Source organism: Iodobacter sp. CM08, assembly GCF_033446605.1.
Lineage (GTDB): Bacteria > Pseudomonadota > Gammaproteobacteria > Burkholderiales > Chitinibacteraceae > Iodobacter.
This window is the reverse complement of the sequence record NZ_JAWQUO010000007.1, coordinates 1-57,671: the sequence shown is the minus strand read 5'-3', so window position 1 is coordinate 57,671 and position 57,671 is coordinate 1. Positions and strand designations below refer to the sequence as shown.

Genomic DNA, 57,671 nt, shown 5'->3' with positions numbered 1-57,671 from the left:
GGGGGTGGGGGGAATGCAGCTATTTAAAGCCGAAACCCCAGGTCCAATCAAAGATTCAAAACTGACACCTAGAATCCGTGAAACCGCCAGAAACCTTTGGATAGTCTACGCAGGCCTCACGCTGGCTTGCGCCCTGCTGCTTAAATTTGTAGGTGGGATGAGCTGGCTAGATGCAGTTTGCCATGCCTTTGCCGCCATGTGCTTAGGCGGTTTTTCTACCCACGATGCCAGCGTAGGCTTTTTTAACTCGCCCATTATCGAGGCGATTCTCATCGTATTTATGCTGCTGGCCGCTACTAACTTCGCCACACATTATCTAGCACTAACCGGGCGCAAATTTTCCACTTACTGGAAAGACTCTGAATTTAAAGCCATGATTGTGCTGATTGTGGTGAGCACCCTCGGCAGCGCAGCCTATCTAGTATGGCAAAAAACCTATGGCGACTATCTCACCTCGCTCAGGCATGTGGCCTTTAATCTGGTCTCTATCGCCACCGATTCTGGTTTTGCCAGTGTTGATTTTGGCCAGTGGCCAATCTTTGTGCCCTTACTGATGCTGTTTTTATCCTGCATCACCGCCTGCTCCGGCTCCACTGGTGGTGGGGTTAAAATGATTCGCACCTTGATTATGCTGCGCGAATCTAAACGGCAAATGTCTACCCTGATTCACCCCAATGCAGTTCACCCTTTGCGCGTCAATGGGATGTCCATTCCTGGCAATATTGTCTTTGCGATCATGGGCTTTGTCTTTTTATACTGCATGAGCATCGTTGGGCTGACATTTATATTATTGATTTCTGGCCTCGATTTTTTATCTAGCTTTACCGCCATCATTGCCTGCATCAATAATGCTGGCCCCGGCCTTGGCGTGGTTGGCCCCGCATCTAACTACGGCGTGCTCAGCGATTTTCAAATCTGGGTATGTAACTTTGCCATGCTGCTTGGCCGCTTAGAAGTATTCTCGGTACTGATTTTATTTACCCGCGCTTTTTGGAAATCTTAATCTGATATGGATGTATTTATCACCGGTTTTTTACTTTCTATTTCCCTCTGTTTAGACCTTGGAATCGTTAATGTTGCCCTGATCGACACCAGCCTAAAACACGGCCCCCGCCCAGCAATGTGGATGGGGCTGGGCTCTTGTTTTGGCGATTTGGTTTGGGCGGTAGTGTCCTTGCTAGGTATGAGCGTATTACTGCAATTTACCGCCGTTAAATGGGTAACTTGGCTAGGTGGCGGCTCACTGCTGCTGTTTCTTGCCGTTAAAATGGCACGCCAAGCTTGGCAAGATGCCAAACAAATCGAAAGCACCCAGCTGCCTGCCTCTGGCCGCCGCAGTATGTTTGGCAAAGGCATGATGCTGGCGATGGCCTCACCCTCTTCCATTCTTTGGTTTGCTGCTGTTGGTGGTAGTTTAATTGCCCAAGCCACTGATGGCAGCCTGCTTGCAACGATGCGCTTTTTAAGTGGCTTTTTTGCAGGCGGCATGGCATGGACGCTGCTAATGGTTTACAGCGCCACCCACGGTGCCAAACTATTTGGCCAACGCTTCACCCAAGGCTGCCTACTCGCCTCTGCTCTGCTTTATCTTTGGTTTGCTGGGCTGGTGCTGGTCAATGGCTATCGTAATCTGCTGTAAATTAGGCGCGCCTTCTTAGCTAGAGGGCTTTCGCCACCTGTCTTTTACCTAGCCGCTTATAGACTAAAAACCGCCTTCTTTATTGCACCGCACTTTTTATTTAAATGATAACCATTGATGCAATCTACATAAATGAAATCGCCCTGCTATCTATTTAATTAAATAAAAAAAATAGGGGCGCTGCATGCAGCGCCCCTATTTTATAAATTACTCAATTAAAACGCTGGAACTACCGCACCTGCGTATTTTCCCTCAATAAAGGTTTTTACTTGTTGGCTGGTTAATGCTGCCGCTAGTTTTTTAATAGCTGCGCTGTCTTTGTTATCAGGGCGGGCTACAAGGTAATTCACATAAGGCGAGCTGCGATCTTCTAGCGCTAAAGAATCTTTAACCGGATTAAGCTTGGCTTCCAAAGCGTAATTGGTGTTAATCAAAGCCAAATCAACTTGATCTAACACGCGCGCTAACATGGCTGCGTCTAATTCTTTAAACTTCAACTTCTTTGGATTTTCGCTGATATCTTTAGGTGTTGAAAGTGCATTTGTTGGGTCTTTTAGCTTAATCACGCCCGATTTTTGTAGCAATAATAAAGCACGGCCACTATTGCTGCCTTCATTTGGAATGGCTACCGTTGCACCAACTGGCAAGTCTTTTAGTGATTTATATTTATGCGAATACGCGCCAAATGGCTCTACGTGTACGCCGGTTACAATCACCAAATTAGTGCCCTTGCCTTTGTTAAAGTTATCTAAATAAGGCTTAGTCTGAAAGTAATTTGCATCGATATTTTTTTGATCAACTTGCAAGTTTGGCTGTACATAATCGGTAAATACTTTAATTTGTAAATCTACGCCTTCTTTAGCTAAAAGTGGCTTAATCAATTCTAAGATTTCTGCGTGCGGAACCGCAGTTGCGGCAATAGTGAGCTTTTCTGCAGCTTGTGCAAAACCAGTGGCCAATAAAGCAGCGAGCGCGCTAATAACTAAAGTCTTTTTCATGGTATTTACCTGTGAGGTTTTAAATTGCATTCATTTAGTATCGGCTGGCGCCTTGATCTGTCTGGATTCTAGCAAGGCATGTATTTATTAAGAAGAAATATTAAATAACTTATATATAACAAAACACGCTATAGACTAATTGGCCCTAGCGTACTTTCCCTTAAAAAATTAGTAAGCAAGGGTAATGTTGGCAAAATGCCAATGATATAAAAGCGAGTACAATCAAGGCTTCGCAAGCACTTGTGAGCCGTCATGCCCTTTCGCTATCTTCGCGGGCTAACCGCCCCAGAGCGTACCGAACGCAGTAATTTTCACCTTGGTATCACCCTATGTTTTGTTGCGGGGGCAACCAATGCAGGTGGTTTTTTGGCGGTTGGGCAATACACATCGCATATGACGGGGATTCTTTCTGGGCTTGCGGATAACTGGGTATTGGGCAATATCTCTTTGATGTTTGGGGCACTGGCCAGCGTGCTGATGTTTATGGCCGGCGCCATCACCTCTTCCCTCTTGATTAACTGGGCGCGCCGCCGTGGTAGACGCAGCCTGTACGCCCTACCACTATTACTAGAGTCATTACTCTTGCTGTGCTTTGGTTTATTGGGCGCCCAGCTTGATTCGCACTCAAACAGCCTAGTTCCGCTCACGGTGCTGCTGCTTTGCTACATCATGGGGCTGCAAAACGCCATCATTACTAAGATTTCTAAGGCGGTGATTCGTACCACCCACCTGACCGGCTTGATTACCGATATCAGTATTGAATTAGGGCGGCTTTTTTATTGGAACCGTAATTCTAATGCCCCTAATGAGGTAAAAGTTTTATGTGATCGCAAACATTTAAAAGTGCAATCCAGCTTGGTATTAGCCTTCTTATGTGGTGCGATCTCGGGGGCCTATGGTTTTAATCATCTGGGCTTTAGCTCCACCATTTTTTTAGCGCTGATCTTAGCAATTCTTTCTATAGGCCCAATGGTTGAAGATTTTTAAGCAGCTTGGCCTAAAATAGCCCGTGACATTTCCGCCCCAGATAAACGCCCCACCATCTGGCCATTATGGGCCAAGATTAATTCGCAGCCCGTTTGGGCGTACACCGCAAAGGCCTCTCGCAGGCGAATATCCGCATCCACCACCGTTGGCTTAGCGCCTAGCAAGGCCAGTGGTTCTTCTGCATACCAGTATTGCAAATTGGGCGATAAAACCGCCCCTTCAAGCGCCAGCGCTTCTAGATTAGGCCGCATCACGCTTGCGGCAGAAAGCACGTTTAATGGATTACTATGCTGCACAAATTGGCGCACATACTCATCAGCGGGCTGAAACATAATGTCTTGTGGCCGGCCATTTTGCACAATCTGCCCATCACGCAAGATGGCAATATGCGAGCCTAGCTTTAAGGCTTCATCCATATCATGGCTAACAAACACAATGGTTTTATGCAGCTCTTTTTGCAAGCTTAATAATTCATCCTGCAATTGATTGCGGATCAAAGGATCAAGCGCCGAGAAAGGCTCATCCATCAATAAGATATCGCTCTCTACCACCAAAGCGCGTGCCAAGCCCACCCTTTGCTGCATTCCACCCGACAACTCGGCGGGCAGAGCATGCCGCCTACGTGCTAGGCCCACTTGATCTAGCACTTTATTGACGCGGCACTGGCTTTCTTTAGCGCTTAATTGCAAAGCATGCAGGCCAAAAGTGACGTTTTCTTCTACCGTTAGCCAAGGCATCAGAGCAAAATTTTGAAACACCATGGCAATACCACGGCTACGCACTTCGCGTAGCTGCTTAGCTGAGCAGTGCGCCATATCCACGTCTACCCCCCCGCAGCGCACCGTCAGTTGGCCACGGCTAACGGGGTTTAAGCCATTAATGGCACGCAATAAGCTGGATTTGCCTGAGCCAGATAAGCCCATCAATACGCAGATCTCCCCCTCTTCTACCCGCAAGCACACATCCCGCACCGCAACCAACTGCCCAGTGCGATCAAAAATATCGTCTCGGGATAACGCTTGATCCATCAGCGCAAAAGCACTTGCAGGCTGAGCACCAAACACTTCATCAACATGCTCAAAACAAATAGCACTCATCATGACTCCCTTAAGCGAGACTGGCACAGCCTATCCAGCACCATCGCCAGTAAAACAATCGATAAACCGGCTTCAAAACCCAGCGCCATATCGGCGGTATTTAATGCCCGAACAATAGGCTGCCCTAGCCCCTCCGCTCCCACCAAAGCAGCAATCACCACCATCGATAATGACAACATAATGCATTGGGTTAAGCCCGCAGCAATGCTGGGCATAGCCGCAGGTAATTCAACGCGCCAGAGGCGTGCAAAAGGTGAGTAGCCAAAGGCTTTACCCGCTTCAAGCAGGGGAGAAGGCACATCGCGTAAGCCCAGATAAGTCAGCCGCACAGGTGCAGGCAGGGCAAAGATAATGGTTGAAACAAGGGCAGGTACAATGCCTAAGCCGAACAACATTAAGGTGGGAATCAGATAGACAAAGGTTGGAATCGTCTGCATTAAATCTAACAAGGGCTGCAGCAGCCTATACACCCAAGGCCGGTGTGCGGCCACAATCCCAAGCGGCACGCCAATTAACATACAAATAGAAGTAGCGAGCGCCACTTGCACCAGCGTCTGCAGCGTCGCGGCACGGTAGCCCAGATTATCAATCAACAACAGCGCCAGCGCCGCAAGCAAGGCCAAGCCCCAACGTCGTCGCAAGCGATAAATCAAACCGCTCAGTACAAACACCAGCAGCAGTGGTGGGCACTCGATCAAAGCTCGGCTTAGCCCTTGCACCAAGGCCTCTAGCCCATCACTCAACATAGCCAAGCCGCCAGCGGCGGGCCCAATCATCCAAGCCACGCCTTCCGCTACCCACTGGCCTAGCGGCAATTTATCCACAATATGCTTCCTTATTTATTCAGCTAGCCTAGCGACCAAGCCGCTAGGCCGCACGGCAGATTAGCTTTTCAACCAAGCCTTAACCACAGGTAAAGCGGGCTGGCCACTAAAGCTATTTACGCCATCTAGCCAAGCGCTCCATTGCTCAGGGTTTTGGTTTAACCACTGGCGCGCAGCCAGCTTAGCATCCTGTTTTTTATCGAGGATTTGCCCCATTAGCTGGTTTTCTAGATCGGTACTGAACGCAATATTTTTAAGTAGGCGGCCCACATTCGTGCATTGCTTAGTGTAAGCCGCTCTGGTGGTGGTATGCACCGTTGCACCGCCCAAATTGGGGCCAAAGTAGGCGTCACCGCCTTCCAAATAGCGCAGCTTTAAATTGCGATTCATGGGGTGTGGCTCCCAGCCTAAAAACACCACCCACTGTTGTTTAACCGCCGCTCGCTTCACTTGGGTGAGCATGCCTGCCTCGCTGGATTCAATCAGCTTAAAATCCTGCAAGCCAAAGGCTTTATCTTTAATCATGTTGGCAATCAAGCGATTACCATCGTTGCCCGCCTCAATGCCATAAATGCGCTTAGCAAATCGGTCAGAATATTTAGCAATATCAGAAAAGTGGTGCACCCCCGTCTGATACACGTATTCCGGTACGGCCAAGGTGTATTTAGCCCCAGTTAAATTAACCCGCACGCTTTCAACGCTGCCATTTTTTAAATAGGGCTCGATATCGTTTTTCATAGTGGGCATCCAATTCCCCAGAAAAACATCGATGTCTTTGCTTTGCATGGCGCGAAACGTCACCGGCACCGAGAGCATTTTCACTTCGCTCTGATAGCCCAAGGCGCTCAATACTTCGCCGGTGAGTGCCGTGGTCGCGCTCACATCGGTCCAGCCTACATCGGCAAAGCGAACGGTTTTACACGCCACAGGCTCGATGGCATGGCTGCTAAACGCCGCCAAGAGTAGCGCGCTGGGGTAAAATCTCAGTAAGCGGATCATTGCGCTGACCCTGAGCAAATACGGCGGAATAGTTTTTTGAGCAACGGCAACAGCTCAGGCACCGCTCCTGCAGAATTCACGCTAAAACGTGAAACAAAGCGCACAGGGGCAGCATTAGGCACATCTTCACGGCGGGTGGGCACCATAGAACCGTAGAGCAGACTCATCGCAAACCTTCCTTAAAGGGAAATGGATATGCGTATCCTAGAGTTGCCGCCGTAAAAATGAGGTAAAGAAAAGAAAGCTAGATGTAAAAATATAATAAAAATGCACAAGGATTAGCAGAATCTAGTTGTTGATACCCAAGTAAAGCTTCAAGCACTACCAAGACTCTTCGCGCGGAGGGCGAGCGGCTAGCCATAGTAGCAAGGCAATTGCGCCATAAGGCCATAGATCACTAATCACCGCAGATAGACCATTAAAATGCAAGAGATGGCCGTAGTGCCAGCGAAACAGCGGCAGAGTTGCCGCTAGCTGCGGCACTAAAGGCCAAAACCAACCGATCACCAAGGTGGCCACCAAGGCGAGCGCCCCTAGTAAGGCTCTTAGGCTACGATTTAAACGCCATAGCAGCAGCAAAGCCAGCGTGCCTAATAAGCCACCCACGAAGATATTTAAATTAAGCCAAGCAAAAAACTGTGCGGGCTTAAGTAAGATCCCTGCAAACCCAAGCTTAAGTAATAAAGCCGCCAGCAGGGTAAAGCGAATCGCGGCGGGGCTTTGCCGAGTATGGCGCACCAATACAGATACAAATAAAGCGATCCCTAAAAAGTGCAGCATCATGCCCCCACCTTCTAAGAGGCGCAAAAATAGCTTGGCGTTTTCCATTGGCGATTCAAACGGCTGCGGCAAACCGGGTGACTCAACCACCACCCCTAAAAAGGGTTGGGATGGATCCATCTGGGTGATAAACCACAGCACCAACCAAGTAACACCCCACTCCACCGCAGGCCCAGGGGCAAACCAAGCATGCCGAGCCGCCAAGCAGCGTGTTTGCCAATAACGATTACCTAAAATCATCGCTAACAGCACGCCCAAAAAAGCGCCAAAGCTATTGCTTAAAATATCTAAATTTGATGCCACTCGGCCAGGCAAAAACTGCTGGGTGAATTCCACAGTACAAGATAAAAACATCCCCGAAAGCACCGCCAGCAACGGCCCTAGACGATTATTCTTTAATGAAATGGCCAAACTAAAGCCCAGCGGCATATAGGCCAGCACATTGATGCTGTTATCAAAAAAAGTAAAATAGTAAGGTAGAGGATAGGTATAGAAAGCCCAAATTGGCTCCCCAGTAAAACGCCAGCCAGTAAAGGGATACAGGCTCACCACCAAAATCACCAGCACGCTGCAAAAAAACACGTAGCGTGGCACCCTCGTTGGGGTAATGCGACGGGCCAAGTAGCTGATATTGAAGGATGTATTTCGCATTGAGTAAGGAGGGCCCAAGCCCCCCTATCGTCTTCTTTATTTAGAGGTTTTAATTTGCGTCCACAAACGGCTTAAATCACGGCGCTGTTTAGCATCCAATGGCTTGAGCTGCTGCAGTTTTTTTAAAGCGGCTTCATCAGGAAATACCGCAGTATTCTTTTTTATTTCAGCGTGTACAAACGGTGCTGCAGCCGAATTAGGATTCCCCGTGCCCACCATATTGGTCAGCTCGCTCGAGTTTTTCCCTTCCATCATAAAGTTGATAAATTTCAGCGCCAAATCAGGCCGAGGCGCTGATTTAAGCATCATCATATTATCCACCGACAGGGTGTTCCCTTCTTTTTGCAAACCATAGCTCACGGTAAAGGCACGCTTCACTGTTTTAGCGTCTGCAGCCGCTTGGAACATATCGCTAGAATAGCCGTGTGCTACCCAGATATTACCCAGCGTTAATTCCTTAATATAACTTTGCGAATTAAACGCAGCCCAAAATGGCTTGGCTTTGATAATGGTTTCTTGGGCTTTTTTCCACTCGGCGGGATTGGTCGAGTTGGCAGAAAAACCGTTATACATTAAGGATGCGGCAAATAACTCATTCGCATCATCCAATACGGTTACTTTGCCTTTTATTTTTGCCAAAATAGCGGTATCAAAAATCACAGCCCAAGAATTAGGCTCAATACCTAGCTCTTTTAGCTTGGTTTGATTAAATCCCAGCAAGGTGGTGGTAAACGAATAAGGCAGAGAGAATTTATTACCCGGATCAAACTGGCTATTTAAAAAAGCTGGATTCACATTTTTAATATTAGGGAGTTTACTTTTATCTAGCGGCTGCACCATGCCTTGTTTAATCAAAGGCGGCATTGCAAAGCCAGTGGGCACAACCACATCGTAGCCCTTAGCACCGGCGGACAGCTTAGCCAGCATTTCTTCCATTGCACCGTAATAATCTTGCACCACACGGCATTTACAGTCTGCTTCGAAGCGTTTTACCGTTTCTGGCGCAATATAGTTGTTCCAGTTGTAAACGTGGAGCACTTCTTCAGCCTGTGCCATATTGGCAGCCAGTAGCAGCGTGAATAATAATTTCTTCATGTCTCAAACACTCCAAAGCGGTTGAATAAAAAGACAGTGCGATTATGCCCTAAATTTTAAGGCACTCTAAAAACAAGAAACCCTTGTGCTAGATATCTATGTTTTTAGATACAAAATAATGCTGCGCTTGGGATTGCCCATCAATACCAAGCGCTTACTGACTATTTAGCGCGTAAAGCGCTTGGGGCTACTTTGCTGGCAATCAAAATCAGGGCAAGGGTTAACAGCATTAATAAGGTTGAAATCGCATTCACCTCGGGTGTTACCGCAATTCTAATCATTGAATAAATTTGCAATGGCAAGGTAGATGCGCCCGCACCTGCCGTAAAGAAGGTAATCACAAAATCATCAATAGATAATGTAAACGCCATCAATGCACCTGCAATAATGCCAGGCATAATCAAAGGCATTGTAATCAGCCTAAATGCCTGTATCGGCGTAGCGCCTAAATCACGCGCCGCTTCTATCAAGGATTCATCCATGCCTTGCAAACGGGAGCGCACCACAATAGCCACAAAACCAATACAAAAAGCAATATGCGCTAAGGTAACGGAAAACAATCCCAAAGTCATATTAAGCATAACAAAAAACATCAGCAGCGATACGCCCATTAATATTTCTGGGATGGCAATCGGAGTCAGTACCAAAACAGGTAAAAGCCGCAGCTTATATTTGTACATGGCTACGCCTGCCAAGGTACCAAATATGGTGGAAAAAAAACTAGTAATCACGCCAATTAATAATGAATTACGGGCGGCCACCAGCATTTGCTCATCATTAAACAAAATGCGATACCACTTAAAGGTAAAACCTACCCATTCTGCATTAAGCCGCGAATCATTAAATGAATACATCACTACAATAATCAGCGGCAAATATAAAAAGGCGTAGGTAAACAGCGCCGCAAACCATAGCCATTTGTTTTGCTTAGTCATGATTTTTTTCTCCCACGGCTAATCAAGGTCGCTAAGGATGCTAATAGCAATACGCTGGCCGTGAGCATAATTGATAAGGTAGAGCCAAATGGCCAGTCACGGCTATCTAAGAACTGCTGCTTAATTAAATTACCCACCATAATGCCATCAGTGCCGCCCACCAAATCAGGCACGGCAAACATCCCTAGTGCGGGGATAAACACCAAAGCGGCCCCTGCCCAAACACCTGGCAGTGATAATGGCCAAGTAATGCGCCAGAAGCGTTGCCAAGCAGATGCGCCCAAATCTTGAGCCGCATCTAATAGCGCCATATCGTGCTTTTCTAAATTGGCATACAGCGGTAATACCATAAATGGCAAATGCACATAGACCAGCACCACAATCACCGCAAAATGAGTAAATAGAAACTGCTGAGGGCCAATGCCAAACCACGCTAATACGCTATTTACCGTCATAGCAAAATAACCCTGCGGCCCTAGAATAATCATCCACGCATACACGCGGATCAAAAAATTACTCCAAAACGGCAAAATCACTAATAGCACTAATAAATCACGGTATTTCTTTGGGCTACGGGCAATTAACCACGCCAATGGGTAAGCCAAAATAATACAAAACAGAGTGGTTAAGCCAGCATACCAAAACGACTTAATAAATAGCTCAACATAAACGCCGTCTTCAAAAAAACGTGTGAAGTTTTCTAAGGTCAGAAACTCGCGCCAATTTTGCCAATTAATCAGTAGCTCGCGCGCGCCAGTATCTGGGTTGATATCTACCAGCGGCATTAGGCCGCCATATTCGCCAGGGAAACGAAACGCTGAAAAAATCATCATCAGCGTTGGCACGGCAAAAAAGATCAGCAAATATAAGAGTGGCGGGCCAGAGATCAGCCATTTGGCGAGGCTAGGTGGTTTTACTTTCGACATATCGCCCCCTAAGCCAGCAAGAAGTGGCCAGCGTCATAACGCCAAGCCAGCTCTACTGCATCGTTATCATCAAAAAACTTAGCTCGGCCTGCGGCAGAATTAGGCAGCATGGCCTCAACCAGCACGCCATTATCTAATTTCACGATGTAAATGGTGACATCCCCAAGGTAGAGGCAGTTTTCAACCGTCCCTTTAAAGTGCACTTCATTTGCATCGGTATTATCTAAGCTGGCCGCCAATTTGATTTTTTCAGGGCGCAAGCTGAGCGTACCCTGCTGCCCCACCACCGCCCCAGCAACCGGCAAGGTTTCAGCAATACCTACACCGGCAATTTCGACCTGCATACGCTCATTGCTAATGGATTTGATCGTGGCATCCAGCAAATTACATTGGCCAATAAAATCAGCCACAAAGCGGCTTTTGGGGTAGCTATAAATGGTTTCTGGCGCATCCAGCTGCTCTACTTGGCCCTTATTCATCACCGCAATCCGGTGTGATAAAGCTAAAGCCTCGCCTTGATCGTGGGTGACATACACAAAGGTTACGCCAACTTCTTTTTGCAGCGTAATCAATTCCATTTGCATTTGTTCACGCAGCTTGGCATCCAGTGCAGAGAGCGGCTCATCCAGCAGCAAGAGACGTGGGCGGTTCACGAGGGAGCGAGCAATAGCAACGCGCTGGCGCTGACCACCTGATAATTCATGCGGAAAACGGTGGGCAAATTCTTGCAAACGCACGTCTTCTAGGATTTCGGCCACGCGGGATTTAATCTCTGCGAGCGAAACTTTGGCCATTTTCAGAGGGAAGGCAATATTGTCGCTCACGCTCATATGCGGAAATAGCGCGTAATTCTGAAATACCGTGTGCACGGGGCGTTTTTCTGGCGGTACATTCGACATATCTTTGCCATCGAGCAAAATTGCACCAGAATCTGGCTGCTCAAAACCGGCCAGCATCCGTAATAAAGTAGTTTTGCCACAGCCCGAGGGGCCAAGCAGGGTAAAGAATTCACCGGCTTCCACCGACAAGTTCACATGATTAACAGCAGTGAAATCGCCGAAAGTTTTTACGACGTCACGGATCTCCAGCAGGGCCATAGTCTTCTCACAAAAAAACGGTCGCCATTTTAACAAAAACATCGCGGTGGTGTTGGTTTTATAGCCTATTGCCAAATGCACATATCGAGGCCTGCAAACGATTAGCTACAAAGGATACGCCTTGGTAATAATTGCTTGTTTCCAAAGCAGTTAAGGCGGCGCATATTAGGGTCTGTTATTTTAGTGCTGCTCAGCATACCCGCTAAAATTAGTGCATGAGCCATGCCTAAAAGGATGCCCTAGGGCAATCGGCAGCTTGTTTTTGACTGAAACAACGCAAGTAAACGTTTACCCCACTCAAAACGCAAAAATCAATAAAAAATATCTATAGACTTTACTCAGGAACAGTGTGCAGTAGCCTGGGAGGCGTTCTCTGTAGTGCATAGCGGATATTTTATGTACTTCGTAAACATCAGTTAATCAGCAAAATAATAAAAAAGCTAAATCAACGCCTCCAAATCCATTGATAACATGATTTATACTATTTTTGAGCTACTCACTTTAAGTACATTTTGCCATTGGCGATCCCAAAGACTCGCACCATAATGCTATTGACATGGGAGGCAACAAAATAGGCAGAACACGAATCAAATAGTTCGTACCTAATGTAAATACCTTACAATAGTGTTTTAATTACGTTTAAAAAAATCTATTACTTACAAAGCATATAATTACCAGCAATAAAAGAACAGTCATTAGTTTTGTAAAAAACAACATTAAATCCGCACTTAGCCATCTGACTTAGCAATAAAAGACATTATCAATTGGAAACACGCCTACCCGTATCAGCGCTACAAGCTGATTTATTTATTAGCGAGCTTGATCGCCCTTGGATTGACACGCCTTTTTTAATTGAAGGTTTTTTGCTAGAGAGCGCTGAGCAGCTCGAGCAACTCAAAGAATACTGCCAGTTCGTGACAGTAGATATCGAGCGATCTACGGGAGGAGTAGCGCGCTGGGGCTTTTTGACCGAAAAGAAATTTAGCGCCCTGCCCCTCTTGCCGCATATTCAATATCAAACGGTAGAAATCAAAGAACAGATCACGCTGCTCAAAGAATTACGCCAACTGTTTGCCAAGTGGTCGCAAAACAAAGCAGCTGCTGCGAATGCGCCCTATGTTGAGCCGCAAATCATTATTTATGCGGATAGCCGGCCAATCAAACAAGAGCTACAGCAAGCTAAAACCATCCACCGCTCTGCCAGCGACATTATTGCTAACGCCATGGCCGAAATCAGCCGAGATTTACAACCACGTGCAGAGGCAATCAACACCGTGGTCAGTGAAATGGTGGATTCGATTATTCGTAATCCCAGCGCACTGCTTTGGCTTTCCCAGCTAAAAAACGCCAACAGCTACACCTATGAGCATGCTTTAGATAGTGCGGTCTATATGCTGGCTTTTGGCCGGCACTTAGGCTATCCCCGCGAAGATTTACACACCTTGGGCTTTGCCGGCTTTATGCTTGATATTGGCAAAATGAAATTGCCCAAAACACTATTACAGCACCACGGCTCGTACTCACCAGGTGAGTTTTCTATGATGAAAACCCATGTCTGGCATGGCTTAGATATTTTAAATCAGATTAAAGATGTACCACTCGATGTTTACGATATGGTGGCCCGCCATCATGAGCGCTTAGATGGCAGTGGCTATCCTATCGGCTTAAAAGGCGAAGAAATCGGGCTATTTTCTAGCATGGCCGGCATTGTGGATTGCTTTACCGCCATGACCAGCGATCGCGCCCATGCCGAAACCAAAACATCACATGCAGCATTACAATTGCTTTATAAATGGAGCGATAAATACTTTCATCCCGCCTTGGTAGAGCAATTTGCCCAATGCATTGGTGTTTTTCCGGTGGGTGCACTGGTTGAGCTGAGTAGTGGTGATATTGGGATTGTGGCAGGGCAAAATCGCAGCAGGCGACTCAAGCCCAAGGTATTACTCATTTTAGGACCAGATAAACGCCCACATGCTCGGCCTAGCCTGCTAGATTTAATGATGAATCCAGCCAGCAGTAGCGGGCAAGAAATTAGCATTCGTAAAGAATGGCCGCAGGGGAGTTTTAATATTAATCCACAAGAGTATTTTCAAGGATGAACACCTCGCCCTTAGCCGCAAGCAGCGATCTAGCCCTGCTCGCCAGCTATCAACTAGATACACAAACGTCTTTAAGCCAAGCCCTAAGTAGACTCATCCAAACACATTGCCAAGAAAAACCACAAGATGACACGCTATACGATGCTTACTTTCAGGCCCTAACTAGGGGAGAAACCATCGATATTTGGCCACAACTCAGCCCGCACGGCCTTAGCCAAGCCACTTTAATGCTCTTAAGCTGGCGAGAACAATTACTGCCCCATTTGCCTGCCGAGGCTGAAGCGCTTATTAATCGCCTAAGCCTTACCGAGCTAAAAAAAGCTCACCAGCAGCTACAAACACGCACACCATTACAGGCAGATTCCCCCGCGCAAGGCTTAGAAAACGCCAAATTGCATACCCAAGCAGAGCGAAATATTGGCCTACTATTCATAGAAACTGGCCATTATGAATCGCTAAGAATCAGTGCTATACAACTACAAAATGAAATGCTACGCCCGCAAGATAAGCTCTATCCTATTGAGGGTGGCGTGTTAATGATTTTGCCCAATATGTTAGGCGAAGGGCACGCATTTTTAGCCGCCAATCGCGCGCAATCCTTGCTAAACCAAGCCTTTACAGAAAGCGCAGTTAGCCCTCGAATCGGCATTGCTCTATGGCCTTTGCATGGCACTAGCCTAAGACAATTAATCCATTGCGCCAAAGCCGCAGCCAAGCAATGCAGCAATGAAGAACCGGCGGTTTACCAAGCCGAGCGTGATATCCAAGGCCTGCTACTTGCAAAACTAGAAAAACCCCTGCGTGAAGCACTGGCAAGTAATCGCTTTTATCTGGTCTTTCAGCCGCAAGTGCAGCCGCTTAGCAGCGGTGTGTTGTACAAAGGGGCCGAAGCACTACTACGCTGGCAAGACGATAAACTAGGCTATGTGCGCCCCGATGAGGCGGTACTCGTGGCCGAGCAACTAGGGCTCATGCCACAGCTCACCCGCTGGGTGATCCATGCGGCTTTGCGCGAGTTCTCCCTACTCAGCCAAGCGGGTCTAAAAGGCAGTTTAAGTATTAATCTAACCCCATCTAATCTACTAGATTCGCGCTTAGCCCAAGAGGTAGAAAACGCACTTAGCCTGTGGAATATCCCTGGCAACCGTATTATTTTTGAGATTACCGAATCCGCCGCGATTGAGGATTTAGAAGCTACCATCAGCAGCTTGTATGCGCTTAAAAAGCTAGGCTGTAAGCTGGCCCTTGATGACTTTGGCACGGGTTATGCCTCGCTTTCTTATTTAAAACGCCTACCCATTGATGAGCTAAAGATCGACCAAAGCTTTATTCGCACCATTACCCAATCCGACACCGACGCGCATATCGTAGAAAGCGTAATTAATCTAGCGCATAAACTGAATTTAAGCGTGGTGGCCGAGGGGGTAGAAGATCTTGCCACGCTAGAAAAAATGATCTCCTACGATTGCAATCTGATTCAAGGCTATTATTTTAGCTGCCCACTCGCGCCAAATGACTTACTGCAATATTATCTAGACTTGCAGCCAAAGCAGTAAACTATTTTCCTGATTATGTCTCTTGCTCAATGGGCTCTATGCAGATGGATGTCTTGAGTGCTTAGTTTGGTTTTGGAGTTTGTAGAGCGAGTGCAACCCCATATGCGCTAAAAAAGTTACATAGAGCCTGAACTGTGCATGAAATGGCGCTAAACCTTGAACCACGGATGTATTTCACACCAATCCTATCCGCTTAAGCAATATGCCATTCGTAGGGCGGGTGCAACCCGCGAGTCATGCTAAAAAAACGCGGGTTGCACCCGCCCTACGATGTTTCAATCCTTGCAATAGATAGATCTAAGTTGATCGCTTAAGATTTAACGATCAGCAAATCTCCCTTAAGTTGATAGGGTTGGGTTGCCCCCCCCCTACGATATTTATAGTGAGATTGAGCAAGAGGCATAGTCAGGACTATTTTTATCTCCAAACAAACACGTAAATAACCGCCCAATGAGACCCATTTATGATGAACTGGCAACAGCTCCTAAACGCCGAGCGACTTGGCGCTGTACGTAATGATTTATTTGATCACGAATCAGGGCGCAGTGATTTTCATAAAGACCACGACCGCATCGTTTTCTCCTCACCATTTCGGCGCTTAGGGCGCAAAACTCAGGTTCATCCACTCACCGAAAACGATCATGTGCATACCCGCCTCACCCACTCCATTGAGGTGAGCTGCGTGGGGCGCAGCTTGGGTATTTTAGTCGGCCAACGGCTGCAATACGCCCTGCCGCCACACATCACGCCTTACGATATCGGTGCGATTGTGCAAGCCGCCTGCCTTGCCCACGATATTGGCAACCCGCCATTTGGCCACGCCGGTGAATACGCGATCCGCGATTGGTTTTGCCGCGATCAACACGCCTATCTATTGCAAAATCTAAGCGCTAACGAGCGCCTCGATTTAATGACTTTTGAAGGCAATGCTCAGGGCTTTAGAGTGGTCACCCAGCTAGAAAACCACCGTTTTGAAGGCGGCATGCGCCTCACCTACGCTACGCTAGGCACCACGCTAAAATACCCGTGGACATCCAGCGAAGCCACGCCCAGCGGCAAATTTAGCTGCTATCAATCTGAAAAAAATATCTTAGAAGAAATCACCACCGAATTAGGCCTGCCTAAGGTCGACAAAAACAGCTGGGCGCGCCATCCGCTCTCCTACCTGATGGAGGCCGCCGACGATATTTGCTACGCCATTTTAGATTTAGAAGACGGCATAGAAATTGGCATGCTGGCGTATGAGCAAGTTGAGCCGCTCTTGATTAAAATTTGTGGCGGTCAGCAAGATTTGCTGGAGCTAGAAATCGCTGCCGCGCCATCCAATCGCCGTAAAATATCGCTGCTGCGCGGCAAAGCCATCGAGCGCTGCGTATTAAGCGCCACTGAAACCTTTATGCAGCAGTACACCCCTATCATGGAAGGTAAATTTAAGGGCGATTTACTCAGCGCCTGCCCCAGCAGCATGAAAGACGGCATCAACGCCGCTAAGCAGCTCGCCCGTGATCGCATCTTTAATGAAAGACGCAAAATAGAAATCGAAGTGGGCTCGTTTACCTGCTTAGATATTCTGCTGGGAGCCTTTTGCAACGCCGCCTACCAACAAAAAGTATCGCCACAGCTGAGCTTTAGAATGAAACGAATCCTCGATTTAATGGAATACAACGCCCCTAAAAAAGAATGGCCGCTGTATGAGAGCTATAGCCGCGTGCTCGACTTTATCGGCGGCATGACCGATAACTACGCCACCTATCTAGCGCAACAAGTAGGAGGAATGGGTAAATGAAAGCTTTCATCTTACTAAGCCTGCTCGCCATTAACCTAAGCGGCTGCGCCGTGGTGGCCGTTGGCGCAGCCGCCGTCAGCATCACCACTACCGCCGTTGGGGTGGCTTACGATGTAGGCAAAGCAGGAGTAAAAGGCGTCGTGGCCGTAGGCGGCGCAGCAGCCGATGCCTTAAGTAGCCCCCCCACAGCGGTGCCTGAGGTAGTGCCCAACACCCCCCCAATAATCAACACTCCTGCCCCACAAGCAGTGGAAGTACGAGTATTAAAGCAGGAGTAATTTTGTAAATTAAGGGAGTGCCGTAGCTTAGACTTCAAGCCAAGCTACGCCGCCGCCGATACAGCGTGCTACGCGCCACGCCCAGCGCCGCTGCAGCTTTACTGATATTGCCTTCAAACTGGGCAATGGTTTGTTCGATCAGGCCTTGGCTGTTGCTGGCTAAGGAGGCTTGGCTGACCGGCACTTGGTAGGCTTCTGGCAAATCACGGATACCCAGGCTATCGCCGTCGTCCGCCAAGGCCAGTAGGGTTTTCAATAGGCTGAGTAGCTGCCTTACATTGCCAGGCCAAGGGTAGCGGTTTAATGCGCCCAATAGCTCGTCTTCCAGCCGAATCTGCCGTTTTACTCCTCCCAGCTCTTGCCAAAGCCCAGTAATAAAACCGGGCAAATTCGCGTGTTCGCAGAGTGGTGGCAGGCGGACAGTAAAGTCTTGCAGGCGATAGAATAAATCGGCCCTAAACTCCCCTGCTGCAACCAGCTTGGGTAGATCGCGGTGGCTGGCGCAAACAATAGCAAAATCAACTTTGTAAGACTGGCTACTGCCCAACGGGGTAACTTCACGCTCCTGCAGCACCCGCAGCAAACGCGCTTGCATCGCCAGCGGCATATCGCCGATCTCGTCGAGCAGCAGCACGCCGCCATGGGCTTCGCGCAATTTACCCAGATGCCCTTTACGTTTAGCACCTGTAAACGCACCCTCTTCGTAGCCAAATAATTCAGATTCGATTAAGGATTCTGGCAGAGCAGCGCAGTTAATCGCCACAAACGGGCCTTTGCTGCGCTGGCTGGCTTGATGCAGCGCTCTGGCAAATACCTCTTTGCCGCTGCCGGTTTCGCCCTGTAGCAATACCGCCACGCCCGCATTTAGCACCCTGACCGCTTTATCTAATTGTTTTTGAAAAGGCTGCACCACGCTTCGCTCGTGAAACTCGGGTTCGATCAAGGGGCGAGTAGCGAGCTTGGCCTTAGGGGCGGTGATGGTGATGTAAAAATGCTGGCCACGCTGGGTATAGATTTGCTGCGGAGCGACTATGGGTTTTAAAGCCGCCTCAAATAAATCAGCAAAACGGCTGTGGCCTAAATCTTGCCAGCTTAAACCCAGCCAGTGCAGGGCCACGCGGTTGGCGGCAATCAGGGTCTCCCCAGCAAAGCTCAGCACTCCCTCCCTTGGCGAGCCGAGTAATTCACTACGCGGGTGCAGCCGCAGCAGCCAATGCTCATCCCCAGCCATGCTCAGCCAGCGATGCTCGATCTGCTGAGCGGCAAGGCGCACTAAGCCCAAAGCGTGCAGATGATGCAAGCAAGCGTCGCCCGAAACATTCAGCACCCCAGCCAGCCGCCCATTGGGCGCAAACACAGGGGATGCCGAGCAAGAGATGCCGATATTTTGCGCCAAGAAGTGCTCGCCTCCCCTCACCTGCACCGAATCAGCCAGCGCCAGCGCCGTGCCAATCGCGTTGGTTCCCTTGCTGGCTTCGGCCCAGCTTACTCCTGGTAGCAGCGCCACTTGCTCGGCCTTTTTCATAAACTGTGGATTGCCGGTGGTATTTAAAATGAGGCCAGCGGCGTCGGTAAGCAGCACCACGCTCTGCGTGCCAAGCACCTGCTCGTATAAGCCATCTAGCTCTGGCAGTGCCACACGCAGTAGATGCTCATTCGCCTGCAAGGCCTGCTGTAAATCAGCGCTTACGAGAGGATCAAAACCATCATCCGCTATGCCTTGCTGACGGCAGCGCAGCCAAGATTCGGCAATCTGCTGCGGCAGGCTGGATGGGCAAACCCCTTCTTCAAAAAACTGACGACGCGCTTGCGTGCTTAGGGCGGGCAGAGAAGTAGACATGGATGATCTCCTTGTTGCAGGCTCAAAACCACTGTTGCAAATTGCAACACTTACAAGGTTTATCTGAAACACAATATACGTTAAACCCTTGTAAATACGAAGGTTTAACGCCTTTGCAGATACCGCATTGCAATATATAAACGCCCAATGCTAGCTTTCACAAAGTTTTCACCTGCATTGCAGTGCAATATAGCCATGCACAGGCATGCTTTCTGCTAATAGCAGTGGACAGGGGCAGCAGCCCTAAACCCACCGGAGAAGCAGCATGAGCACATTGATTCCAGGTCAGTATGGTTTTCCTCTGCAATTAAAAGCACGCTACGCCAACTATATCAATGGCGAATGGCAGGCACCGCTGGCTGGGAAGTATTTTGAAAACGTCAGCCCCATCACCGGTAAAGTCATTTGCGAAATCCCCCGCTCAGACGCCAGTGATATCGAAATGGCGCTGGATGCTGCCCACGCCGCCAAAACAGCATGGGGTAAAACATCGACCACCGAACGCGCTAATATCCTAAATAAAATTGCCGACCGAATCGAAGCCAATTTAGAAATGCTCGCCACAGTGGAAACATGGGATAACGGCAAGCCCATCCGTGAAACCCGCGCTGCAGATTTACCTTTGGCGATTGATCACTTTCGCTATTTTGCTGGGGCGATACGCGCACAAGAAGGCAGCATTGCTCAGATCGATAACGATACCGTGGCTTACCATTTTCATGAGCCGTTAGGCGTGGTTGGGCAGATTATTCCTTGGAACTTCCCGATTTTGATGGCCACATGGAAGCTGGCTCCTGCACTGGCGGCAGGCAATTGCGTGGTGCTCAAGCCCGCCGAACAAACACCGCTGAGCATTTTGCTGCTGATGGAAGTCATTGGCGATTTACTGCCTAAGGGCGTGCTCAATATTGTGAACGGCTTTGGCTTAGAGGCCGGTAAACCGCTGGCATCGAATAAGCGCATCGCCAAAATCGCCTTTACCGGTGAAACCACCACCGGCCGGCTAATTATGCAATACGCCTCACAAAATCTGATTCCGGTGACGCTGGAGCTAGGTGGAAAATCGCCCAATATCTTTATGCCCGATGTGATGAAGCACGACGATGCCTTCTTTAATAAAGCCATCGAAGGCTTTGTGATGTTTGCCCTGAACCAAGGTGAAGTCTGCACCTGCCCAAGCCGCGCCTTGGTTCATGAGTCGATTTATGATGCCTTTATGGACCGCGCACTCAGCCGTGTTGCCGCGATTAAGCAAGGTAATCCACTGGATGCCTCCACCATGCTGGGCGCGCAGGCCTCGATGGAGCAGATGGAAAAAATCACGGCTTATCTGGATATCGGCAAGCAAGAAGGCGCAAAAGTATTGGCGGGTGGCGCGCGCGCCCAAATGACTGGGGAGCTGGCGGGTGGCTATTACATTCAGCCTACCGTATTCCAAGGCCACAATAAGATGCGAATTTTCCAAGAAGAGATCTTTGGGCCGGTGGTTTCAGTCACCACTTTTAAGGATGAAAACGAAGCCTTAGCAATCGCCAACGACACGCTATACGGCCTAGGCGCTGGTCTGTGGACGCGCGACAGCCACGCCGCTTACCGCATGGGCCGCGAAATTCAGGCGGGCCGCGTTTGGACCAACTGCTACCACGCCTACCCAGCCCATGCAGCATTCGGCGGCTATAAGCAATCAGGCATCGGGCGTGAGAACCACAAAATGATGCTCGATCATTACCAGCAAACCAAGAATTTGCTGGTGAGCTATAGCCCAGATGCCTTGGGTTTTTTCTAAGCACGGGTCTGTGGCATGCACGCGTGGGCAAGACAAAATGTTTTGCCCTTCCTACAAGTACCCGATGTTGGTATGCAGGGTGGGGCCTCGTGCCCACGCGTAATGCAGCGCACATGACCATTCTTACGCTTAAAAAATGGAAATAAACATGGCTAACGATGCCAAAGTCAGCGCCACACCCGCTGCGCTAGATTTAATTGCCAAACTGGCTGCCAAATATGGTGAGCTGATGTTTCACCAATCAGGGGGCTGCTGCGATGGCAGCTCGCCGATGTGTTTTCAGGCTGGGGAATTGATTATTGGTGATAGCGATGTACTACTGGGCTATATAGGCGGCATGCCGTTTTATATAGGGGCGGCGCAGTTTGCTTACTGGCAACACACTCAGTTAATTATCGATGTGGTGCCCGGCCACGGCGGAATGTTTTCTTTAGAGGGGCCAGAAGGCTTGCGCTTTTTAACCCGCTCCAAACTTTGCCCCCTATAACTTACTTACAGAGCACCCACCAAGGTGAAAGATCTTAATTACCCTAAGTAATGATGCACTTGTTAAAATCTCAGTATTGAAATACAGATCCCTTACATACCGAGACGCTCAATGTTGTCACACCTACGCTTTTTTAAAAGCTCATTTATCATTACGCTACTGGGCCTCGCTGCCGCCTACGCCTTGGGCGGCCCTAAGGCTATGTTTATTGCCGCTATTTTATCGGTATTAGAAGTATCGCTCTCTTTTGATAATGCGGTGGTGAATGCCACGGTTTTAAAAGATATGGATGCCGTCTGGCGTAAACGATTTATGACCTGGGGCATGTTAATTGCAGTGTTTGGCATGCGGGTTATTTTTCCGGTATTAATTGTGGCGGTGATTGCTCAGCTTAGCCCTTGGGCGGCACTCACCATGGCCATCCAGCAGCCTGAGCAATATGCGGCCACTTTAACCTCTTCGCATATTATTGTGGCAGGCTTTGGTGGTGCTTTTTTAATGCTGGTGTTTTTAAAATTCTTTTTTGACCAAAACAAAGAAGTACATTGGCTACCGATAATTGAATCACCCTTAGTTAAAATGGGGAAAATGGGCGGGATTGAAATTGGCCTTTGTTTAGTTATTGTTTATTTTATTTCCACACAACTTGCCCATCATAGCCAACTCGATTTTATTCTAGCGGCCATTACAGGAATCATCACCTACATCATTGTGGATGGCTTTGGCGCTTTATTAGGTGGTGAAGAAAATCACGGCCAAACTGCCGTAGTAAGAACAGGGTTTTCTGCCTTTATGTATTTAGAGGTATTAGATGCCAGTTTTAGTTTTGATGGTGTCATTGGCGCATTTGCCCTATCTAACAATATTTTTATTATTGCAATTGGCCTAGGCATTGGCGCAATGTTTGTTCGATCCCTAACAATTATGTTTGTAGAAAAAGGGACTTTGGATCAATTTAGATATTTAGAGCATGGTGCTTTTTATGCTATTGGCGCATTAGCCTTTATTATGTTTATTGGCACTTTCCATGAAATTCATGAAGTTGTTACTGGTTTGGTTGGCGCAGGCTTTATTATAATTTCATTAATTGCTTCTCTTAGATATCAAAAAAATCATTAAACTAAAATGGGACAGAAGGCGATTTATCCAACGCCTTCCTTTCCATTTGCTGATTAAATTCTGACAAAAATAAACAATATAAACTCACTTCTCTTTCACGAAATACTAATAAAGCCTTGTCCGTTTATCAGCTTACTTAATTAATTGTTTTACATTAAACAAATCGGTTCTACCTTTTAAAGGTCATTCTGACTTTAAATGAGAACAACATGAAAGTTAAGTACAAGCTAATATTATTATCCGGAAGCCTAATCGGCATTATTTTAATGTTAGCCGCGCTTAGTCTTACTTGTTTGGAAAGTGGATCTAAAAACTTTCAAACCACCATTGCAGATCGAGTGATGCCTTTAGTGCAGCTCAAATCCGTATCCGATATGTATGCCATTAATATTGTAGATACGGTACATAAAGTAACCAATGGCAGTATGAATACCGCAGATGGCTTAAAAAACGTCCAAATAGCCAGAAAAACCATCAAAGAACAATGGCAAACCTATCACGCCACTGAGCTCACGGCAGAAGAAAATAAGCTGGTAGATATTGCCGATAAAAATATGCTGCCCGCTGCTACAAGCTTTGATCAACTCGAAAAACTCTTAGCCGGCAGCAACTTTGCCGCCATCAATGAATATGCCGCCACAACGCTTTATCAAAGCGTTGATCCCATTACCGCTACAGTAGATAAACTGATTCAACTACAGCTCAATGTGGCCCAAGAAAATTTAGCGGCATTTAAAGAGAGCCATAACCATGCCATCTATGGCGGCGCAGCATTTGTGCTTATCGCCACCTTGGCGGGCATCTTGCTTTCTGGCTGGATTTTGCGCTCGCTACTCAACGATTTAGGCGGCGAGCCAAGTGATATGCGTACCGCAGCCACGCGGATTGCAGAAGGCGATTTAGCCTCCCCCGTACATGTGCCAAGCAATATGCGAAATAGCTTAGCAGGCGCAATGGAATCAATGCGCACCCAACTGGCCACCTTGGTAGAAAACATCCAAAACTCATCCAACCAACTTGCCACTGATGCCGCACAAACCCGCAGCAGCAGCCAAGAAGTACACGAATCTGCTGGGGAGCAAAGCGATGCCGCCGCGCGTATGGCTGCAGCCGTTGAAGAGCTTTCAACAGGGATGTCGCATCTTAAAGATTATTCAAGCTACGCCTATGAGGTTGCCACCACTTCTGGCAAACATGCCGAGCAAGGTGCGCTGGCTTTAGATGAGCTCACCAAAGAAATGCAAATTGTGGCCGATAGCGCCCATACCGTCACCGAAACCGTTAACCATTTAGAAGAACACAGCGCCAGCATTGGCCGTGTAGCAAGGGTGATTCAAGATATTGCCGAGCAGACGAATTTACTCGCCTTAAATGCCGCCATCGAAGCCGCCAGAGCAGGGGAGCAAGGCCGCGGCTTTGCTGTTGTGGCCGATGAGGTCAGAAAACTGGCTGAGCGTACCACCCAAGCCACGCGTGAAATTCAGGAAACCCTAGGCACCATCACCAGCACCACCCATACCGCAGCGAATAGTATGCGCAATAGCCTAAGCCAAACCGAGCTTGCCTTAGAGCATGCAAACCGCAGTAGTGAAGTGCTGGCTTTGATTAAGCAAAGCGCCGCTGAAACCAAAGACGCCATGGCCAAAATCACCGATGCCTTGGCCGAGCAAAATACCGCTGGTCAAGAGATTGCCGTAAATGTACAGCTGATTGCGGTGATGACAGAGCGCTCTTTCTCTGCATCCAAAGAAATCAATATCGCGGTAGATCATAATGCTGAGCTAGCGCAATCGCTGAGGCTAGCGGCGGTACGCTTTAGCTGCTAGCAAGCTGTCTGACTTAAGCGTCCGTAGCGAGAAAACATCCAGTTTGAGACAGATTTTTGGGATTATGTCTCTTGCTCATTTTTTGTCGTTTGTCTGAGAATATCAACGTGAATAGCGTTAACTCGTAGGGGCGCTGCTTGCTGCGCCCTCGCTGAACAGGGCGCAGCAAGCAGCGCCCCTACAGGATATTGGCCTACATGTCATATATGGCTTTGTTTGAGCAAGAGGGATAATCAGGTAGATTTTTGGGGGTTTAGGGCGAATAGCGGGCTATTTAACGAAAAAAAGCTCGGAACATGGTCAAATCCGGGGCTTTCGCAGTAGGGTAGTCTAAGTCCGACAGGCTGCTAGGCCTTTAAAGCCTGCTCTAACTGATCTAAAAACACCCGTGTTTTAGCAGGCATTAAGCGGCGCTCTGGGAACACCGCCCAAGCCGCCACGGGGGGCAAACACCAGTCGGGCAAGATGCGCACCAACTCGCCTCGCTCCAAATAAGGCTTAGCAAAAGACTCGGTAACCGCCGCAATCCCCAGCCCACGGCAGGCCATACGGATCAGTAATTGTGGTGAATTGGCGCAAAACTTAGGCTGTGGCTGTATATGCTGCGTGGCTTTGCCTTTTTGCAAAGTCCAAGGCTGCGCGCCACCGCTGCTTTTTAATATCGCCAAGGTATGATGGCTATTTAATTGCTCCGGCCCATCGAGTAAGCCATTCACCGCCACATAGCATTGCGATGCATATAGGCCCACATTAAATAGCGCAATCCGCCTTGCAGCCAGCATGGCATCACTCGGTAAATCCCCCATCCTTAGCGCTAAATCAAAATTCTCTGCCAGTAAATCTACTCGGCGTGGGGATAGATCGATCTCTAAGCGGATTTGCGGATAACGCTGGCTAAATTCTTGTAAAAAATCATCCAGCACCAAAACAGCAAAATCACCAGGTAAAGACAGCCGCAGTAGGCCGCTTGGCTCGGCTTGCCGATGCTGCACCAACGCCACGGCCGCATCCAGCTCGCTGGCAATTTGCCGCGCATGCTCCAGCACATGCTGGCCAAACTCGGTGAGTACCAATTTACGGGTGCTGCGCAGCAATAATCGTTCGCCCAATGCCGTTTCCATATTGGCAATCCGCCGCGATACGGTGGATTTAGGCAGCCCCATCCGTTCTGCTGCGCGGGTAAAACTCCCTGCATCCGTCACTCGGGCAAATAACAGCAGATCATTGGCTTCTATTTTCATCGTTTTAACCATTGTTCCATCAATGGAACAATACTATCCATTTTAAGGACTTCTGCCCATTAATCGAGAGGATTATATTAGCGTCATTCCCAGACACAACCAGCAAGAGAGCCAACATGAACATCTTACAAATCAACTCCAGCGCACGCAGCAACGGTGCTTTCTCTACACAACTGGCGAATGTGCTGGCTACAAAACTACTAAACAGCCATACAGGCTCAAAACTGGTGTTACGCGATCTCGCCACCAACCCGCATCCCGTGCTGGACGAGGCCACTTTAGGCGCACTAATGACCGCCGCTGAAGCACGCACCACCGCCCAAGCCGCCAGCGTTGCCAAAAGTGATGCGCTGATCGCCGAAGTACAAGCCGCAGACACGCTTATCATTGCCGCACCGATGTATAACTTTGGCATTACCGCCCAGCTTAAAAACTGGATCGACGCGATTGCCCGTGCAGGGGTAACCTTTAAATACGGTGCGAATGGCCCAGAAGGTTTACTTACTGGCAAGCAGGTTTACGTAGTGCTTACCCGTGGCGGCGTACATCGCGGCACAGCTAGCGACACCATTGCCGACTATATGCGCACGGTTTTAGGCTTTTTAGGCATGAGCAATGTGGAATTCATCTACGCCGAAGGCTTGAATATGGGCGATGAGATGCAAAACAAAGGCATCAGCCAAGCCCACAGCGAAATCGAACTCGCAGTGGCTTAAGGCAAAACAACTCACAAAAACCCAAATCTTGAACCACTTCGGCCCCAGAGAGCACGGAGTTAAAAACAAAAAATGGAGAAAAAACAGATAAAAATGCCTCAGTAGATCATTCAATATATTGGCTATTTTTTTTATTGAGTCTCTTTGGTTTTCTCCGTGAAACTCTGTGTTCTCCGTGTCCTCTGTGGTTCAAGATTTGGGTTTAGATTGCAGTTTAATTTGCACAGTTAATTAATGGAGAACCACCATGGACACCAAACTTGTCACCCGTCCCCGCACTTTGGAAAGAAAAGTACAAGGTCGTCCGGTTATGGAAGGTGCGGGGGTTAAAATTAATCGAGCATTAACCCAGTCTTTACAACAAAGGCTCGATCCATTTTTGATGTTGGACGCGTTTAAAAGCGATGATCCACAGGATTATCTGGCGGGTTTTCCAGAACATCCGCACCGTGGCTTTGAAACCGTTACCTATATGATTGCTGGCAAAATGCGCCACAAAGACAGTGCAGGCCACGAAGGCCTGCTGGAAAATGGCGGTGTGCAATGGATGAGCGCCGCCAGCGGCGTAGTGCATTCCGAAATGCCCGAGCAGGAAAACGGCCGCATGGAAGGCTTTCAGCTGTGGCTGAACCTGCCCGCCAACGAGAAAATGAGCGCGCCTTGGTACAAAGATTTTAAAACCGTACCCAGCATTATTACCGATGCGGGTGTAGCCGTGCATGTGATTGCAGGCCAAAGCCACGGCTGTAAAGGCTTGGTTGAGAAAGCCGCCACCCAAGCGCTGTATTTAGATGTGCATCTGCCTGCAGGCAGCGAATTTACCCAAGCCATCCCTGCTGGGCACAATGCCTTTATCTATGTTTATCGCGGAGTAGTAGAACTTGAAGGCAGTGCGGTTGCCAGCGAGCAACTGGCTATTTTGAGCAATGATACAGAGAGCGACGGCATCCGCATCCACAGCCCAGCCGCCAGTCGTGTACTGGTGTTTGCAGGCCAGCCACTGAAAGAGCCTATCGTGCAATACGGGCCGTTTGTGATGAACTCGCAGGAAGAGATTTCACAGGCAATGACGGACTATAGATCAGGAAGACTAGGGAAATTATAAATGCTTGCTGCAACATGAGGGTGGCCCCCTCATGTTGCAAATAAGGCCACTAAAACAGCTAAGTATACTCATTACGTTGCGCGGGCTGATCTGAGCTGTATTCAACAAACTCAAACTGAATATCCTCGCCCAACATAAAATAGGCGCTATCACGATGAGCCGCTGTGCCGCCATCATGATCCAAGCTAAAACCTGCTACTTCTAAAGCTTGCTTGGTTTGCGCCAATGATGGCACCACAAAACCCAAGTGCTTCACGCCAACTAGATGCGTTTTCCAACCAGGCGCCTCCCCTATTCCCCCACTTTGCAAGGCGATATAGGCAAAATCATCGCCGATATGCAGCCAATCAATTTCCGCTCCAAACCAATCCATCTTGCCCTTACCGCGGATTTTCCAGTGTGGGATGGCGGTAAGAATAAAGTGCACGGCTCGGTTCAGATCGCTCACCGTGATATTGGCATGCTCCAGATACGCTTGTTCCATGATGGCTACTCCTTAAGATTTAAATACCATGCCACTATGCAAGTTAAAGTAAACTTTAAGTCAAGCGTGTTTTGGAGCATTTTGCATGACCACTCTGATATCCATTGGCACCCTAGCCAAACGCTCTGGTGTAAAAGCCAGCGCGCTGCGTTTTTATGAGAGCAAAGGCTTAATCAACAGCGTGCGTAGCAGTGGGCAAACGCGGCAATTTCCAAGAGAAGTATTGCGCAGGGTGGCTTTTATTCGTGTTGCGCAAAATGTCGGCCTAAGCCTAGAAGACATCGCCGCCGCGCTGGCCTCCCTACCCCAGCAAAGAACACCAACATCTGAAGACTGGGCGCAGCTATCGCAGTCTTGGCGGCCCATGCTACAAGCCAGAATTGACGCACTATGCGCACTGCAAACGCAATTGGATTCGTGCATAGGCTGTGGCTGTTTATCACTACAAAAATGCAGCCTGTATAACCGCGACGACCAAGCCCGCCATCTGGGTACGGGGCCAAGGTTTTTATTAGGTGATCGCCCTAGTTCGGCGAGTGCATCCGCCTGATTTACATTTCACCTCAGCACGCCCAGCCGCAAAACCCGTTAAAATAGCCGCCTTTCTTTGCACAAAGCGCTTCGATGAACCGCACTGCCTTACTTATTCCGCACTTTAATAATCCACAGGGCCTAGCTGCGTCTTTGGCTTCTGTGGGTATACACGAGCAAATTGATGCTTTTATTGTGGATGATGGCAGTAGCAGGCAGCGTTTAGATGAGGCGGCTTGTGCAAAGGCCTGGCAGGCGGATGGACAATTGCACTTTATCTATTTGCCGCAAAATCAGGGTATCGAGCATGCGCTCAATGCCGGCTTGCAGGCGATTATTGATGCGGGCTATGAGTATATTGCCCGCTTAGATTGCGATGACCTATGCGCGCCGGACCGCTTTGCCAAGCAAGTGGCTTTTTTAGACAGCCACCCAGATGTGTATTTATTAGGCAGTGCAGTGACATTTTTTGATGCCAGCGGCGATCGTTTTACGATTAATCAGCCACAAACGCACGATAAGATTCTGCGACAAATGCATGACGACAATGCCTTTACCCATCCTACCGTGATGTTTAAAGCCGCCGGTGTAAAAACACTGGGGCTTTATCCGACTGACTGTAAAGCAGCGGAAGACTTTGCCTATTTCTGGCGCTTTGTAGCGCATTACCAAACTGCGAATCTGGCCGAGGTGCTGACTAAAAGCGAATATAACGACGGGGGGATTTCCATGAGCCGCCGCCGCCAGCAGCAGGCGATGCGGATTAAATTGCTCTGGCGCTACTTTGATTACACACCACGATCTTTGGTAAAAATCAGCAAAGCGTCACTCAGCTTCGCCCTGCCGGTGAGTTTCACCCGTAAAATCAAACGTCTGCTGGGGATGGGGAAGTGGGATTAAACAGCAAATCCCCCTCAGTCCCCCTTTTACCAAGGGGGAAGCTACAGCGTTAATACCGCGCTAAATGGCCATAGCAGTTCCCCCCTTTGAAAAAGGGGGCTTAGGGGGGATTTAGCAAGTTCCACCCGCCCTACCATTGTTAAATTAAAACGCGAAGCCACACTCGCAAACCAAAAGCACACATGAAACGCCTTATCTTACTCATTCCACATTTTAATAATCCTGAGGGGCTGCTTAAATCGCTGGCCTCGATTGGTGAGCACGAGCAATGCGATGCCGTAGTGGTGGATGATGGCAGCATGCGTGCGCCTATTGATCACAGCCGCGCCAGAGCGGCATTTAAGGCACAGGGCGAGCTGCGGTTTTTAAACTTACCGGTGAATCGTGGCATTGAGCACGCGCTTAATTCTGGCTTAACGTGGATTACGTCCCGAGGCTACGAGCTGATTGCCCGCTTGGATTGCGGCGATGAAAACCTGCCGGATCGCTTCGCCAAACAAGTCGCTTTTTTAGATAAGCACCCCAATGTGATGCTGGTTGGCGGCGCGGCCAGCTTTGTGAATCAAGCAGGCGCCGAGCAATTTGTGCTGCGCCATCCAAGCGAGCACACGGCTATTCGCCACGCCATGCGTAATAACTCGGCCTTTATTCATCCGGCGGTGATGTTTAGAAGCGCGGCTTTGGCGAGCACCGGCCCCTATCCGCTGGATATGCCTGCCGCCGAAGACTATGCGCTGTTTAGTGAATTCACCCGCCAGTTTAAAGTAGCCAACCTGCCCGATGTGCTGATCCGCTACGAGCTAGACCCTAGCGGTATTTCGCTGAGTAAACGCCGCCAGCAGCTCAAATCCCGCTTGGCAGTGCAAAAAAAATACAGCGATGGCCGCCTTGCCGCCCTGATCGGCATGGCGAGAACGCAGCTTTTACTCTTGCTGCCCTATTCCTTGGTGTTTAAGCTCAAATCCAAATTAAGAGCAAAAAAAGCATGAGCCTGATTCCCGTAAAACCCGCTGCTAAAATTGTGCATATTGTTGAGGCCTTTGGCGCTGGCACGCTGTCTATGGTGTCGGCCATGGCCAATGCACAGGCCAAGGACGGCCATAGCATCACTATTATTCATTCGATCCGTGAAGAAACACCGGACAACTGGCGAGCACTGTTTGTCGATGCCATCCGCTTTATTCAACTGCCCATGGTGCGCGCCATTAACCCTGCCGCTGACTGGCGTGCTGGCCGCGCGCTTTATCACTGGCTGCGCGAGTTAAAACCAGATGTGGTGCATATGCATTCATCTAAAGCCGGTGCGCTAGGGCGGATTGTTAGCTTATTTATCCGTGGCAGATCTGCGCCAAAATGGTTTTTCTCACCGCATGGCCTGTCATTTTTGCAGCGTGCCGAAGGTCGTTTAAAAAACACCATTTTTCTGACGGTAGAAAAAATACTTTCAGAAATATCCTGCACCTTTATCGCCTGCTCACCTTCTGAGGGTGCAGAAATCTGCCGTCATCTCAGCAACAATGTAGTGGTCGTGAACAACGCGGTTGATCTGGCGGCCATCCCTGCCGCCAGCGGCAATCAGGATATTGTGCGCATCGGCACAGTTGGCCGTGTAACGCTGGCCAGAAATCCTGAGCTATTTGCAGAGATCGCCGGCCAGCTGACTCAGCCCGGTGTAGAGTTTCTATGGACTGGAGGCGGGGATGCCCACTCAGAAAAAACCTTGGCCAAGGCCGGCGTTCGGCTCACAGGCTGGACAGACCGCAGCCAAGCATTGCAGCACCTTGCTAGCCTTGATATCTATATACAAACCTCGCGCTGGGAAGGCTTGCCGGTAGCCGTAATAGAAGCGATGGCCGCAGGCCTGCCAGTACTCGCCACCAATGTGGTCGGTAATAAAGACCTAGTGATCGATGGCGAAAATGGCTATCTGTGTGAAAACAGTGCCGACTTTGTTAAATATCTAAACATCCTAATCGAAGACCGCCTCAGCCGCCAAAAACTAGGCGCACAGGCCAAAACATTTGCAGAGCAGCATTACTCGCTAGATAAAATGATGGCGAGCCTTTATAGGGCTTATGGACTGTCTTAGGGCGGGAGCAAGCAGCCAGTGATGCTTAATCAGTGCGCGGGTTACACCCGCCCTACGAATACCGTTTCTCTTGAGTTGATAGGGCTGGGTTTTACCCGCTCTTGCTCTACAGAACTTTTGCTTGAAAATCAGGAAGTAAAATGAATAAGCATTTACAAGCCGAAAGGGCCAAGCCTTTGTTGGCGCTGGCTGATTTTGCTGCGCTCACCGCGTCTTTTTGCGCGGCGCTAGCCATGCTCAGCTTTTTTCGTCACCAAAGAATTGGTGGCGACTTTGCCGCATGGTGGTGGTGGGAAGGCTCGCAACAAAGTACCGCCTTTCTGTTTCTAGCCGTACTCACCGTTGGCAATTTTTGGTGGCGCGGGCATTACAGCCTGCGGCTGCCGTTTTGGGATGAGCTGCTAGAAATACTGCGCGCCCTGCTGCTCGCCGCACTACTCAACGGCATGCTGGTGCTGCTGGGTAAATTCACGGTATCGCGCTTTTTATGGCCAATGTCTTGGAGCCTAGCCCTACTGCTTTTGCCATTTTTACGCTCACAAATGAAAAACTGGCTGCTATCTAAGCAACTCTGGCAACTGCCCACAGTGATTATTGGGGCCAGCAACAATGCCATCGATGCCTGCCGCGCCATGCATAGCGAGCGCCAGCTGGGTTTTGAGGTGCAGGCTTTTTTATCAATTAACCAGAGCGATCCAGCCACACTGATTATTGATGGCAAGACTAGGCCGGTTATTCAGCTAGATGAAAGCGGGTTGCTGTCTTGGCTAGATAATAACGGCCGCCCCCACGTGGTGGTTGCCGTGGATGAAGATGAATTACGCCGCCTAGGCCCGCAAATTGAGCTGCTATCCCTCAAATATAAAGATATGCATATCATCCCGCCAATTGCTGGGTTGCCGCTGTTTGGCGTGGTACCGCATCACTTTTTCAGCCATGAAGTGCTGCTGCTGCGGGTGCGCAATAATTTATCAGTGAAATCGCTGACCACCTTAAAGCGCGCTTTTGATTTATTCGGGGCCAGCGTTGGGCTGATTTTGCTTTTTCCACTACTGACCTATGTAGCGGTTCAAATCAAACGCCAAGGTGGCCCTGGCAGCATCTTTTTTGGCCATGTTCGCGTGGGGATTAACGGCAGGCCATTTAAGTGCTGGAAGTTTCGCACCATGGTTTCTAACAGCCAAGAAGTGCTAGAAAAACTACTGGCCAGCAGCAGCGAAGCACGGGCGGAATGGGATAAAGACTTTAAGCTTAAAAACGATCCACGCATTACGCCGATTGGTGAGTTTTTAAGAAAAACCAGCCTCGATGAGATTCCGCAGCTGTGGAATGTGATCAAAGGCGAAATGAGCCTTGTGGGCCCCCGCCCAATTATCACCGCCGAGCTGGAACGCTATGGCGATCACGTTGATTTTTACTTAGAAGCGCGCCCAGGGCTAACCGGCTTATGGCAAGTTTCCGGCCGTAACGACACCACCTATGCCGAGCGCGTAGCGCTGGATGCTTGGTACGTTAAAAACTGGAATCTTTGGTACGACGTGGCGATTGTCTGCAAAACCATTCGCACGGTAGTGAGCGGGCGCGGGGCGTATTGATTTAGATAAAAAACATCGCCCACGAAAGGCATGAAAATCACGAACGGGCATCGCTTAAACGGTCAGCATGCCATGTCATTTTTACTGCCTTTCGTGTTCTTGGTGGACCAAACAAACGTCACACCACCTACTTGCCCTACATTTTAAAGCCATAGCGCAGCACCACAAAATCAGCGCCGTAATTGGGGGTATTGATATCGGCGTTCGAATGATGCTGATACATCAGCGTTAAATCTTGCGCAGACTGCTCGCCAAAGCGCATACCTGCACCAAACTGCTCGCCAAATTGAAATGCAGTACTAAAAGGGCCACGCTTGGCATAATCCGTGCGGGAAAACAAATGCCCCCCTACCCCTGCCTCTACAAACCACTGCGTGCCGGTCTCCAGCGGAGCCCATTCATATCGCAGCTCAGGTGTAATAAAAAATTCACCAGTGTTGCGATCATCCCCATGCCACAATCCGGCCCCAATCGCAAAGCCGGAGCTTAATTTGCCGGTTTTACTCTCATACCAAGACCAAGGTAGCGCCTTGTGTAAAGCCACTCTAAACAAATGATGCTGCTCAACATGGCTTGGCTGCACGCCTTGTCCAAGCTCCACTTGCCACTCCAAACCCTCAGCAGCTGAAGCCGCTAGCGCAATCAGCAAGGGGGGGATTAGTAGAAGATGGGTAAGCATGGCGAAGCTCCATTACGCAGTCACCTTTACAATATAGACACAACAATCCTTTTACACTCTCCTTACCACCTACAGGACTTCACCCATATTTTGGATAGAAAGCCTCGTCTAAAGCAGGTGTCTGCCCCCTTAAGACTAAGTTGCTAGCTATTTAAAGAAAAATTGCACAAAATATGAAAAAATCTGGCTTTTTACCCGTTGGCGAGCAGCCTAGGCCGCTTTGACATTTGATTTGCAAACATAATAATCGTGCAACAAATATCAACAGCACTAACGACAAGCCATACTTGGCACAAAGCTCACAAATCTTTTAGGAATTCCATGCAAGCCGATGAGTTCGTCCAGTCTTTTCGTCTGGCCGCCCCGTATATTCATGCCTTTCGTGATCGCACTTTTGTCATTGCCTTAGGTGGTGAAGTGGTTCGCGACGGCAAATTTGCCACCATTACGCACGATATCAATCTGCTCACCAGCCTTGGTGTGCGCTTAGTTGTTGTGCATGGTGCTCGCCCACAAATTGAAGCCCGTATTAATGAGCGTGGTTTAGAGACGCGCTATCACCACGGTTTACGCGTTACCGATGCGCAAACATTAGAGTGCGTCATTCAGGCGGTGGGCCAAGTTCGAGTAGAGATTGAATCTTGGTTATCGATGGGCTTGGCTAACTCGCCCATGGCCAATGCCGATATTCGCGTCTCTGCTGGCAACTTTATTACAGCGCAGCCCATGGGTATTCGTGACGGCCTAGATTTAATGTACACGGGCGAAGTGCGGAAAGTAGACACCACCGCCATTCGCTATCGCCTTGATGATGGTGAGCTGGTCTTGCTTTCTACCCTTGGCTACTCGCCAACGGGCGAAGTATTTAATGTGCCACTCGAAGATGTAGCCACCAGTGCCGCCATTGCCCTGCGTGCCGACAAACTCATCTTTTTACTTGGCCAGCAGGGAGTAGAAGACTTAGTAGGCGAGTTGCTAACTGAACTAACCGCCTTGCAAGCTGAGCAGTTTTTAAACACGCATCCCCATCCAAACGAAGATATCCGGCTGTATCTACCCTGCGCCATTAAAGCGGTGCGCAATGGCGTAGCACGGGCGCATTTGGTTAGCCACCATGTGGATGGTGCTTTGCTTAAAGAGCTATTTACCCACGACGGGATTGGCACCATGGTTTCGCGTGATTCACTCGAAACCATGCGCGAAGCCACCATTGATGACGTCGGCGGGGTATTGGCCTTGATTGAGCCGCTAGAAGACGATGGGGTTTTGGTGAAACGTGGCCGAGAATTACTCGAGCGTGAAATCCATCGTTACTCGGTGCTCGAGCACGATAGTAAGATTGTGGGCTGCGTAGCGATGTACCCTTTCCCTAAAAGCCATATGGCAGAAATGGCCTGTTTGGTGATCCATCCCGATTACCGAGATGCTAATCGGGGCGAACAGCTACTCAAGCACATCGAGCAACACGCCCGCAGCCTAGGTGTGCGCGAGCTATTTGTGCTTACCACCCGTACCGCGCATTGGTTTGTAGAAAGAGGCTTTGCGCTGGCAACCGTTGATGCTTTGCCGATTGAAAGAAAGCAGCTCTACAATTATCAAAGGCGTTCAAAAGTATTTATTAAGCAGCTACGCAACTAAAGTTAGTTTAAGAAAATAAATAAGCAATATACGACATTTCAATTACTCATTATTATTGATGGTGTAACACTACCGAAAGCAAACAATGCTTTCGGTAGTAATCAGGCTAAGTGCAAGCAATATTTTTAAATAATGCTAAAGCATAAGCACCAAGCGACTAAGGCATATTTAAGCTGCTTGGCCTATAAAATATGTAATCATTTTCCAACAGGTTTGCATGGCATCGCTCCCGTTTTTTAATTCGCTACGTGCACGTTTAATTGTTGCCACTCTACTCGTGCAATGTACGATTTTAGCCGTCCTATTGTTCAATACATCGAGAATATGGTCAGAAATGGCCACCCATGCCACCGAAGTGCGCGTTCAAGAATTATCTCGGCTATTAAATGCGGCCTTCGCCACGCCTTTATCCAGCGGCAACATGGCCCAAGCGGCGGATTTACTTGAAGGAATTCGCACCGCTGAAGGGATTGATTACCTAATTCTGCTCGATAATAAAAAACAAATCATTGCCGCTCGGGGCTGGGATATTGCACAAAAACTTCCTCCAGTAGATAAACTATCGCTAGAGCGTGATCTGCCCGCTTTAATTCATGCGGCAACCCCAATTGAATTTGCTGGCGAGCCTTTTGGTGAGCTACGTTTTGGTGTTTCAACAGAAATTATGCGTGGCGGTATTAATCAGCTGATGCTGCAAAGCGCCATTACCATTATCGCAGGGGTTTTGCTTTGCGCGCTGATCATGGGTTTACTTGGCTTTTGGCTTACTCGGCATATCCACCGGCTTATCAAAGCTGCTGAAAACGCCGCAATAGGCCACTATGAAGCTCCTCTGCCCAGCAAAGGCCTGACTGAAATCACCCAGCTCACTACTCGCTTTAATGAAATGACAGCGGTTATCAAAGAGCGGGTTGATACCTTGGTGATGAACGAAGAAAAATTTCATACCATCGCCAACTACACACACAGTACCGAGCTATGGCTTTCTCCCGATGAAGGCAAGCTGGTGTGGATTAATGATTCAGTCACACGGCTATCTGGCTATTCAGTCAATGAATGCATGCTATTAGGGGATTTTCCACTTTCGCTCACCATGCCAGAGGAGCGAGATCGCGTCACCGAGACCCTACAACAAGCGCTGCTGCATCGCACCGTGATTCAAGATTTTGAATTTCGCGCAGTACGCCGTGATGGTCAACCCTTTTGGGCATCGGTTTCTTGGCAGCCTATTTACGATTCAAACAATAGCTATCTAGGCCTTCGAGCCAGTATTCGCGATAATAGCGAGCTCAAAGAAGACCGTCTTTCCTTACGCAAGGCAGTAATTGAACTGCGGCAAATTCAATCGCTAGGGCAAAGCTATTTATCCCGCGCCGAATCCGAACGAGCCCGTTTAAGCGCACTGCTTTCAGCCATGCGCTTTGGCGTGTTGTTTGTAGATAATGATAATCGCGTGGTGTTCCATAACCCCGCCTTCTGTGATTTATGGGGCCTTGGGCCAAGTAATCAGTTGCCAGGTAAACCGATTGGGCAAATTCTGCAAATTGCAGAAAACCGGCCTGCCCTAGGCGATATTATTGCCACCTACCTAGAAGAGCTGGTGCTCTCTGACGATAAAGTCGATTTTGGTGAGCTCACCATGAATGATGGACGCGTCATTACGCAGCATGGCTTTAAGGTGCTGGATAGCCAAGGCGCTGCCAATGGCCGGATGTGGATTTACGAAGATGTCACCCAGCAGCGTGAAATATCCGAGCATATGATTAAGCTGGCGGAGCGTGACTCGCTTACCGGCCTGTATAACCGCCATCGCTTCCAGCAAGAGCTAGATAGAATGGTTTCAGAAGCCGACCGCAAGCAAAGCGCCATGGCCTTAGTCTTTTTCGATCTGGACGAGTTTAAACACGTAAACGATACCTTTGGTCACGGCGTGGGTGATGAATTACTTAAATGCATCGCCACAACCATTGGCCTGCAAGTGCGCCGCCATGAGGTTTTATCCCGCCTAGGAGGGGACGAGTTTGCGATTTTAGTCCCCGATTGCAATGAGTTTGAAGTCAGTAAACTGGCCGAGCGAATTGTAAGCTCAATCGCACAAATTCCCTTTACCGTTGAAGGCCATGTATTGCGCCCTTCTTCATCGGTGGGGGTAGCGCTCTTCCCCAATCACGCCAGCAATTCACTTGAGCTAGTTGCCCATGCTGATTCCGCCATGTATCAGGCTAAATCCGCAGGTAAATCCACTTGGCGTATGTATCGCCAAGATGCCGATCCTTCTCGAGAAGCTATTACTCGGCTCTCATGGAAAGACCGTATCACCGATGCCCTAGAAAATGAGGGGCTAGAGTTACACTATCAAGGTATTTACTACCCCAAAACGCGCAAGCTCGCCCACTTAGAAGCCTTGGTGCGCATGAAAGACCTGCAAAAACCAGGTGAAATCATCATGCCTGGGATGTTTATTCCCCACGCCGAAAAAACCGGCAAGATTATTGATATTGACCGCTGGGTGATTCGCACCACCATTGAATTACTCGGTCAAAAAGCCAATATTCCATCCATCGCCATTAATATTTCTGGCCGCTCCTTTGATGAACCAGAAATGCCTGATTACATTAGCCAGCAGCTCAAGCTGCATAAAGTAAACCCAGCAAGGCTATTGGTGGAGCTCACCGAAACAGCTGCGGTATCGGATATCCGTGATGCTGAGCGTTTTATTGATGCATTAAGAGCCACCGGCTGTACAGTTTGCCTTGATGATTTTGGCACTGGCTTTGCTTCCTTTGCCTATTTAAAACAATTAAAAGCCGATGTGCTTAAAATTGATGGCTTCTTTATTAAAGACATTATTAGCGATCACGACAGCCAAGTCTTTGTCAAAGGCATGGTGAGCATGGCGCATGAAATGGGCAAAACCACCATCGCCGAATTCGTAGAGAACGAAGCTATTTTTAATATGCTGATTGAATTAGGGATAGATCAAGTACAGGGTTACTATCTGGATAAACCCATGAAAAACCATCCTGGGCTGGATATTATTTAACTGAGCAAAAAGGCTTCAATATGATGAGCTTAGCAACTTGGCTGGCTTTTATTGCCACCACTTTTTTAATCTCCGGCACCCCCGGCCCCAATATGCTGCTAATGCTATCGCACGGCACACGCTATGGCTGGCAAGGCACTTTAGCCACGATGGCTGGTGCAATTACTGGGCTGTATTTTTTATTTGCCTTATCAGCCTTTGGAATGGCCACCATTTTGGCCACCTCGGCCACGCTATTTCTTATTTTTAAGATTGCGGGCGCTTTATATTTAATTTATCTAGGCTGGCAGTGTTTTAAGGCAGGCGATAGTTTACATATGCCCGATGCAGGTGCAGATTCTGCAAGCAAACGCTTTCGCCTTGGGCTGACGGTTGCCCTTTCTAACCCTAAAGCCATTTTATTTGCTGGCGCATTTTTGCCGCAATTTATTGACACATCGCGGCCACAAATGGGGCAATGGCTCATTCTGCTAGGGAGTTTCTTTATTATTGAAGCCAGCTGGCAAGTTGCCTACGCCGCAGGGGGGGCACGCCTTGGCCTCTGGTTAAAAGGCCCAAATCGCATTAAGCGCTTTAACCAAGGCTGCGGCGCAGCATTCTTTACAGTTGGCGGCTTGCTGGCAGTCGCGCAGCGCTAATTGTGTCCAACAGAGCGGTTTAAAGCACTTTGTACGTGGCTAAACCGCCATGCCACACAATACCAGCATAGGGTGCGCAAGATAAATCCTTGCCCACCCTCATCCTCTCTACTCCCCGTATTGCTTAGCCACCCAGCGCTCAAAGTCCTGGTACATCTGTGCATCAGATTGCTGATTATCTGCCAGCAGCTCTGCGCCATGCACAATACGAATATGCGCATCCAAATGCTTTACAGGCGATTCAGGATAGCTGCGGCTGGCGGCGGCGCTGATTTTATCGCTCGCCTCATTCCATGCATCTTCAACAGTCTGATTACACGCATCGGCTAAATACTTGGCATTAAACGCCTCACCCGTCAGGCTGATTAAGCTGGCGTTATGGCTAATGCTATTACCCGGTGCCCAATAATGCTCAGATAACAACGGGCCAATGGCGGGGTTATCGGTCAGATAGCCGTACTCGCGCTCAAAAAAGGCGCGGGTTTGATAAACCGCCATATTAGCCAACAAATAGCCGTGATAAGCCGCTGCTGATTCCTGATTTAATAAATGAGGAATTGCCAAGAGTGGCCGACCTGCACGCTCAAAGCCCAAGATTTTCATTTCAAACTCACGGGCCAGCGCCAACGCGTTTACCGAAGTAAGCGCGTCATCGGCAAGTAGATACAAAGCGCGCTCAAAATAAGGCACCACCAAAATATTGCGCTCGTTAAGCGCGGCAAATGGCTGTGTTTTTTCGATACGCACTTTAATCAGAGCATCCGGCACCGCTTCACCAGCCGCATTTTTAGCGTAGCGCTTTAGCCAATCGGCATCTTCTAGCAAGCTATCGCAAAACATCGATTGTGTTTCGGCATAGGCCATAGAGGACGGCGCAAATTCTTGTGAAAAGCACGGTGAGTTTTGGGTGATGTTAGCAAAGTGCGCCGCATGGCCGCCTTCATGAAACAGCGTATTAATCGCCCGCGCGCCACTGCCCACCTGATCTGGCTTAGCATCGGAGGTAAAGTTAATCTGCCCCGCAACCCAGCTGCCATCTGCATCTACAAACGAAGGAATTGGCCCGTGGCAAAAGCCATTTTGATATTTACCTTTGCGCTCTAAAAGATCGAGCTGCAAGGTGGCACCGCGATAAGTAATCCCCAACCCGCAAAAGCTATCAACCCAGCGCTGCAAACCCTTGGCAAAAGGCAAATATGGATCAAGCTGACGCGCCACATCGCCACTGATGGTGTAGCGGAAATTCCACGGCAGCAAAGCGTCTTTACCGTGTTCTTTTACCAGCTCGTTTAAGCCGCGCAGATTGGCATCCCGCGTGCGCACTTCAAAATCATCTAAAATTGCAAACAGCTCTTCGCTACTCATTTGCTCATTTTTACGCACTTTATAATCAAAGTAATTGGCGTAGCCCTGAGCGCGGGCAAAGGCATTACGCTGTTTAACGATCTCTAAAAAGCCGTTTTCCAATACCCAGTTTTCCAGACCCGCCATTGCGTCAAAGGAGCTTTTACGCGCTTGCTCGCTTGGGTTGGTCGACATATTGGTGGCTAATGAGCCTTGAGTGGCTTCAACGCGTTCGCCCTTATCATTGATATGCGTTTGCACATAATCACGCTTTTTAGCAAACAGCTCGGCTTCCATCACAATCAGTTGGCTCATCAAATCACGGGCGGCATCGCTATCGATAATATTGCTTTCAAATAACGCCAACCAGCCGGTTAAGCCGTGTTTCAAAGCTTGCGTATCGGCATCGTCCGCGCTTAATTGCGCCAAAGCCGCCCTAACTTGCGCCAATTTAGCGGGGCTAGAGGTAAAGTTTTTATACGCGTCTTCCGCCTTGGCAAAGCCTGCATGATCATCGGAGATTGCCATATAGGTATCCCAAAACAGATCTTCTTTGGCTTTATGAACGGCAAGGTAATCACGATTAAGTGCTGCAAATAGCTGGCGAGCGGCTTCCATTGAATCTCCAATCTTCTGTATGTAAAAAATTGCACAAGTTCTGACTGATGCTTTATGTTTATGCCAAACAAATTACACTAGCCGCTATAAATTTGCCAGTTTGCCTTGATATAGAGGATAAATCTGTCGTAGTTATTCTAAGCCTGCATACCCACAACGGCTAAACGACTTGCTAGCCAAATAAATAACGGCCTCGCTGCGGTAAGTCGCGTAACTTAGCAATACTTAAATCGGCCGCCTGCGCGCCAAAGCTGCCACGGTTTAGCCATACGGTTTTCATACCTAAGCGCTTGGCCGTAAGCAAATTAGCCAAGGTATCTTCTACAAAAATACAGCGATTAGCCTCCAACTTAAACTTGCTAATAAGGCGGCGATAGCCATGAATATTTGGCTTAGGAATAAAATCGACATCCTCAACCGCCACTACAGCGCTAAAGCAATCATCGATCCCCAAGGCCAGCATCATGGCCTTGGCGTAATGGCGCGCACCGTTAGTGAAGAGGATTTTCTCCCCAGGTAAGCACCGAATGGCCACTTTTAACCCCTGCATGGGATGAATCGCCGTTAGCAATTCGCTTAAAGGATGGGTAGCGCGTAAAAAATGTACGGGATCAATATGCGGATGATGGCGACGCAAGCCCAATAAAGTAGCGCCATAACGCCGCCAATAGTCAGTGCGCAATCGTGATGCCGCCTCTGGGCTGAGCGATAAATGCTGGGATAAATAGGCGGTCATGGCGCGATTAATCACCGGAAAAGCGTGCAAATCGGCATTATGCAGGGTGTTATCGAGATCAAAAATCCAGACTGGTTTCATTGTTTAAGCATAAAAAAGACCAGCATGGCTGGTCTGTTTAGGGTGGCCGCATTTAAGCTCAGGAATGAATATAGTGCTCTAGCTGGGCAATGGTGAATTTCTGCTCTTCGATGATTTCACGCACCAAATCGCCAATCGATAATACCCCTAGAACCTTATCCCCATCTAAAACCGGCAAGTGGCGGATTCGTTTTTCACTCATGATCGCCATACATTCATCGATCGTGGCCGATGGCGGCACACAAAGTAGCTTACGCGTCATGATTTCTGACACTGGCGTGCCCGCCGAAGTTTTACCCATCAAAATCACTTTTCTGGCGTAATCCCGTTCGGAGAAAATCCCAACAAGGTGATTTTCTTCCATCACCAACAAGGCACCAATATTTTTTTCTGCAAGCACTTGCAAGGCTTGATATACGGAAGCCTGAGGTGTAACTGACAAAATATTATCTATGGCTTTTTCTGCAAGCAGCTGGCGTGCTGTTTTCATATGGTCATCTCCCTGATGGCTAGTACTCTAACTTTAGATGGCAGAGCGCAACATGCAAGGATGACGTAGCTTAGTTTTTACAAAAAAACAAGAAAAGGGGATAAAAGCAGCACAATCTTAATATTTTAATTGCTTAGGCTAGGGTCTGTTGACGTTTCATTCACAACTGCGCTGAGCCGGAAAATGGCTAGGCACAAGGCATGCGACGAAGGCAATAACGGGTTATTGTCGAGGAGCATAACGCAGTGAATGGCCATTTTCCGGCCCAGCCCTTCGGGTTTGACCCATTTTTGGGGCTGCTCAGCGTTAAAAATCGCTAATGGTACTCGTGCCATGTCGCAATTTTTGCCTTGTTCAGCCCCAAAACTGGGCCAAACGCAGCCGTGAATGAAACGTCAACAGACCCTAGGGGCTAAACCCCAGCCTAAGCAGCACTTAACTTACTTAGCGCGAATCATGGTTCCTACACCTTGCTCGGTCAGCACTTCTAGCAGCAGCGCGTGTTTTACTCGGCCATCAATGATGTGTACCGCGTTCACGCCACTCTTAGCCGCATCCAGCGCTGAAGAAATTTTAGGCAGCATGCCGCCAGAAATCGTGCCGTCTGCAAATAGCTCGTCGATACGTTTAGCAGAGAGCTTCGTAAGCAGATTGCCTTCCTTATCAAGTACGCCAGGGGTGTTCGTCATCATGATGAGCTTTTCAGCATGCAAGACTTCAGCCAGCTTGCCCGCGACTAAATCGGCGTTGATATTGTAGCTTTCACCGTTTCTATCTACGCCAATCGGCGCAATCACAGGAATAAAATCACCCGCATCTAAATGCGCCACGATGGTTGGGTCGATCGATTCAATTTCACCCACTTGGCCAATATCCAGCAGCTCGTCTGAGCTGTCTTTTAGATACATTTTACGGGCCTTAATAAAATGCCCGTCTTGCCCAGTTAAGCCAACGGCCTTGCCGCCATGCTTATTAATCAAGGAAACGATTTCCTTGTTTACATGGCCGCCCAATACCATTTCGACGACATCCATGGTTTCGGCGTCAGTGACGCGCATGCCTTGGATAAATTCGCCCTTCTTGCCGATACGATCCAGCAGTTCGTTAATTTGTGGGCCACCGCCGTGTACCACAACGGGGTTCATCCCCACCAACTTGAGCAGCACCACATCACTAGCGAACCCTTCTTTTAACTCGGGCTCAGTCATTGCATTACCACCGTATTTGATAACGATGGTCTTATCAAAAAAACGCTGAATATAAGGCAAGGCTTCCGAAAGAATTTCGGCTTTTTCTTGCGGGGTAATCGTGGTCATGGCGAGTCCAAAAACAAGATAAGGTCTAGCAGCCCTGCCACACCTAAGTCATCTCTACTGCAGAGGCGAAAGGGAGGCTGCCGCGTAGCAGAATTCTAACAGTCTCGAGCAGGTTACATTGTAATTTTTGACAGCTTCTTTCGTTGAGAGAATAATTAAATAAATATTCATTTATTAAAATGGTGTGTCATGCCCCCTCTGTGCAAACGCTGGTGCCGTCGTAAAGAAGCGCGCCCACAAGAAATCCTGGAGGCCGCACTCGCGCTCTTTGTTGAAAAAGGTTTTGCCGCCACTAAAATGGCCGATATCGCCAAAGCAGCGGGGGTGACCAATGGCACACCGTATATTTACTTTGCCAGTAAAGAAGAAATATTCAAGACGGTAGTGCGGGAGCTATTAATCCCGCAACTCGCCCGTGGGCAAGATTTACTGACCACCTTTCAAGGCAGCTCCGCCGACTTGCTCCGCGCCATGCTCTCTACTTGGTGGCAAACAATGGGCGAAAGCCAGCTTTCTGCCATGCCTAAGTTGATGATTGCCGAAGGGAAAAACTTCCCTGAAGTGGCCAAAATCTATCAAGAAGAATTTGTAGACCCCGGCAATACCATGCTGCGCCATATTCTGCAAAGAGGCATCGCCAGTGGCGAATTTCGCATACACGATGTTGATTACGCCATTGAAGTGATTTGCGCCCCCATTATTGTGGCCATGCTAATGAGACATTCGCTGATTAATTGCCTGCCCGATGTGCTTGATCCTGAACGATTCCTCCATACCACGCTTGATCTCCTCCTTAACGGCCTAATGGCCTCACCCAAGGACCATTAACATGAATAAAGCCATCCCTTTGCTGCTCATTAGTGCCGCACTTCTTAGTGCCTGCAAGGAAGAACCCAAGCCACAGGAAGAAGTTCGCCCCGTTCGCACCATGACCCTCGCCTCTAATCCAACCAGCAATTACGCCGAGTTTTCTGGCGAGCTACACGCTCGCCAAGAAAGCGCGCTAGGCTTTCGGATTCCTGGCAAATTAATCAGCCGCTTGGTCGAGATTGGCAGCGAAGTTAAAGCAGGCACCCCCTTAGCTAAAATTGATGCCCAAGATATGGCGCTCAATGCCCTGGCCGCCAAGGCACAAGCAGAATCGGCAGCAAGCCAACTTAGCCAGCTCAAATTAGATCTCACCCGCTCCCAAGAGCTACTCGCCAAAAAATTTGTAAGCCAAGCCGAAGTAGATCGCAAGCAAACTGCGGTGATTGCCGCACAAAAATCGCTACAACAAGCCCAAGCTCAGCAGCAACTCGCCCAAAATCAAGCGGGCTATACCACGCTACTTGCCAGCAGCGATGGCGTTATTACTGCCACCTTGGCCGAGCCTGGCCAAGTCCTCGCCGCAGGCCAGCCTGTGGTGCAATTGGCAAAAGCGGGTGAAGTTGAAGTCTTTATTGATCTGCCAGAAACGCGTAGCCACGATTTGAAACCAGGCCAGCACACCGAGATTAGTTTCTGGGCACTACCTGGCAAAACTTTTAATGGCAAAGTGCGCGAAGTCTCCCCGGCCGCCGATCCAGTCAGCCGCACTTACCGCGCCAAAGTGACACTAGAAAAGCCCTCCGATGATATCCGCCTTGGTATGAGCGCCACGGTAAGAAGCAGCCAAAGCAATACAGCTCAAGCCAGCACCACCCTGCCACTGACCGCAATCTACGGCAAAGGCAAAGAGCAGCGCGTCTGGCTGGTGGATGTGCAAAGCAAACGGGTAAAGAGTATTGCCGTTGCAGCGAGTCAGTTAGATCGCAATGAGCAAGTACAAGTCAATGGGCTAAAAGCAGGCGATGTTGTGGTCACTGCGGGGGTGCATCTATTACACGAAGGGCAGGCTGTGAAGCTATTGCCTGCACAGGGGGAATAACAGCATGCAGCAAAACAAAGCAGATGTGGCCCGCTTTAATTTATCCGCTTGGGCCTTAAAGCATCAATCCCTCGTGCTGTACTTAATGGTGGTACTTTCGCTGGGCGGCATCTTAGCTTACGGCAAACTGGGGATGAAAGAAGACCCCGAGTTTACCTTTAAAGCCATGGTGGTCAGAAGCTTCTGGCCAGGCGCCAGCGCGCCAGAAATGGAGCAGCAAGTTACCGATAAGCTAGAAGAAGCCCTGCAGGGCATTGCTTATATTCATTTCACTAAAAGTTACTCCAGAAGCGGCGAATCACTGATCACGATTATGTTGCACGAGGATCAAAAAAATAATGTAACCGATGCTTGGTATCAGGTCAGAAAGCGCATTAATGACGCCAAGGGCAAGCTGCCTCCCGGCGTGGTAGGACCGTTTTTTAATGATGAGTTTGGTGATACCTACGGCAATCTTTACGCCTTTACTGGCGATGGCTTTAGCTACCCTGAGCTTAAAAAATATATTGAATTAGCCCGCACCGAGTTACTGCGTATCCCAGATGTAAACAAAGCGCTATTGATTGGTCAGCAGGATGAAAAAATCTATGTGGAATACTCTAATGCCAAGCTCGCTAGCTTAGGTATTTCGCCATTTCAAATTAATAAAGTGATTGCTGCCACCAATACCGTCACCCCAGCGGGTGCGATAGAAGGCAAGGACGAGCACGTATTTTTACGTGTAACCGGCGGCTTTAATGCCGTAGAACACTTACGCAGGCTGCCGCTTACCGTTGCTGGAAAAACCTTTTTACTCGGCGATATTGCACAGGTATTTCGCGCCACCATCGACCCACCGCAAACAAAAATGCGCTATCAGGGGCAAGATGCGGTTGGCTTGGGGATATCGATGCGTAAAGGCGGCGATGCGGTAAAAATGGGGGAGCAAATCGACACGGCCCTCGCCAAAATGAAAAGCAACCTGCCCATTGGTATAGAAATACATACCATTTCAGACCAGCCGGCTGTGGTCAAAAACGCCATTCACATCTTTATGAAATCCCTGCTGGAAGCTGTAGTGATTGTGCTAGCCGTCAGCTTTTTAAGCTTGGGGTGGCGCACCGGTATTGTGGTGGCTTTATGTATTCCGCTGGTGCTACTGCTGACCTTTCTTGGCATGGGTATTTTCAACTTGGAGCTGCAAAGGATTTCGCTTGGCGCACTGGTGATTGCGCTGGGCTTATTAGTGGACGACGCCATTATTGCGGTTGAAATGATGGCGCTTAAATTAGAGCAGGGCTGGAGCCGCTTTGATGCCGCCACCTTTGCCTATACCTCCACCGCGTTTCCTATGCTAACCGGCACGCTGATTACCGCTGCAGGCTTCTTGCCAGTAGGGCTGGCTAAATCGGATGCGGGTGAATACACCTTCTCTATTTTTGCTGTGATTGGAATTGCACTGGTGCTGTCGTGGATTGTGGCCGTGGTGTTTACCCCCTATATGGGCTATCACCTGCTGCCAGAATCCACTCGGCATGAAGAACACGATATTTACCAAGGTGGTTTTTACGTACGCTTTCGCAAGCTAGTAACGTGGTGCGTTACATGGCGCAAAACGGTGATTACCGCCACGCTAGGCGCGTTTCTGCTGGCCGTAGCCACCTTTGCCTTGTTTATCCCGCAGCAGTTCTTCCCTGCGTCTGCACGGCCTGAACTGATGGTAGATATGTGGCTGCCCTACACCGCCTCTATTGACGCCACCGAGCGCGAAGTTAAACGCATGGAAGCCATCGCCATGAAAGACCCCGATGTCGATCATGTCACCAGCTATATCGGCGTAGGCTCGCCGCGTTACTACCTGCCCCTTGATGAGCAAATGCCCAACCTCAATTTTGGCCAGCTCACCGTGATGACCAAAAACGAAAAGGTACGAGAGAACGTCTACAAACGCCTTACCCAGAAATTTGCCGATGATTTTCCACTAGTGCGTGGCCGAGTAACGCGCTTAGAGAACGGCCCGCCAGTTGGTTATCCGGTGCAGTTCCGCATCAGTGGCACCGATACCGCCGTGCTAGGCCGCATTGCTAGCCAGGTTGCCGAGGTGATGCGCAAAAACCCAGACACACGCCAAGTCCACACCGATTGGGGCGAAAAAGTAAAAGTAGTCAGGCTGCAAACCAAGCAAGATCGTTTACGCCAACTGGGCTTAACTTCCCAAGAGCTGGCTTCTTACCTGCAAATGGCGGTATCTGGCATAACCGCCACACAGTACCGTGAAGCCGATCAGAGCATCGATGTCATCACCCGCCTCACCAGTAATGAGCGCACCCGCCTCGATTTTCTGAAAGATTTGCGCGTGCCTTTACCATCGGGCCAGTTTGTGCCGCTATCCCAGCTGGCAACTTTGCAGTTAGAGAACGAAGAAAGCCTAATATGGCGACGTAATCGGGTCGCCACGCTCACGGTACGCGCCGATGTGGCAGGTAGCGCCCAAGCGCCAGACGTGAGCAATGCGCTGATGCCTAAGGTGCGTGAAATCGAAGCCAAACTGCCTCAGGGTTATCATATTGAAACTGGCGGCACGCTAGAATCCTCTGCCACGGGGCAAGAATCGATTAATAAAGTCATGCCACTGATGCTGTTAGTTGTAATGACCTTATTGATGCTGCAGCTGCAAAGTATCCAAAGAATGATTATGGTGCTGCTCACCGCGCCGCTGGGCCTGATTGGCGTGGCGATTTCCTTACTGTTGTTTCAAGCGCCATTCGGGTTTGTGGCAATGTTGGGCGTGATCGCTCTTTCAGGCATGATTATGCGCAACTCGGTAATCTTGATGGATCAGATTGAGCAAGATCGTGCAGCAGGAGACGATGCATGGACCGCCGTAATCGAATCCGCAGTAAGGCGTTTCCGGCCCATTATGCTGACCGCTGCAGCCGCAATTCTCGCCATGATCCCGTTAACCAGAGATACCTTCTGGGGCCCTATGGCGATTGCGATTATGGGCGGGCTATTTGTAGCAACCGTTTTAACTTTATTATTTTTACCGGCTTTATATGCAGCTTGGTTCCGCTTAAGCCCACCAGAGCAGCCTGCAAATGTAAAAACATCTACATAAAGCATACAAATTTCGACAATTTAAAATAAAGGGAAGGGGGATTATCTCCCTCTTCCTTTGTACGACTTAACTCTGAACAGAAGGCTTTGAGCCTAATAACTGCACTTCAGTGGCTTTTTAAACACAAATTTGAACAATATATTTTATCCCCTCAAAACACCTGAGACACCCATGATGAAAAAAACTTTAATTGCACTGAGCATCGCTATTTTTTCCCAACCGCTCTTTGCTACTGATTTGATCGAATCTTGGAACGCGGCACAAAAATATGATGCTAATTTTGCCGCTGCACGCGCAGGGCTAGATGCAGGGCGCGAAAAAGTCGAGCAAGGTAAAGCCTTATTACTGCCGCATATTTCTCTATCTGGAAATGCCAATCGAGAGCAATCAAGCTACAGCCCAGAAAACCGTGACAGCATCAGTACTAATGGCGAGAACTATGGCTATAAACTAAGCCTTATCCAGCCTATTTATCGCGCAGAGGCATTTGCCGGTGCCGATCAGTTAAAAAAACAAACTGAACAAGCCGAAGTCATTTTTCGCGTCGCCGAGCAAGACTTAATTCTGCGCGTGGCTAAAGCTTATTTTGAAGTTTTAGGTGCAGAAGAAAAAGTAAAACAAACCACGGCCCAAAAAGAAGCCGTGGCTCAGCAACTGGCACAGGCCAAAAAATCTTTTGAGGTTGGCGTATCTACTATTACCGATACCGATGAAGCACAAGCTCGATTTGATTCAATCACTTCCGCCGAAATTGCCGCCAAAAATGATCTAGCCATTAAGCGTAATGCATATGGGCAACTCACTCAGCTTAATCCAACGGAGCTAAAACCGATTAGCAATCGCCAACAACCTACCCCACCACAACCTAATGATATGGCGGCATGGATACAACGTAGCGAAAATGGCAGCTTAGTGATTGCAGGCCAGCAATTAGGTTTAGATATTGCCAGCCGTGAAATCGACAAATACCGCCTAGAAAGTTCCCCAACTCTAGATTTAGTTGCGGGTTATGGTGATGCATGGCAATCCGCTGGCATATCCAAATCAGGTGGATTAGATCGTAGTGGCTCAGGACAAATTGGCTTGCAATTATCCATTCCATTGTTTACCGGTGGAGATCGTTCTTCTAAATTACGCGAAGCAATCGCAAAAAAAGAACAACAACGCCAAACAGTAGAAGCAAGTCGTAGAGATACAACTCAATTTACCAAACAAGCTTTTTTAGGCGTGAGTTCCGGTGCTGCGCAAATCCTCGCATTACAACAAGCGCTTAAATCGAGTGAATCATCATTAGCATCAACTAAATTAGGGCGTGAAGTTGGCGTGCGTACTACTATTGATGTACTTAATGCCGAACAAACCTATTTCTCCACCCGTTATGACCTAACTGTAGCCCGCTACACCTATTTGTATGCACGTTTACAATTAGCCGCAACAAGCGGGGAATTGTCCGAAAAAGATCTAAATTCAATAAATATTTGGCTTGGTAATTAAGAAAGCTTGAATTGTGGCGAATAGATATCCATAATCCGTTCGGTGAAGCACCCCAATTTAAAGACCCAAGGAGAATTACCGTGATTGATCTTTCCCCACTGAGCTATAGCGACTTAGTTGAACTGCGCAAGAACCTGGAAGTTGAAATTGTTCGTCGTAAAGAATCAGAAAAGCAAAACCTGATTGCCGAACTGCAAAACTTGGTTGCTTCTAAAGGCTTCTCATTGTCTGATGTATTGGGCACAAGCAGCGACAAAAAAGCAGCTAAAAAAGCCGCTTCTACTGCTAAAGCACAATTCCGTAACCCAGCTGATGCAGAACAAACTTGGACTGGCCGTGGCCGTAAGCCACAATGGGCAATTGAATTCTTGGCTCAAGGCGGTTCATTAGAAGCACTGCGTATCGCCTAATTAAGCCTTGTTTTATGAAATTAAAGAATAAACCGGTAGCATATTTTTTTACTAAAAATTATTTTATATGCAGGTACAAAAATTAATTTCTGTACCTGTGTAAAAATACCTTATGTTAAATAGTATGCCCTTGAATACTCTCATTATTTTATAAAACATTGTGCGCATATCGCCCCAAACAAGGCAGCTTCGGCTGCCTTGTTTGTTATTTAGCCCCTGCTAAATAGACTGCTAGCAGTACAATCCTCTCATCTTTATCTGTGAATCCTTGCCATGTCGCATCCCCTCACCGCAAATCTCAATCCAGAACAAGCCGCCGCCGTTGAGCTTCCTCCGGAACACGCCCTGATTTTGGCCGGTGCGGGTAGCGGCAAAACCAGTGTGTTAACAACGCGCATTGCTTGGCTGTTATCCACAGGACAATGCAGCCCCGCCGGTTTATTGTCAGTTACTTTTACCAATAAAGCCGCAAAAGAAATGCTGCTAAGAATTACCTCAATGATGCCGCTTAATCCACGTGGATTATGGATGGGTACATTCCACGGATTATGTAATCGTATGCTGCGTTTACATTGGCGAGATGCTGGCTTACCCGAAGCTTTTGCAATTTTAGATTCTGCCGAGCAACTTTCACTAATTAAGCGGATATTGAAAGCATTAAATATAGATGATGAAAAATACCCGGCAAAAGTTTTACAACAATATATTAATGGCCATAAAGAAAATGGCCGCCGTGCAGGCGATGTAGATGCTTGGGATGATTATTCGCGCATGCTGCGATTAATTTATGAAGAATATGAAAAACAATGCCAACGGGAAGGCGTTGCAGATTTTTCTGAATTATTACTACGCTGTTACGAATTACTTTCTAGAAATGAATCTTTACGAACGCATTATCAAAGCCGTTTTCGCCACATTTTAGTCGATGAATTTCAAGATACTAATAAACTCCAATACGCTTGGTTAAAGCTTTTGGCGGGCAAAGATAATGCCCTCTTTGCTGTTGGAGATGATGACCAATCTATTTACGCATTCCGTGGTGCGAATGTAGGCAATATGCATGATTTTCAAACTGAATTTGCCGTAAAGCATGTGATTCGTCTTGAGCAAAATTATCGCTCACAAGGCAATATTTTAGATGCTGCCAATGCGGTGATTGCAAATAACCGTAATCGCTTAGGTAAAGAATTATGGACAAGCGAACCAGCTGGCGAGCCTATTCGCGTGTTTGAAGCAGCTACAGATTTTGAAGAAGCGGCATTTATTGTTGAAGAAGCCCAATCTTTAATAAGAGATGGCAATCGAGCCAACGATATTGCCATCCTTTATCGCGCCAATGCCCAATCACGGGTGATTGAGCACGCGCTATTTAGCGCGGGTGTGCCTTATAAAGTGTATGGTGGTTTACGCTTTTTTGAACGCCAAGAAATCAAACACGCTTTGGCCTATCTGCGCCTGATTGCTAATCCTGGCGACGATAATGCCCTGTTACGCGTCATGAACTTCCCTACCCGTGGCATTGGTGCCCGTACCATCGAAAGCATCCAAGAAAGCGCACGCCATGCCGGTACAAGCCTCTGGCAAGCCGCCTGCTCTGGAGCAGCAGGCCGAGGTGCAGCTGCGGTTAAGAAATTTGCAGAGATGATTGAGGGCATGCGTCAGCAAGCTACAGGCCTAGCGATGCCTGAGCTGGTCGATATGATGCTTGATCTATCTGGCCTGCGCGCGCACTACCAAGCCGATAAAGAAGGCGAGGAACGCCTTGCCAACTTAGGCGAGCTGATTAATGCCGCCACTCATTTTGTGCAAGAAGACGAAAACAATCTGATCGCATTTTTATCCCATGCCAGCCTAGAAGCCGGTGATCATCAAGCGAGTGCGCATGAAGACGCGCTGCAATTGATGACCGTGCACGCCTCAAAGGGCCTAGAGTTTCATGCGGTATTTTTATGTGGCCTAGAAGAAGGCTTATTCCCTCACGATAACAGCATGAACGATGCCAGCGCGGTGGAAGAAGAGCGCCGCTTAATGTATGTCGCCATTACCCGTGCGCGTCGCCGTCTTTACATTACGCTTGCCCAAAGCCGTATGCTGCACGGGCAAACGCGCTATGCCGTTGCCAGCCGCTTTATGCAAGAAATCCCCCAACAACTTTTAAAGTTTTTGAACCGTGGCTATGCTCCACAAGGCTATTCAGGCCCAGCCACCCTTGCCAGCAAAATTAAATCGCCTACACCCGAGCACGGCTTAGCCATCGGCATGAATGTAGAACACCCTAAATTTGGTAAGGGCGTGGTAACGGACTATGAGGGGGGTGCCAGTGGTAATGTCCAAGTCAACTTTGTAGAGGTAGGATCTAAATGGCTGGCTGTAGCTTATGCAAAATTAAAAGCGCTATAAGCCCAAGTGGTTGTTTATTCTTGAATTGATACAGGATGGCAACTTAGCTATAAGAAGCATATAGGCAAGCTAGCCTCTTTAATTTACTCTATGGCCCTTACTCATTACCGTGGTTTACTTTTTAGCAGACCACGGTAGAGACCTCATCTAATACCTAAAAGCCTCAAATCCTATGGCTGAAAAAATTAGCGCCTTCTCGGTAATATCCTCAGCTACGGCCAAGCGTAAAGCCGCCAACGGCATTCCTGACATCGCCAGTTTACGGGTCTTAGTGATCGATCCAGTGGCTGAAGTTCGTACTACCGTCGGCATGACACTAGGCCAATATGGCACCAGCCATGTTGATCATGCCAGTAGCAGCAGCGAAGGCTTAACCAGCATCCGCCGGATTAAATATGACTTGGTACTGTGTGAATATGATTTAGGCACGGGGCAAGACGGTTTATTTCTATTTGATGAGGCACGCCGCAATGATTTGCTCAAGGCCTCGTCTATTTTTATCATAATGACCGCCGAGAGAAGCGCCCAAAAAGTACTCGGAGCAGCTGAGCAATCACCGGATAGTATTTTACTCAAGCCCTTTACCAGTGAAATGCTCTATAGCCGGATACTCACGGCCCTGCAGAAAAAAGTACGTTTCAAATTAGTGGATGAAGCCATTATGGCCCACGATTTCTTAAGTGCGATCCAACTTTGCATCAAAGCAGCCAAAACCAGTGGCGAATACGCAATCGATTTTTTGCGCCTAAAAATTCATCTACTCCTGCGAATTGGCGACTGGGTCAGTGTTCGAGACCAATGCCGACAGCTACTTGTTGAGCAAGATTTACCTTGGGCAAAAATGGCCTTAGGCAAGGCCTTATATCAGCTAAAAGGCTATTCAGAAGCAACCTCGGTATTTAAAGCCATCATTAGCGAGCATGAGCATGCTCTAGAAGCCTACGATTGGCTTGCGCGCACCCAACAAGCACTAGGCAATGACCAAGCCGCAAAAGAGACCTTGCAACGCGCCATTGTTAAATCCCCCTTTGTTGCAACAAGGCAGCGTCAGCTCGGTGATGTCGCCCTGCGTAGTGGCGATTTAGCCACGGCAGAAACGGCACTGTTAGAAACAGTAAAAATTGCTCGGCATTCATTCTTACGTAACCCAAGCGATTACGGGCAATTAGCCGATGTGCAAATTAGTAGAGGCGATATGGCGGCAGCTCGCCGTACCGTAGCAGAGGTGCGGAAGGATTTTAAAGACCCACAAGTCATCATTTTAGCCGATGCGCTTGATGCCGATATCTCCATGCAAGTAGGCGAAGTAGAAAGCGCTCAAAACCAGCTTAATATCGCACTATCGCAACTTGTACAACTCAAGCTCCCACCAAGCCCAACCGTGGGCTTAGCTTTAGCAAAAGCCTGTTTTAATCAACAAAGGGAAGAATTAGCAGAAATTGTGGTGCGCAATCTTCTAAAAAATCGCCATGATGACCTATCATTGGCGGCAAAGATCACAACACTTTATCAGCAGCACGGTAAACCTGAGCAAGCCGAGCTACTGATCAAAGAAAATACCGCCAGTATTGTCACCCTCAATAATGAGGCCGTGCAACTGGCACGTAGCGGTGATTTAGCAGGCGCTGCCGAGCGATTTATCCGTGCAGCCGCCGAAATGCCAGGTAATTTGCAAGTCTTGCTCAATACTGTCAATGCGCTACTGGCCCATACCAACCAGCATGGCTGGCATCAAGAATGGATGCAATTAAGCAATGATTTCCTACAACGCATCCACGAACTAGATCCAGTCAATGGTAGAGGCTTACAGCTGCAAGAGTTTTATCGTAAAACTAAAATGCGCTATGGCATAACTAACTGACCTAAAGTCTTAGTTAAGTAATAATGAACTCCCAGCAAAAATCAAAATGCATCTCTACAATGAAGAGGATGTAAAAATCCTAGCAGCTTTTGTCGGGTTTAGGCGGCCGTAACGAGGAAATGGCCAGTTTGAGGCACATTTCATGCATTTCCGAAGTGAACAGCTAACTTCTCAACGAAAAAATGCGTGAAATATGCCCGAATCAAGCGTTTTCGCAGTAGGTCAATCCTAAGTCCGGCGGGCTGCTTAGGCTTGCTAAACTGAATTGAGATTAACGAAGGATATAATCATGCAAACCAGCACTAAGATTGATGATCATAAAGGTCGTATCATGTTAAACGGCAATTTTACGTTTGAATCCCATCGTGAGTTCAAACAAGCCACTACCGCAGCACTAGAAACCCCTGGTCTGACAGAGCTAGAGATGGATTTTAGCGCGGTGGATTACATGGACTCAGCAGCATTAGGCATGTTATTGCTATTAAATGAACGTGCTAATGGTCGGAAAGTCACCTTGGTAAACTGCCGTGGCACCGTCAAAGCCGTGCTAGAAATTGCCAACTTTGGCAAAATTTTCGAAATAAAATAATCACCAGAAAAAAGGCACCGCCATGCCCGCGGTGCCTTGCCTGATTCAATAATAACTCACACCTCAAACACGAGCGGTTCCGCCTTTTACCCAGCTCCCTAGCAAGGTATAACAAACCGCCAATAGGGTTGGACCTAAAAACACCCCTAATAAACCAAATGCCAAAGCCCCACCCAATACACCAAATAAAATCAAAATAAAGGGTAAATCGCTTTCTTTACCAATAAAGAGCGGCTTAACCACATTATCTGCAGTGCCCACCACCACTACCATCCATATGGCCAAAAACACCGCCCAGCCAGTATGCCCCTGCTGATACAACCACGCCGCAGCAGGCAAACCAATTAAGCCTGGCCCACCTGGTAATAAAGAAAGAAAACAACTAGCAAAACCAAGTGTTAATGAATTAGGTACGCCAGCAATTAAAAAACCAAACCAAGCCAATATGCCCTGCACTAAAGCAGTACCTAAAAAACCATAAACAACTCCTCTTACAGTACCACTTGCCACATTTAACAACGATTCAGCTTTGTCACCTGCAATACGCCGCATTGCTCCTTTTAACCATGCCGATGCGCTTTCACCATGCATATAAAAGAAAAAAGAAACAATCAAACTTAAAGCTAATAATAAAAAACCACCGCCAACAATCCCCCCAAATCGTAATAAACCTGTAGCTACAGGGCCACTCAAGCCTCGAATACGCTCTAATAACTGAGGATCTCCTTGGCCTAATTTAAGCCAGAAGCCATTCAGCCATTCACCAAGATAAGGAAAAGTACTGACCCATGCAGGTAAAACAGGCCAACCTGCTTCAAATTGCAGCCTTACTGTTTTAATTAAAGAACCCGCTTGGCTCGCAAATTCAATCCCAGCAAATAGCAAAGGCAAAACTAGGAAAGTCAGCAAAGCGCCAATAAGCAACAAAGCGGCAATAAAGCGACGGCCTCGGCATAGTCTAACTAGCCACTGATAAGGCTTCCAAGTAGAGTAAACCAAAATCGCAGCCCAAATTACCGAAGCCAAGAAGGGGGACATGATCATCAAGCCAAGCCATATAAGCGCTCCCATAGCCAACAAAGCGGCTAACGGCTCAATTAAATCAGAACTTTGAATACGCATCATCACTCGCAAATAAGCATCCAGAATAGGCATTGCTAGCATAACTTATTGCGAGCGAGTCACGTGTGAATAGCGAGTTAAAATAATAAATTTAATCGTGGTATAAGTGGGAATACTTCTTTGATTGCACAATAAGCCGAGAAACAATCACCACAACTTGATGACGCCCCGCAATAGAGTTAATGTCTTTATCACACTCTTCTAATGCAGCATGAATTTCACATGCTAAATGAAATAGCACGTTTTTCTCTCTCAATGGAGCCATTGGTAGATAGTAGTTAATTTCATCAATAATATGATCAGCAAGCTCATCCGAATACTGTACAGGAGATATCAAAATACGCTCGTACAAACGCACGCCGATCACACCAAGCGCAAGCAGCTGGGTGGGCATGATTTAACTCCTATTTAGTAAGCATTAGTTTACTCTAGTCTTATCTACACTCCACCATAGCACCTCCCGTCGGATGGCAAACTCAACATGCCATACAGCACTTTTCTTTAGCAACACATAACTATTCCATCATTTTCTTATTAAAACACAGAAAAAAAACTTGTAAGTTAAGTGTAGGTCAGGTTAGCCTTTTTGCATACAAGACTTAGCTGTTACTCCTTTCTTGCGCGCAAAGCAAAACCCCCGCCTCTTTCGAGTACGGGGGTTCTGTTTACTACATAAGGTGTCTGGCGATGACCTACTTTCACACAGGTAATCTGCACTATCATCGGCGCTAAGGTGT

49 protein-coding genes (1 of these 49 running past the window's edge) are annotated in these 57,671 nt (G+C 48.3%); 29 read left to right on the top strand and 20 right to left on the bottom strand.

Going from position 1 to position 57,671, the window contains the following annotated elements:
- A protein-coding gene (locus R6242_RS05360) for a TrkH family potassium uptake protein (protein ID WP_318424706.1) crosses the window boundary here: on the top strand, positions 1 to 1,003 show its 3' portion. It extends 467 nt beyond the left edge of the window; the window shows 1,003 of its 1,470 coding nt (coding positions 468–1,470); its start codon lies beyond the left edge, outside the window; its stop codon occupies positions 1,001 to 1,003.
- A 6-nt stretch (positions 1,004 to 1,009) separates the two neighbouring features.
- The gene (locus R6242_RS05355) at positions 1,010 to 1,639 is read left to right on the top strand and encodes a LysE family translocator (protein ID WP_293936460.1); all 630 of its coding nucleotides are present in this window, start codon (positions 1,010 to 1,012) and stop codon (positions 1,637 to 1,639) included.
- 215 nt (positions 1,640 to 1,854) lie between these two features.
- Here the strand turns inward: R6242_RS05355 and R6242_RS05350 are convergent, their stop codons facing one another.
- Positions 1,855 to 2,637: a MetQ/NlpA family ABC transporter substrate-binding protein gene (locus tag R6242_RS05350; protein ID WP_318424701.1), complete on the bottom strand. Its 783-nt coding sequence runs from the start codon at positions 2,635 to 2,637 to the stop codon at positions 1,855 to 1,857.
- Positions 2,638 to 2,889: 252 nt separating this feature from the next.
- On the opposite strand from R6242_RS05350, the gene R6242_RS05345 reads away from it, so the two are divergent.
- Positions 2,890 to 3,624, top strand: coding sequence for a YoaK family protein (locus R6242_RS05345; protein WP_293936465.1), 735 nt, complete (start codon positions 2,890 to 2,892; stop codon positions 3,622 to 3,624).
- Here the strand turns inward: R6242_RS05345 and R6242_RS05340 are convergent.
- From R6242_RS05340 to R6242_RS05300, 9 genes are all read right to left on the bottom strand, one after another.
- Positions 3,621 to 4,724 carry a quaternary amine ABC transporter ATP-binding protein gene (locus R6242_RS05340; protein WP_318424696.1) on the bottom strand — a complete coding sequence of 368 codons (1,104 nt, stop codon included), beginning with the start codon at positions 4,722 to 4,724 and terminating at the stop codon, positions 3,621 to 3,623. The genes R6242_RS05345 and R6242_RS05340 overlap by 4 nt on opposite strands.
- Positions 4,721 to 5,545, bottom strand: coding sequence for an ABC transporter permease subunit (locus tag R6242_RS05335; protein WP_318424693.1), 825 nt, complete (start codon positions 5,543 to 5,545; stop codon positions 4,721 to 4,723). The genes R6242_RS05340 and R6242_RS05335 overlap by 4 nt, the downstream gene beginning before the upstream one ends.
- A gap of 60 nt (positions 5,546 to 5,605) precedes the next feature.
- Positions 5,606 to 6,544, bottom strand: coding sequence for a choline ABC transporter substrate-binding protein (locus R6242_RS05330; protein ID WP_318424691.1), 939 nt, complete (start codon positions 6,542 to 6,544; stop codon positions 5,606 to 5,608).
- The gene (locus R6242_RS05325) at positions 6,541 to 6,711 is read right to left on the bottom strand and encodes a hypothetical protein (protein WP_318424689.1); all 171 of its coding nucleotides are present in this window, start codon (positions 6,709 to 6,711) and stop codon (positions 6,541 to 6,543) included. The genes R6242_RS05330 and R6242_RS05325 overlap by 4 nt, the downstream gene beginning before the upstream one ends.
- Before the next feature lie 154 nt (positions 6,712 to 6,865).
- Positions 6,866 to 7,975 (bottom strand): VanZ family protein, encoded by a 1,110-nt coding sequence (locus R6242_RS05320; protein ID WP_318424686.1) that lies wholly within the window; start codon positions 7,973 to 7,975, stop codon positions 6,866 to 6,868.
- A 36-nt stretch (positions 7,976 to 8,011) separates the two neighbouring features.
- Entirely contained in the window at positions 8,012 to 9,070 is a 1,059-nt protein-coding gene (locus tag R6242_RS05315; protein WP_318424682.1) for a spermidine/putrescine ABC transporter substrate-binding protein, read from the bottom strand.
- 161 nt (positions 9,071 to 9,231) lie between these two features.
- On the bottom strand, positions 9,232 to 10,005 hold the full coding sequence (locus tag R6242_RS05310) for an ABC transporter permease (protein WP_318424680.1): 774 nt from the start codon (positions 10,003 to 10,005) through the stop codon (positions 9,232 to 9,234).
- Entirely contained in the window at positions 10,002 to 10,931 is a 930-nt protein-coding gene (locus R6242_RS05305) for an ABC transporter permease (protein ID WP_318424677.1), read from the bottom strand. The genes R6242_RS05310 and R6242_RS05305 overlap by 4 nt, the downstream gene beginning before the upstream one ends.
- 8 nt (positions 10,932 to 10,939) lie before the next feature.
- Complete coding sequence (locus tag R6242_RS05300) at positions 10,940 to 12,109, bottom strand: ABC transporter ATP-binding protein (protein WP_318424675.1); 1,170 nt, start codon at positions 12,107 to 12,109, stop codon at positions 10,940 to 10,942.
- 683 nt (positions 12,110 to 12,792) lie between these two features.
- Here R6242_RS05300 and R6242_RS05295 point away from each other — a divergent pair.
- From R6242_RS05295 to R6242_RS05280, 4 genes are all read left to right on the top strand, one after another.
- Complete coding sequence (locus R6242_RS05295; protein WP_318424672.1) at positions 12,793 to 14,130, top strand: HD-GYP domain-containing protein; 1,338 nt, start codon at positions 12,793 to 12,795, stop codon at positions 14,128 to 14,130.
- A complete protein-coding gene (locus tag R6242_RS05290; protein WP_293934778.1) occupies positions 14,127 to 15,686 on the top strand; it encodes a putative bifunctional diguanylate cyclase/phosphodiesterase in 1,560 nt (519 codons plus the stop codon). The genes R6242_RS05295 and R6242_RS05290 overlap by 4 nt, the downstream gene beginning before the upstream one ends.
- A 463-nt stretch (positions 15,687 to 16,149) precedes the next feature.
- Positions 16,150 to 17,472: a deoxyguanosinetriphosphate triphosphohydrolase gene (locus R6242_RS05285; protein ID WP_318424669.1), complete on the top strand. Its 1,323-nt coding sequence runs from the start codon at positions 16,150 to 16,152 to the stop codon at positions 17,470 to 17,472.
- Complete coding sequence (locus tag R6242_RS05280) at positions 17,469 to 17,750, top strand: hypothetical protein (RefSeq protein WP_318424667.1); 282 nt, start codon at positions 17,469 to 17,471, stop codon at positions 17,748 to 17,750. Before R6242_RS05285 ends, R6242_RS05280 begins: the two co-directional genes overlap by 4 nt.
- 34 nt (positions 17,751 to 17,784) lie before the next feature.
- Here R6242_RS05280 and R6242_RS05275 read toward each other — a convergent pair whose 3' ends face one another.
- Entirely contained in the window at positions 17,785 to 19,590 is a 1,806-nt protein-coding gene (locus R6242_RS05275; protein WP_318424664.1) for a sigma-54-dependent Fis family transcriptional regulator, read from the bottom strand.
- Between the two features lie 265 nt (positions 19,591 to 19,855).
- Between R6242_RS05275 and adh the strand changes: the two genes are divergently transcribed.
- The 4 genes from adh to R6242_RS05255 all read left to right on the top strand — a co-directional run bounded on the left by adh (position 19,856) and on the right by R6242_RS05255 (position 24,808).
- Complete coding sequence (gene adh, locus R6242_RS05270) at positions 19,856 to 21,376, top strand: aldehyde dehydrogenase (RefSeq protein WP_318424661.1); 1,521 nt, start codon at positions 19,856 to 19,858, stop codon at positions 21,374 to 21,376.
- Positions 21,377 to 21,524: 148 nt separating this feature from the next.
- Positions 21,525 to 21,863, top strand: a complete 339-nt coding sequence (locus R6242_RS05265) for a DUF779 domain-containing protein (protein WP_318424658.1) — start codon at positions 21,525 to 21,527, stop codon at positions 21,861 to 21,863.
- Between the two features lie 111 nt (positions 21,864 to 21,974).
- On the top strand, positions 21,975 to 22,982 hold the full coding sequence (locus R6242_RS05260; RefSeq protein WP_318424655.1) for a DUF475 domain-containing protein: 1,008 nt from the start codon (positions 21,975 to 21,977) through the stop codon (positions 22,980 to 22,982).
- Between the two features lie 209 nt (positions 22,983 to 23,191).
- Positions 23,192 to 24,808 (top strand): methyl-accepting chemotaxis protein, encoded by a 1,617-nt coding sequence (locus R6242_RS05255; RefSeq protein WP_318424652.1) that lies wholly within the window; start codon positions 23,192 to 23,194, stop codon positions 24,806 to 24,808.
- Between the two features lie 347 nt (positions 24,809 to 25,155).
- Here the strand turns inward: R6242_RS05255 and R6242_RS05250 are convergent, their stop codons facing one another.
- A complete protein-coding gene (locus tag R6242_RS05250; RefSeq protein WP_318424649.1) occupies positions 25,156 to 26,049 on the bottom strand; it encodes a LysR family transcriptional regulator in 894 nt (297 codons plus the stop codon).
- Positions 26,050 to 26,165: 116 nt separating this feature from the next.
- On the opposite strand from R6242_RS05250, the gene R6242_RS05245 reads away from it, so the two are divergent.
- Both R6242_RS05245 and R6242_RS05240 read left to right on the top strand, forming a co-directional pair.
- Positions 26,166 to 26,765, top strand: a complete 600-nt coding sequence (locus R6242_RS05245) for an FMN-dependent NADH-azoreductase (RefSeq protein WP_318424646.1) — start codon at positions 26,166 to 26,168, stop codon at positions 26,763 to 26,765.
- Between the two features lie 247 nt (positions 26,766 to 27,012).
- Positions 27,013 to 27,870, top strand: a complete 858-nt coding sequence (locus R6242_RS05240) for a pirin family protein (protein ID WP_318424644.1) — start codon at positions 27,013 to 27,015, stop codon at positions 27,868 to 27,870.
- 58 nt (positions 27,871 to 27,928) lie between these two features.
- Here R6242_RS05240 and R6242_RS05235 read toward each other — a convergent pair whose 3' ends face one another.
- A complete protein-coding gene (locus R6242_RS05235) occupies positions 27,929 to 28,354 on the bottom strand; it encodes a hypothetical protein (protein WP_318424642.1) in 426 nt (141 codons plus the stop codon).
- A gap of 85 nt (positions 28,355 to 28,439) precedes the next feature.
- Here R6242_RS05235 and soxR point away from each other — a divergent pair, with 85 nt between their 5' ends.
- From soxR to wbaP, 5 genes are all read left to right on the top strand, one after another.
- On the top strand, positions 28,440 to 28,904 hold the full coding sequence (soxR, locus tag R6242_RS05230; RefSeq protein ID WP_318424639.1) for a redox-sensitive transcriptional activator SoxR: 465 nt from the start codon (positions 28,440 to 28,442) through the stop codon (positions 28,902 to 28,904).
- A 74-nt stretch (positions 28,905 to 28,978) separates the two neighbouring features.
- The gene (locus R6242_RS05225) at positions 28,979 to 29,785 is read left to right on the top strand and encodes a glycosyltransferase (RefSeq protein WP_318424635.1); all 807 of its coding nucleotides are present in this window, start codon (positions 28,979 to 28,981) and stop codon (positions 29,783 to 29,785) included.
- Between the two features lie 182 nt (positions 29,786 to 29,967).
- On the top strand, positions 29,968 to 30,774 hold the full coding sequence (locus R6242_RS05220; RefSeq protein ID WP_318424632.1) for a glycosyltransferase: 807 nt from the start codon (positions 29,968 to 29,970) through the stop codon (positions 30,772 to 30,774).
- Positions 30,771 to 31,874, top strand: coding sequence for a glycosyltransferase (locus R6242_RS05215; protein WP_318424630.1), 1,104 nt, complete (start codon positions 30,771 to 30,773; stop codon positions 31,872 to 31,874). Before R6242_RS05220 ends, R6242_RS05215 begins: the two co-directional genes overlap by 4 nt.
- Before the next feature lie 140 nt (positions 31,875 to 32,014).
- Complete coding sequence (wbaP, locus tag R6242_RS05210) at positions 32,015 to 33,469, top strand: undecaprenyl-phosphate galactose phosphotransferase WbaP (protein WP_318424628.1); 1,455 nt, start codon at positions 32,015 to 32,017, stop codon at positions 33,467 to 33,469.
- Positions 33,470 to 33,605: 136 nt separating this feature from the next.
- Here wbaP and R6242_RS05205 read toward each other — a convergent pair whose 3' ends face one another.
- A complete protein-coding gene (locus R6242_RS05205) occupies positions 33,606 to 34,148 on the bottom strand; it encodes an acyloxyacyl hydrolase (protein ID WP_318424625.1) in 543 nt (180 codons plus the stop codon).
- Between the two features lie 321 nt (positions 34,149 to 34,469).
- Here R6242_RS05205 and argA point away from each other — a divergent pair, with 321 nt between their 5' ends.
- The 3 genes from argA to R6242_RS05190 all read left to right on the top strand — a co-directional run bounded on the left by argA (position 34,470) and on the right by R6242_RS05190 (position 39,467).
- Positions 34,470 to 35,786, top strand: a complete 1,317-nt coding sequence (gene argA / locus R6242_RS05200; protein ID WP_293937869.1) for an amino-acid N-acetyltransferase — start codon at positions 34,470 to 34,472, stop codon at positions 35,784 to 35,786.
- Between the two features lie 334 nt (positions 35,787 to 36,120).
- Positions 36,121 to 38,829, top strand: a complete 2,709-nt coding sequence (locus tag R6242_RS05195) for an EAL domain-containing protein (protein ID WP_318424621.1) — start codon at positions 36,121 to 36,123, stop codon at positions 38,827 to 38,829.
- Positions 38,830 to 38,849: 20 nt separating this feature from the next.
- Positions 38,850 to 39,467, top strand: a complete 618-nt coding sequence (locus R6242_RS05190; RefSeq protein WP_318424618.1) for a LysE family translocator — start codon at positions 38,850 to 38,852, stop codon at positions 39,465 to 39,467.
- Between the two features lie 108 nt (positions 39,468 to 39,575).
- On the opposite strand, the gene R6242_RS05185 is transcribed toward R6242_RS05190, so the two are convergent.
- From R6242_RS05185 to argB, 4 genes are all read right to left on the bottom strand, one after another.
- A complete protein-coding gene (locus R6242_RS05185) occupies positions 39,576 to 41,429 on the bottom strand; it encodes a M3 family metallopeptidase (protein WP_318424615.1) in 1,854 nt (617 codons plus the stop codon).
- Positions 41,430 to 41,601: 172 nt separating this feature from the next.
- Positions 41,602 to 42,246 (bottom strand): pyrimidine 5'-nucleotidase, encoded by a 645-nt coding sequence (locus R6242_RS05180; protein ID WP_318424612.1) that lies wholly within the window; start codon positions 42,244 to 42,246, stop codon positions 41,602 to 41,604.
- Positions 42,247 to 42,304: 58 nt separating this feature from the next.
- Positions 42,305 to 42,736, bottom strand: a complete 432-nt coding sequence (locus tag R6242_RS05175) for a CBS domain-containing protein (RefSeq protein WP_046352479.1) — start codon at positions 42,734 to 42,736, stop codon at positions 42,305 to 42,307.
- A gap of 440 nt (positions 42,737 to 43,176) precedes the next feature.
- Positions 43,177 to 44,052, bottom strand: coding sequence for an acetylglutamate kinase (gene argB / locus R6242_RS05170; RefSeq protein WP_046352625.1), 876 nt, complete (start codon positions 44,050 to 44,052; stop codon positions 43,177 to 43,179).
- Positions 44,053 to 44,241: 189 nt separating this feature from the next.
- On the opposite strand from argB, the gene R6242_RS05165 reads away from it, so the two are divergent.
- From R6242_RS05165 to R6242_RS05130, 8 genes are all read left to right on the top strand, one after another.
- The gene (locus R6242_RS05165) at positions 44,242 to 44,880 is read left to right on the top strand and encodes a TetR/AcrR family transcriptional regulator (RefSeq protein WP_318424605.1); all 639 of its coding nucleotides are present in this window, start codon (positions 44,242 to 44,244) and stop codon (positions 44,878 to 44,880) included.
- Position 44,881: 1 nt separating this feature from the next.
- The gene (locus tag R6242_RS05160) at positions 44,882 to 45,961 is read left to right on the top strand and encodes an efflux RND transporter periplasmic adaptor subunit (RefSeq protein ID WP_318424602.1); all 1,080 of its coding nucleotides are present in this window, start codon (positions 44,882 to 44,884) and stop codon (positions 45,959 to 45,961) included.
- A gap of 4 nt (positions 45,962 to 45,965) precedes the next feature.
- Entirely contained in the window at positions 45,966 to 49,058 is a 3,093-nt protein-coding gene (locus R6242_RS05155; protein ID WP_318424599.1) for an efflux RND transporter permease subunit, read from the top strand.
- 171 nt (positions 49,059 to 49,229) lie between these two features.
- Positions 49,230 to 50,552 carry a TolC family outer membrane protein gene (locus tag R6242_RS05150; protein WP_293937851.1) on the top strand — a complete coding sequence of 441 codons (1,323 nt, stop codon included), beginning with the start codon at positions 49,230 to 49,232 and terminating at the stop codon, positions 50,550 to 50,552.
- A gap of 80 nt (positions 50,553 to 50,632) precedes the next feature.
- Entirely contained in the window at positions 50,633 to 50,962 is a 330-nt protein-coding gene (locus R6242_RS05145) for an H-NS family nucleoid-associated regulatory protein (RefSeq protein ID WP_188053600.1), read from the top strand.
- A 273-nt stretch (positions 50,963 to 51,235) separates the two neighbouring features.
- Positions 51,236 to 53,362 (top strand): UvrD-helicase domain-containing protein, encoded by a 2,127-nt coding sequence (locus R6242_RS05140; protein WP_318424591.1) that lies wholly within the window; start codon positions 51,236 to 51,238, stop codon positions 53,360 to 53,362.
- 172 nt (positions 53,363 to 53,534) lie between these two features.
- On the top strand, positions 53,535 to 55,223 hold the full coding sequence (locus tag R6242_RS05135) for a response regulator (RefSeq protein ID WP_293937845.1): 1,689 nt from the start codon (positions 53,535 to 53,537) through the stop codon (positions 55,221 to 55,223).
- A gap of 289 nt (positions 55,224 to 55,512) precedes the next feature.
- Positions 55,513 to 55,812: an STAS domain-containing protein gene (locus R6242_RS05130; RefSeq protein WP_046352484.1), complete on the top strand. Its 300-nt coding sequence runs from the start codon at positions 55,513 to 55,515 to the stop codon at positions 55,810 to 55,812.
- A gap of 63 nt (positions 55,813 to 55,875) precedes the next feature.
- Here the strand turns inward: R6242_RS05130 and R6242_RS05125 are convergent, their stop codons facing one another.
- Complete coding sequence (locus tag R6242_RS05125) at positions 55,876 to 56,976, bottom strand: AI-2E family transporter (RefSeq protein WP_293937842.1); 1,101 nt, start codon at positions 56,974 to 56,976, stop codon at positions 55,876 to 55,878.
- A 49-nt stretch (positions 56,977 to 57,025) separates the two neighbouring features.
- A complete protein-coding gene (locus R6242_RS05120; protein ID WP_293937840.1) occupies positions 57,026 to 57,328 on the bottom strand; it encodes a hypothetical protein in 303 nt (100 codons plus the stop codon).
- Positions 57,329 to 57,671 lie beyond the last annotated feature (343 nt).

Bases quoted from the DNA above. Each gene is read 5' to 3' on its own strand.
- R6242_RS05355 (WP_293936460.1), top strand. From the start codon at position 1,010: ATGGATGTATTTATCACCGGTTTTTTACTTTCTATTTCCCTCTGTTTA.
- R6242_RS05350 (WP_318424701.1), bottom strand. From the start codon at position 2,637: ATGAAAAAGACTTTAGTTATTAGCGCGCTCGCTGCTTTATTGGCCACT.
- R6242_RS05345 (WP_293936465.1), top strand. From the start codon at position 2,890: ATGCCCTTTCGCTATCTTCGCGGGCTAACCGCCCCAGAGCGTACCGAA.
- R6242_RS05340 (WP_318424696.1), bottom strand. From the start codon at position 4,724: ATGATGAGTGCTATTTGTTTTGAGCATGTTGATGAAGTGTTTGGTGCT.
- R6242_RS05330 (WP_318424691.1), bottom strand. From the start codon at position 6,544: ATGATCCGCTTACTGAGATTTTACCCCAGCGCGCTACTCTTGGCGGCG.
- R6242_RS05325 (WP_318424689.1), bottom strand. From the start codon at position 6,711: ATGAGTCTGCTCTACGGTTCTATGGTGCCCACCCGCCGTGAAGATGTG.
- R6242_RS05320 (WP_318424686.1), bottom strand. From the start codon at position 7,975: ATGCGAAATACATCCTTCAATATCAGCTACTTGGCCCGTCGCATTACC.
- R6242_RS05315 (WP_318424682.1), bottom strand. From the start codon at position 9,070: ATGAAGAAATTATTATTCACGCTGCTACTGGCTGCCAATATGGCACAG.
- R6242_RS05310 (WP_318424680.1), bottom strand. From the start codon at position 10,005: ATGACTAAGCAAAACAAATGGCTATGGTTTGCGGCGCTGTTTACCTAC.
- R6242_RS05305 (WP_318424677.1), bottom strand. From the start codon at position 10,931: ATGTCGAAAGTAAAACCACCTAGCCTCGCCAAATGGCTGATCTCTGGC.
- R6242_RS05290 (WP_293934778.1), top strand. From the start codon at position 14,127: ATGAACACCTCGCCCTTAGCCGCAAGCAGCGATCTAGCCCTGCTCGCC.
- R6242_RS05285 (WP_318424669.1), top strand. From the start codon at position 16,150: ATGATGAACTGGCAACAGCTCCTAAACGCCGAGCGACTTGGCGCTGTA.
- R6242_RS05280 (WP_318424667.1), top strand. From the start codon at position 17,469: ATGAAAGCTTTCATCTTACTAAGCCTGCTCGCCATTAACCTAAGCGGC.
- R6242_RS05275 (WP_318424664.1), bottom strand. From the start codon at position 19,590: ATGTCTACTTCTCTGCCCGCCCTAAGCACGCAAGCGCGTCGTCAGTTT.
- adh (WP_318424661.1), top strand. From the start codon at position 19,856: ATGAGCACATTGATTCCAGGTCAGTATGGTTTTCCTCTGCAATTAAAA.
- R6242_RS05265 (WP_318424658.1), top strand. From the start codon at position 21,525: ATGGCTAACGATGCCAAAGTCAGCGCCACACCCGCTGCGCTAGATTTA.
- R6242_RS05260 (WP_318424655.1), top strand. From the start codon at position 21,975: ATGTTGTCACACCTACGCTTTTTTAAAAGCTCATTTATCATTACGCTA.
- R6242_RS05255 (WP_318424652.1), top strand. From the start codon at position 23,192: ATGAAAGTTAAGTACAAGCTAATATTATTATCCGGAAGCCTAATCGGC.
- R6242_RS05250 (WP_318424649.1), bottom strand. From the start codon at position 26,049: ATGAAAATAGAAGCCAATGATCTGCTGTTATTTGCCCGAGTGACGGAT.
- R6242_RS05245 (WP_318424646.1), top strand. From the start codon at position 26,166: ATGAACATCTTACAAATCAACTCCAGCGCACGCAGCAACGGTGCTTTC.
- R6242_RS05240 (WP_318424644.1), top strand. From the start codon at position 27,013: ATGGACACCAAACTTGTCACCCGTCCCCGCACTTTGGAAAGAAAAGTA.
- R6242_RS05235 (WP_318424642.1), bottom strand. From the start codon at position 28,354: ATGGAACAAGCGTATCTGGAGCATGCCAATATCACGGTGAGCGATCTG.
- soxR (WP_318424639.1), top strand. From the start codon at position 28,440: ATGACCACTCTGATATCCATTGGCACCCTAGCCAAACGCTCTGGTGTA.
- R6242_RS05225 (WP_318424635.1), top strand. From the start codon at position 28,979: ATGAACCGCACTGCCTTACTTATTCCGCACTTTAATAATCCACAGGGC.
- R6242_RS05220 (WP_318424632.1), top strand. From the start codon at position 29,968: ATGAAACGCCTTATCTTACTCATTCCACATTTTAATAATCCTGAGGGG.
- R6242_RS05215 (WP_318424630.1), top strand. From the start codon at position 30,771: ATGAGCCTGATTCCCGTAAAACCCGCTGCTAAAATTGTGCATATTGTT.
- wbaP (WP_318424628.1), top strand. From the start codon at position 32,015: ATGAATAAGCATTTACAAGCCGAAAGGGCCAAGCCTTTGTTGGCGCTG.
- R6242_RS05205 (WP_318424625.1), bottom strand. From the start codon at position 34,148: ATGCTTACCCATCTTCTACTAATCCCCCCCTTGCTGATTGCGCTAGCG.
- argA (WP_293937869.1), top strand. From the start codon at position 34,470: ATGCAAGCCGATGAGTTCGTCCAGTCTTTTCGTCTGGCCGCCCCGTAT.
- R6242_RS05195 (WP_318424621.1), top strand. From the start codon at position 36,121: ATGGCCACCCATGCCACCGAAGTGCGCGTTCAAGAATTATCTCGGCTA.
- R6242_RS05190 (WP_318424618.1), top strand. From the start codon at position 38,850: ATGATGAGCTTAGCAACTTGGCTGGCTTTTATTGCCACCACTTTTTTA.
- R6242_RS05185 (WP_318424615.1), bottom strand. From the start codon at position 41,429: ATGGAAGCCGCTCGCCAGCTATTTGCAGCACTTAATCGTGATTACCTT.
- R6242_RS05180 (WP_318424612.1), bottom strand. From the start codon at position 42,246: ATGAAACCAGTCTGGATTTTTGATCTCGATAACACCCTGCATAATGCC.
- R6242_RS05175 (WP_046352479.1), bottom strand. From the start codon at position 42,736: ATGAAAACAGCACGCCAGCTGCTTGCAGAAAAAGCCATAGATAATATT.
- argB (WP_046352625.1), bottom strand. From the start codon at position 44,052: ATGACCACGATTACCCCGCAAGAAAAAGCCGAAATTCTTTCGGAAGCC.
- R6242_RS05165 (WP_318424605.1), top strand. From the start codon at position 44,242: ATGCCCCCTCTGTGCAAACGCTGGTGCCGTCGTAAAGAAGCGCGCCCA.
- R6242_RS05160 (WP_318424602.1), top strand. From the start codon at position 44,882: ATGAATAAAGCCATCCCTTTGCTGCTCATTAGTGCCGCACTTCTTAGT.
- R6242_RS05155 (WP_318424599.1), top strand. From the start codon at position 45,966: ATGCAGCAAAACAAAGCAGATGTGGCCCGCTTTAATTTATCCGCTTGG.
- R6242_RS05150 (WP_293937851.1), top strand. From the start codon at position 49,230: ATGATGAAAAAAACTTTAATTGCACTGAGCATCGCTATTTTTTCCCAA.
- R6242_RS05140 (WP_318424591.1), top strand. From the start codon at position 51,236: ATGTCGCATCCCCTCACCGCAAATCTCAATCCAGAACAAGCCGCCGCC.
- R6242_RS05135 (WP_293937845.1), top strand. From the start codon at position 53,535: ATGGCTGAAAAAATTAGCGCCTTCTCGGTAATATCCTCAGCTACGGCC.
- R6242_RS05130 (WP_046352484.1), top strand. From the start codon at position 55,513: ATGCAAACCAGCACTAAGATTGATGATCATAAAGGTCGTATCATGTTA.
- R6242_RS05125 (WP_293937842.1), bottom strand. From the start codon at position 56,976: ATGCTAGCAATGCCTATTCTGGATGCTTATTTGCGAGTGATGATGCGT.
- R6242_RS05120 (WP_293937840.1), bottom strand. From the start codon at position 57,328: ATGCCCACCCAGCTGCTTGCGCTTGGTGTGATCGGCGTGCGTTTGTAC.